Origin of the sequence: Desulfomicrobium apsheronum, assembly GCF_900114115.1 — a bacterium.
Classification (GTDB): Bacteria; Desulfobacterota; Desulfovibrionia; order Desulfovibrionales; family Desulfomicrobiaceae; genus Desulfomicrobium; species Desulfomicrobium apsheronum.
This window is the reverse complement of sequence record NZ_FORX01000015.1, coordinates 1-56943: the sequence shown is the minus strand read 5'-3', so window position 1 is coordinate 56943 and position 56943 is coordinate 1. Positions and strand designations below refer to the sequence as shown.

The window sequence follows — 56943 nt, the reverse complement described above, 5'->3', positions numbered from 1 at the left end:
AGCGCCTTGGCGCTCAGGATGGGGTGGCTGACGCCGAAGAGTTCATCCTCGATCTCAAGGGGCGGATTCCCTCCCGCTTCCCAGAGTTTGGTCATGGTCGTGAATTCCCCCGGCAGCAGAGAGGCCATGACTACGTAGCCGATGTCATGCAGCAGTCCGGCCAGGTAGGTGCTGTCCTGCTCCTCCGGGGTCATGGGGAAAAGGTGTGGATAGAACTGGGCCAGTTTTTTGCACAATAGCGCGGTGCTCAGGCTGTGTGTCCAGAATTTGCGCACCGAGAACGAGGGCGGAAAGGCGTTTTTGCGCACGGAATCGGAGAGGGTCAAATAGTAGACGATTCCTTTGACCTCGTTTAAGCCCAGCCGGACCAGCGCCTTTTGCGGGCTGTTGATTTCCTCCAGCCCCCGGTACAAGGGCGAGTTGGAGATGGCCATGATCCGGGCGCAGAGCACCGGTTCCGCGCTCATGGCCTCGACGATTTCCTGCAGGCGTGTATTCTGGGCGTTCAGGAGCTGCCACAGCCTGAGGACCATGGGTTTCAAGGGAGGCAGGTCGCGGTCGCTGAGTTTGTCCAGATTGATCATGATGTGGTCTTTGTGTGGAAAAGGGTTGTTTCACGGCCGTGGGCCTTGATGTGTTCTTATCCGGGGAGCGCTAGCACAAGCGGATGGAGCAGGGCAATGGGCTGATATTTTGGCCTTGATGTATCTATCTGAAATACAGGGAGAAATTTATGAAGATAACTTTTCTTGGCGCGGCTCGCACCGTGACAGGCTCTTGTTATGTGCTCGAATGCGAGCACGCCCGATTCGCCATAGATTGCGGCATGCATCAGGGCAACAGGAGCATCGAGGGACGCAACTGGGACGAGAACGGCATGTATCGTCCCGAATCCCTGGATTTCATCCTGCTCACGCATGCGCACATCGATCACTCCGGCCTGCTTCCGCGCCTGGTCTCCCAGGGCTTCAAGGGCTCGGTCTACACCACGGCCCCGACCAAGGACCTGCTTGGGATCATGCTCGAAGACAGCGCCCGCATCCAGGAGACGGAAGCCCAATGGCGCAGCACCAAGAAGCAGCGGGTCGGCGCTCCGCCGGTGGAGCCGCTCTACAAGGTGGAGGATGCCCAGAAAGCCCTCCGGCAGCTGAAGACCCAGGAGTACAATCAGGTCTTTGAGCCGGCCCCGGGCATCCGCGTGATCTTCAACGACGCCGGACATATTCTGGGATCGGCGTTCATCGAATTGTGGGTCAAGGAAGGGGACGAGGAGACCAAGCTGGTTTTCTCCGGCGATCTCGGGCGTCCCAACCAGCTGCTGGTGCCCAACCCCCAGACCGTGGAGACGGCGGACTTTCTTTTTCTGGAATCGACCTACGGCGCGCGCAATCACAAGAACGAGACCCAGAGCAGGCAGGAACTGGCCGAGGCCATCGCCTACAGCTATGAACGCGGGGAAAAGGTCATCATTCCGGCATTTGCCGTGGAACGCACCCAGGAGCTGCTCTACAGTTTTCATCTTCTGCACCAGGAAGGTCTGCTGCCGGACGACATGCCCGTCTATGTGGACAGCCCCCTGGCCATCAAGGCCACGGAGATTTTTCGGCGTCACTGGGACTACTACGACCAGGAGACCAAGGAACTGGTCAGGGATGGCAAGAATCCGCTGGAGCTGCCCAACCTGCGTTTCACCCTGACCCCCGACGAGTCGCGGGCCATCAACGTGTCCCAGGAACCGGCCATCGTCATCGCCGGCAGCGGCATGGCCAACGCCGGGCGCATCAAGCACCATTTGCGTCACAACATCTGGAAACCGGGCGCGTCCATAGTTTTCGTGGGCTTCCAGGCCGAAGGCACGCCGGGCCGCCGCATCGTCGACGGAGCCAAGAGCATCCGGATTCTGGGGGAGGAGCTGTCGGTCAAGGCCAAGGTCTTCACCATCGGCGGTTTTTCGGGCCATGCCGGGCAGACCCAGATCCTGGATTGGCTGTCTCATTTCCGCAACCCCGAGGTGCAGGTCTATCTGGTTCACGGCGAGCATTCGGGGCAAAAGGTCCTGGCCGAACTGATCCGGGAGAAATTCAAGCTGACCGTGCACATTCCGGACTATTTGGATGAATGTCTGCTCGAAAAGGGCGGGCGCTTCGAGCTGACCGCACGCCCGACCCTGGCCGCTCCGCGCATCGACTGGGAGTACCTGCTGGAGGAGACCGCCGGAAAGCTGGCCCAGGTTCAGGACCGGGTCGAATACCTGCAGCGCATAGGCATGACCAACCAGGTCGAGATTCGCGGCAGCCTGCTGGCCATCAACTCGCGTTTCAGCTCCATCCTGTCGGAGCTGATGTTTGAACAGAAGCAAAAGCCCAAGCAGGACTAGGAAGTGCGCATCATCGCCGGGGAGTACAGGGGCAGGCGTATCCGAACCACCGAGGGGCCGGGCTACAGGCCCGCTACGGGCAAGGTGCGGGAGTCCCTGTTCTCCATGCTTGAGTCCCTGGGCGTGGACTGGTCCCAGACCCGGGTGGCGGACATATTCGCGGGCAGCGGGTCTCTTGGCATCGAGGCCTTGAGCCGGGGCGCCCGTGACGCCGTGTTCGTGGAGAAGGCCGCCCAGGCGGCGGCCCTCATCCGTTCCAATCTGGAGGACCTTGGCGTGGAGCGGCGGCGTTGCGGCGTGGTCAAGACGGACGCCCTGCGCTGGCTGGCCTGTGGCGACCGCGGGCCGTTCGGGCTTGTCTTCATCGATCCGCCCTACGGCAAGGACCTGCTGCTGCCCACTCTCGGGCTGCTTCTGGAACACGGGGCGCTCGCGCAGGACGGCATCGTCTGCGTCGAGGTGGAGGCGGGACTCAGGCTGGAAAACCCTCCCCGTCAGGATCTGATTCTTCTTCGTGACAAACTTTACGGGCAAACAAGGATTTGCATATGGCGCAGAAACTAGAGCGGGTGGCGGTCTATCCGGGCACCTTCGATCCTTTTACCAACGGGCATTTGAGTCTGGTGCGCAGGGGCCTTGAAGTCTTCGACAAGGTCATCGTGGGCGTGGCCAAGGACTCGGGCAAGAACCCTCTTTTCACGCTCGATGAGCGGGTGGAGATGATTCGCGAGGTTTTTCGCGGTCAGCTGCGCGTCGAGGTGGAAGGCTTTTCCGGGCTGCTGGTCGAGTACGTGCCAAGCAAGGGCGCCAACACGATCCTGCGCGGGCTCCGTGCGGTCTCGGATTTCGAATACGAATTCCAGATGGCCCTCATGAATCGAAAACTCAAGCCCAGCATCCATACCGTCTTCATGATGACGGATTACCGCTGGCTCTACATCAGCTCGACCATCATCAAGGATGTGGCCAGGCTGGGCGGAGTCGTTGAGGGGCTGGTGCCCGAAAGCATCCTCGCCCGTGTGACCGCGCGCATGGAAGAGAAACGGAACGCTCTGGCTCTGCCTGTTTCCGGAGAGCCGAAGCTGACATGACGGACATTTCGCTTCTCTGTCTGGTCGGAGCCACGGGCACGGGCAAGACCGCAGCGGCTCTGGCGCTGGCCCGGGCGCTTGGTGGCGCGGTGGTCAACTTCGATTCCCGGCAGGTCTATGCCGGACTCGGGGTGGTCACGGCCCAGCCCACGGCACAGGAGCGGGCCGTCTGCCCGCATGCCCTCTACGGATACCTGCCCATAAGCACTCCCGTACGCGCCGGGGCCTTTGCCGGCGAGATCATGGATCAGGCCCGGGCCTATCGGGACAGGGGGCTGGCGCCCATCCTTGTAGGGGGGACCGGCCTTTATCTGAAAAGTCTTGTCGATGGCCTGGCCCCCATTCCCGACATCGATCCGCGTATCCGCGAGGAAGTGGTCCGCGAATGCCAGGCCCTTGGATCGCAGGTTCTGCACGGCCGTCTGCAACTCCTTGATCCCGACTATGCCGCAAAAATCCATCCCAACGATCCCCAGCGCATCTGCCGCGCCCTGGAAGTCATTGCCGCCACCGGACAGACCCTGACCTGGTGGCACGGCCAAACTGCCCGGCCCGCAGGCTTGCGGGTGCTCAAGATCGGCATTTCCGCCGATCTGAATTCCCTGACGCCGCGCCTGGCCCGGCGTATCGACCTGATGCTTGAGGCGGGAGCCCAGGAGGAAGTGCGGCTGGCCTACGAGAGCTGCCCGGACCGCCTGGCTCCGGGGTTTTCCGGCATCGGATGCCCGGAGCTGCTGTCGGTTCTGCTTGACGGCGTGAGCCTCGACCAGGCCCGCCGTGACTGGCTGCGCAGCACCCGGGCCTACGCCAAGCGCCAGCTGACCTGGTTCAACAAGGACAACGAAATTTTCTGGCACCAGCCCGAAGATGTGCGCGGCATCGTGGATCGGGCCGGGCGGTTCCTGGAGTCGGCTGACGTCTCCTGATCCTGCCCTTGTGGAGGTTGCGGCCCGCCGGGGCACGCGGTAGAATTTTCCCTGAAGGAGAGATCCATGCTCAGATGCGTGTTTTGCTTGATACTGATGATGTCCGGCGTGGTGTCCGCCGTAGCGGACCAGCGGGTGGTCGTGCCCGTGAACGGCGGCGAAGGCCAGGCTTCGTTTGTGGACAGGGCGTTCGATGCGGCCCTGGCGCAGGAGGTCGAGGCCGTCCTCGGGACGCCGCTTGCGCAGCCGCGAATGGCCGCGCTCATGGGTATCTTGTCCAAGGAGCGCGATGCCCTCATTCTGGGCTACAGCGAGGTCGCGAACACGGGCGACGCCGAAGTCAACGCCACGGATGCCTCGCGCACGCTGGCGGTGCGCGTTCATGGCCCGGGCCTCAAGGCCCGGCTGCGCGATCTTGGCGTCCTGTTCACGGCCCGGGGGCAGTGGCCCTATGTGCTGCAACTGTCGGGCGTGGAGCCTTCGCGCACCAAGGGCCTTGGCGCGCTGCAGGATTTGTCCGGCCTGAAGCCGACCGTGACCCAAGCCCCGGAAGTGCCTGTCCTTGAGCTTTCCCAGGTCGGCGCCTGGACCGGGGTGTTGACGCTTGGCGAGTGGAAATCCTTCCGCACGGCCAAGACCCTGGACGAGGTCTGGTTTGCGGTGTGGAAAGACTATTTTTCCCGCCCCGGGCTTGCGGTCCAGGGAGAGTCGGGCCTGCTGGTCCGTGTTTCGGGATGGCTGTCGAGCATGGGACCCATGGAATTCGATCGGCTCATGGATTCATGGAGCGGGGAAATCCAGCACAAGACATTGGTCGGCGTGGAGATGGACGGGGCCGGCATGGTTGGTGTCTGGCGGGTCCAGACCCGGTCCAGGGATGCCCTGGCCAGGCGTCTTGAGGATGCCGCCAAGACTCAGGGCTTGATCGTGGAGGTCAGGTAACGCGCACAAAAAATCCCGGTCGGGCCGGGATTTTTTGTGGAAAACGGGGAAAATTCATTCTTTCTTGTCGGATGCGTCCTTGGACTCGGACTTGGGCGTGACGTCGATTTCTTCGGGTTCGCCGGTGGCTTTTTTGAAGTTTTTGATGGCCCGGCCCATACCTGATCCGATTTCAGGCAACTTGTTGGCCCCGAAAATGACCAGGACGATGACCAGTATTATTAGAAGCTCAGGGATACCAATGCCAAACATGTATGCCTCCTCGGGAATGATTGGGCCTCATATACACATAGCGCTCCGGGCAGGTCAACTCTTCCGTGCGGAAGAAAAACCTTGGTTTCCGAAGGGATGGAATGTATTTGTCAAATAGCCGTCCCCTGATTTGTCGTGACTGGGCAGGCCGCCTCGCGGGGACGGCATGAACCGCTTGCTGCGTATGCCCGGGGATGCCTGTCGCTTCTGGGTCGCCGGTCGCTGTCTGTATGAAGAGGCCATGAACCCGGGATTGCGTACGGAATTTTCCTGTACGGTACTAAGAGCCCTCGAAGGCCGTTTCGACGATTTTGTGGTGCGGGGTGAGATTTTGGGGCTGACTTCCGAAGAGGCTGGACGAATTTGGGAACAGCGCATGGCGCAAACCTTGAACATTGACTGGGACTGTGCAAATTTCGATTCCCTGCCGGATGATGGCGGGGAAGTTCTTTGCCGACATTTTATCGAAGGTGTTTGCGTGTTGCGTCTGCCACGTTGCCTTGGACGTTGCCGTCACCACGAGCTTCCTGATGACAAATGATTGCGTGTAAGGAGAGATATATGAGCGAAATGGTGGTGCATTTTCCCTGGTTGCATCCGAAACTGGGCCGCAGCCCCCTTCCGGACGGCGTTGTTTTTTTCGATCCGGGCGTGGACATGGCCACGGATCAGCCCCGTTGGCGTTCGGCCGAACTGCCCTGCCCACCCGCCGAGGTGCGGAGCATGCTCAGGAGCTACATGGAATTCGGCGAGCGTTTTCCAAGGTCCTCGGACATGCAGGCCTATCAGGCGGCGGGACTCGATAATTTTTACACCGACACGACAATGGACATCAAGTCGCAGCTGACCGGGATGGATGCTCCCAAGGAGCCGAGTCCCTCGGACTTGCGGCGTCAGGCCCAGCTTCTGCTGGCCATGGCCCTGTACCGCGAGGAGCAGTTCGTGGCCATCGGCGAGCAGGAAGGGCGTTTTGAAGCCGCGCGGGACGGCTTTGCCGCAGTGCTTGGCCTGGACGACGAGGAGAGCTTCACGCAGCCCGGCGTCTCGGACGAGGCCCTTTTCCCGAGAGCCTGCGTCGAGCTGCCGTGGAAGAATCTCCTGCCTTCGCTGCTCCTGTTTCTGCCCCTGGGCACGCGGCTCTTCATTTCCGACGAGGATGTGGTGCGCGAGCTCGTGTCCATGGACCTGGATTTTTCACCTTGCGCGGACAGGCCGGACGGGCTCGTCTGCTGCGCATTGGACTCTGGAGCGGTGGAACGCGTGTGCGGCCGCAGGATCGATTTGCCCGAGCCCGTCATTCTTATGGCCCGCCCTCTGAATCTTTAACCAGCGAGAACGGTTTATGAGCAAAGAGCAACTCGGCAAGCGTATCAAACGATTCCGGGAAATGAACGAAATCAGTCTTGAGGACCTGGCCCAGCGCACGGGTTTGGAAATTGCGTTTCTCAAATCCCTGGAAGACGACTCGGTCTATCCGTCCCTTGGACCGCTGCTTAAAGTAGCGCGTGGCCTTGGGGTGCGCATGGGCACATTCCTGGATGACGAGTTGGGGCAGGATCCGCTCATCGTGCGTCTGGGGGAAAGGGAGGAGGGGCTCAGCATGCTTGGCGGCAAGGGCTGTTCCGTGGACATGAAGTTCTATTCCCTTGGCAAGGGCAAGACCGATCGGCACATGGAGCCTTTTTTCGTCGAGCTCATGCCTGCCGCCTGCGGCGAGACAAAACTGTCCAGCCACGAAGGCGAGGAGTTCATCGTCGTGCACGAGGGGTGCATCGAAATCACCTACGGAAAGGACGTGCTGACTCTCGGCAAGGGAGATTCCATCTATCTCAATTCCATCGTTCCGCATCACGTGGCGGCTGGCGGGAACGCCCCGGCCTCCATCTATGCGGTGCTCTATTTTCCGGAATAGTCCGGTGTCATCCAAAGGGGGAGTCATGGACAAGCCTGCGTTGCGAGAAATTACCCTGGGCCAGATGCTTGATGAATCCATCATGCAGCACCCTGACAACGAAGCCGTGGTCTACGTGGACCGGAATTTTCGGATGACCTACCGGGAATTCGGGGAGCTGGTTGACAATCTGGCCAAGGGCCTCATGGCCATGGGCGTGCAGAAAGGCGAGAAGATGGCCATCTGGGCCACCAACGTTCCTTACTGGGTCGCTTTCCAGTTCGCCACGGCCAAGATCGGGGCTGTCTTGCTGACGGTCAACACCTTCTACAAGACGGCCGAACTGGAATACCTGCTCAAGCAGTCCGAGTGCGAGAACCTGCTCCTGATCGATTCCTTCAGGGATACGGACTACGTGCAGACCGTGTATGATCTGGTTCCCGAGCTCAAAACCCAGGAGCGGGGCTATCTGCGCAGCGAAAAATTCCCTGATCTCAAACGGGTGTTCTTTCTGGGTCAGGAGAAGCATCGGGGCATGTATTCCATGCCCGAGCTGCTGGCGCTCAGCCGCGTGACCTCGGAAGAGGATTACAAGGCCAGGCAGGCCTCCCTCGATCCCCACGATGTTGTCAACATGCAGTACACCTCGGGCACCACCGGGTTTCCCAAGGGTGTCATGCTGACGCATTACAACATCGGCAACAACGGGTTCTGGATCGGCGAAAACCAGAAATTCACCCACCAGGACCGGGTCTGCCTGCCCGTGCCCCTCTTTCACTGCTTTGGCTGCGTGCTCGGCGTCCTGGCTGCGGTCAGCCACGCCGCCACCCTGGTCATCCTCGAAGGCTTCAATCCGCTGATGGTCCTTTCAGCCGTGGAAGAGGAGAAGTGCACCGCGCTTTACGGCGTGCCCACCATGTTCATCAGCGTGCTCGAACATCGCTCCTTTCCGCGCTACGATCTTTCCTCCCTGCGCACGGGCATCATGGCCGGGTCGCCCTGTCCCGCGCCGGTTATGGAAAAGGTCATGGATCTCATGAACATGAAGGAAATCACGATCTGCTACGGCCTGACCGAGACCTCCCCGGTCATGACCCAGACCCGCGTCAACGATTCCATCGAGCAGCGCACGCGCACCGTGGGCCGGGCCATGCCCGAGATCGAGGTGCGCGTGGTCGACCCGGAGACGAATGAAACCGTGCCTGCGGGCGTGCAGGGCGAGGTCTGCTGCCGGGGCTACAATGTCATGAAGGGCTACTACAACAACCCCGACGCCACGGCCCAGGCCATCGACCCCGACGGCTGGATGCATTCCGGAGACCTCGGCACCATGGACGAGGACGGCTACCTGAGCATCACCGGCCGCCTGAAGGACATGATCATCCGTGGCGGCGAGAACGTCTATCCGCGTGAGATCGAGGAATTCCTCTACCGCATGGAAGGCATAAAAGACGTGCAGGTCGTGGGCGTGCCCAGTCGCAAGTACGGCGAGGAAGTGGGCGCGTTCGTCATCCTGAAAGAAGGCTTCGACTACGCCACCGAGGACATCCGCGACTTCTGTCGTGGCCAGATCTCGCGCTACAAGATCCCGAAGTATGTCGTTTTCCTGGATGAATATCCCATGACGGCGAGCGGCAAGATTCAGAAATTCAAGCTGCGCGACCTGTCCGGGCAGTATTTTCCGGAGGCCATGCAATAGACATGACAGCTGACGCGGGCCAGCCCCGCCGTTTCGACTTGCGCCGGATTCGCGGCGTTGTGTTTGACTGTGACGGAGTGCTGTTCGATTCCAGGGATGTGAACCGTCACTATTACAACCACATTCGCGGCGCCCTCGGCCTTGCGCCCATGAGCCGGGAGGAAGAGGACTACGCGTTCATGCACACCGTGGACAAGGCCATGGCCCGGATCATCCCGGTGGAACTCCGGCCCGAGGCGGCGCATGTGCAGGGGCGTATGACCTACGACGACTTCATCGACCGCATGGTGCCGGAGCCGGGGCTTCTTGAGCTGCTCCATGCCCTGGAGAAGCTCGGGGTGCGCATGGCCGTCAACACCAACCGCAAGAATTCCATGGAGATGGTGCTGGAGCGGTTCGAACTGACGCGGTTCTTCCATCCTGTCATGACTGCGGCCAAGGTGGCCTTGCCCAAACCCGATCCCGAGGGCCTGCGGCGCATTGTCGAAACCTGGGGCCTGCCTGAGCGGGAGATGTCCTACCTCGGGGACTCGTCCGTGGATCAGGAAACCACGAACCGGGCCGGGGTCCCTTTCTGGGCCTACAGGAACCGGGATTTGACGGCCCAACTGCATGTGGACAGTTTCCATGAACTGCGGCAATGGTTTGAGACGGGTTTTTGCGAGATAATCGATTAGTCTGAAATCACGGCGCTCGCGCAAAGCGTCCGCGCCTTCTGAGAGGAATATTAAATGCCTGTTTTTTCTAGTTTTTTTGCGGCCATCTATTATGTGGCCGACAGCGTGTTGTCCCTGTATTTCTGGGTGGTCATCGCCTCCGTGGTCATGAGCTGGATCAATCCCGACCCTTACAATCCCATCGTGCGCGGGATCAGGAGTCTGACCGAGCCTGTTTTTTACCGTATCCGCAAGTGGTTGCCGTTTACGTATATAAGCGGGATTGATTTCTCGCCGTTTGTCGTGGTCCTTGGCATCAAGTTCGTGCAGGTTTTTTTGGCTCGACTGATGTCGCAGATGATGTTTTAGTACTCATGTGTACGGATCACCCGGTTTTCGTCGCGCCGGCCAAGAATGGAGGCTGGCGGCTTGGGCTCTGGGTTCAGCCCGGGGCCAGAAAAACCGAAGTCGCGGGCATGCATGGGGACTATCTGAAGATCCGGTTGCAGGCCCCGGCGGTTGACAACAAGGCCAACAGCGCGTTGACCGTATTCGTGTCCAGAATTTTGGGAATCAAGGCTTCGCAGGTGGTCATCGAGTCCGGGCATGCGTCCCGGCAAAAGAACCTGCTGCTGGACGTGGAGGAAGAGCCTGACTGGAACGTGTTTTCGGAGAAGGCATTGGGCAAACCATAACGCTAAGGAGACATCCTATGGAACAGCAAGACCTCGAACTGATTGCGGCGAATTTGGGTCACGACGAGGAACTCAAGAGTCTGTGGGAGGAACATGTTGGTTTTGAAAAAATTCTGGAACGCTACTCGGGCAAAGCCGCGCTTTCCCCTGCCGAAGATCTGGAAGTGAAGGAATACAAGAAGAAAAAGCTGGCCGGAAAGACCCGGATCCAGACTTTGCTTGAGAAATACAAACGTCAGGAGGGATAGGAAGCCATGGTCCTCACCGGTGCCCAGATTCTAATGGAGTGTTTGAAGCGGGAAGGGGTTGATCTCATTTTCGGATTTCCCGGGGGTGCGGTCATCGACATTTATGACGAGCTCCCCAAGCACCCGATCAAACATATTCTGGTCCGTCACGAACAGGCCGCAGTCCATGCAGCCGACGGTTTTGCAAGGGCATCGGGCAAGGTGGGCGTATGCCTGGTCACTTCCGGACCCGGTGCGACCAACACCGTGACCGGGATCGCCACGGCCTACATGGATTCCATTCCCATGGTTGTGATCACGGGGCAGGTGCCCACGCACCTGATCGGCAACGACGCCTTTCAGGAAGCCGACATCGTGGGCATCACCCGGCCCTGCACCAAGCATAACTATCTGGTCAAGAACGTCGCCGACTTGGCCACGACCATCAAGCAGGCATTTTATATCGCAAGGACAGGTCGGCCGGGTCCTGTCCTCATCGATCTGCCCAAGGACGTGGTCAATTCCAAGACCAAGTTTTCCTATCCCGAGACCATAAGCCTGCGCAGCTACAATCCCAACGTGAATCCGAACCGCAAGCAGCTGCGCAAGGCAGCGGAGCTCATCGCCAACAGCAAGCAGCCCGTGATCTATGCCGGCGGCGGAGTCATCTCCTCCGACAGCGCCGCAGAACTGAAGCAGCTGGCCGAAACATTTCACCTGCCGGTCACGACCACCCTCATGGGGCTTGGCGCATTCCCGGGCGATCATCCCGGGTGGCTCGGCATGCTCGGCATGCACGGGACATTCACGGCCAACATGGCCGTCAACAACTGTGACCTGCTCATCTCCGTGGGCGCGCGTTTCGACGACCGCGTCACGGGTCGGATCAATTCCTTCGCCGCCAGGGCCAAGATCATACACATCGACGTGGACCCCACCTCCATCAGCAAGAACGTGGTCGTGGATGTGCCCATCGTCGCGGACTGCAAGCAGGGCCTGGCCGGGCTCATCGAGGAAGCGGCGAAGATCGAGGGTGTGGACTGGCAGGCCAAGCACGAGGCCTGGAACACGTCCCTGACCGAGATGCGCGCCTCCCATCCGCTTGGCTACGCAAAGAATGGCGGGGCCATCAAGCCGCAGTGGGTGGTGGAGAAAATTCACGAGCTCTCCAAGGGAGAGGCCATCATCGCGACGGAGGTCGGCCAGAACCAGATGTGGGCCGCGCAGTTCTACACCTACCGCAAGCCGCGCACTCTTCTGACCTCCGGCGGTCTTGGAACCATGGGCTACGGTTTTCCGGCGGCCATCGGGGCCCAGTTCGCCTTTCCGGACAAGCTGGTGATCGATATCGCGGGCGACGGCTCCATCCAGATGAACATCCAGGAACTGGCCACGGCGGTCAGTTACAATGTGCCGGTCAAGATCGTCATCCTGAACAACGGCTACCTCGGCATGGTCCGGCAGTGGCAGGAACTTTTCTACAAGAAGAACTATTGCGCCACCTGCCTGCACACCAATCCCGATTTCGTGGCTCTGGCCAAGGCGTACGGAGCGGAGGGCTTCCTGGTCGACAAGGCTGAGGATCTGGAGGCGACGCTGAAAGCTGCCTTCGCCTATCCGGGCCCGGTCATTGTCGATGTACGCGTCGAGCCCGAGGAAAACGTCGCGCCCATGGTCCCGGCAGGCGCGGCCCTGTCGGAAATGTTGCTGGTTTAGGAGGCCGCCATGAGACATGTCTTATCCATACTTGTTGAGAACGAACCTGGAGTTCTGTCCCGCGTGGTCGGCCTTTTCAGCGGCCGGGGATTCAATATCGAATCCCTGAACGTGGGTCCGACCCTGGAGACGGGAGTTTCCCACATCACCATCTGCACCAGCGGTGACGAACAGATCATCGAACAGATCATGAAGCAGCTGCACAAGCTCATCACCGTGATCAAGGTCGTCGATCTGACGCACTTGCAGGCGGTCGAGAGGGAAATCGTGCTCATGAAGGTCGGTGCGGAAGACGCCAAGCGCGCGGAAGTGCTGCGCATAGCGGATATTTTCAGGTGCAAGGTGGTTGATGTCAGCCCTGACGAGCTGACCCTTGAAATCACCGGTGATCAGGGCAAGATAAAGGCCGTTGTGGCCCTTTTGCAGCGTTTCGGCGTCAAGGAGTTCATCCGCGCCGGGACTGTGGCCATGCGCCGCAGCATGCAGCTTGCCGACTGAAGATCAATTGGCTGAGGACCCGTTTTTTCGGGTATCAATATTCACGAGAGAAGGAGACAATATGAAAGTTTATTACGACAAGGACGCGGATCTGAATATACTCAAGGACAAGGTCGTGGCCATCATCGGGTATGGCAGCCAGGGGCACGCTCATGCGCAGAACCTGCGCGACTCCGGTGTGCAGGTCGTCATCGGCCAGCGTCCCGGCGGACCCAACTGGCAGCTGGCGCGCGAGCACGGCTTCGAGCCTGTCAGCGCGGCCGAAGCGGCCAAGAAGGCCGACCTGATCCAGATCCTGGTCCAGGACCAGTATCAGCCCAAGGTCTACGAAGAGGAAATCCTGCCGAATCTGGCCCCGGGCAAGACCCTTGTCTTTGGTCACGGTTTCAACATCCACTACAACCAGATCATCCCCCCCAAGGATGTGGACGTGGTCATGATCGCGCCCAAGGGCCCTGGCCATCTGGTGCGCCGTGAATTCGAGAAGGGCGGCGGAGTGCCTTGTCTGGTAGCAGTCTATCAGGACGCCACGGGGCAGGCCCTGGGCAAGGCTCTGGCCTATGCGGCCGGCGTCGGCGGAACCCGTTCCGGCGTGCTTGAAACCACTTTTCGCGAAGAGACCGAGACCGATCTCTTCGGCGAGCAGGCCGTGCTTTGCGGCGGCGTGAGCGAACTCATCCGCGCCGGTTTCGAGACCTTGACCAAGGCCGGATACCAGCCCGAGATCGCCTTTTTCGAGTGCATGCATGAACTCAAGCTGATCGTTGACCTCCTCTATGAGGGCGGATTCAAGAAGATGCACCATTCCATCAGCGACACGGCCGAATACGGTGACTACGTGACCGGCCCCCGGGTCATCAACGATGAGTCCCGCAAGGCCATGCAGAAGGTGCTCGAAGAGATTCAGGACGGCACCTTCGCCCGCAACTGGATTCTGGAAAACAAGGCGAATCTGCCTTTCTTCCTGGCCAGAAGACGTCAGAGCCACGAGCATCAGGTGGAGAAGGTTGGAGACAGCCTGCGCGAAATGATGGCTTGGCTACAGAAATAATCCCCTCGGGCGGTCGTTTTTCGGCCGCCCGAATCCGTACCGACGTATGAGCGAGATGCATGGATAATCCGCAGAGTGAAGAGCAACTTCTCTCCCAGGCCTGGAACCTGTTCGCCAAGGATGACTATGCCGGAGTCCTGAACATCTGCCGGAGTGGCTATTCCCATGGCGTGCGCAGCTACGACATGGTCCGGCTCATGCTCGACAGCCTGAACAAGCTCGGCAAGGTCCAGGAACAGGCCGAGGTAACCCTCAAGATCCTGGGTGAAAACGATTATCCTCCCAAGGTCGCGGCCAAACTCTATTTTCGCGCCGGTCTCATCTTCCTGCATCAGGACAACCACCAGGAAGCGCGGTCCATTTTTGAGAAAGTGCGTATTCTCGATCCCGATTTTCCGGGCATCGAGCAGCGCATCAAGGCCCTGACTCCCCGTCCCGTCACATCGAGCAGCAGCCGTTATTCCCATCTTCTTGAAAAGAATCTCATCACTGCGGAACAACTCTCGGCGGTGCTGTCCATGGAGGGCAAGGATTCGGATGCCTTGCTGCTCAAGGAATACAAGATCGCCAAGAAGGATCTGGGCGACAGCCTGGCCCGTTTTTACGGCACGGAGTTTGTCCCCTTTTCCGCAGGAAAGGAGCCGCCCTTCGAGCTTTTCGAAAAGCGTCGGCTCGACCCGGACTTTCTCAAACGGTATGGCTGGCTTCCCTTTGCCCAGGAAGGAAACACCATCACCGTGCTCATGACCAACCCCTTCGACCTCGGGCGCCTGGATGAGATCCGTTTCATCTACGGGACGTCCAATGTCGAGGCCAAGGTCACGCTGGCCGGAGACATCGAGCAGTACATCGAGCACTTCTACAAGCAGTTCAGCTCGGGCGAGGACCTGGCCGCCGCTTTCGACGAGGATGTCGAATCCGCCGACATCGTCTCGGCAGGCGAGGAGAACGAGGCCGAGCTGAGCGACCAGGACAGCGAGGTCGTGCGCATGGTCAACGCCCTTTTGGTGGAAGCCTGGCGCAAGAATGTGTCCGATATCCATATCGAGCCCAACCCGCAGTCCCGCTACTGCATGTTCCGTTTCCGACTGGACGGGACCTGCTACGAATTTCGCAAGGTTCGCCTGCCCCTGGCGCGGCCCATCGTGTCGCGTCTGAAGATCATGGCCAGCCTGGACATCGCCGAGCGCCGCCTGCCCCAGGACGGGAAGATCAAGATCAAGCTGCCCGATCGCAACAAGGTCGTGGAATACCGCATGGCCACCATCCCGACGCTGGAAGGCATGGAGGACGTGGTGCTGCGCGTGCTGGCCTCGGGCAAGCCGCTGCCGCTGGACAAGCTCGGCCTGCTGCCGCAGAACAAGGCGGCCTTCGAGAAGCTCATCTACAAGCCCTACGGGCTTATCCTCGTGGTCGGTCCCACGGGTTCGGGCAAGACCACGACCCTGCATTCGGCGGTGAGCTACATAAATACCCCCGAGCGCAAGATCTGGACCGCCGAGGATCCGGTGGAAATCACCCAGGAGGGCCTGCGGCAGGTGCAGGTCCATCCCAAGATCGGCCTGACCTTCGCCTCGGCATTGCGCTCCTTCCTGCGCGCCGACCCGGACGTGATCATGATCGGTGAAATGCGCGACAAGGAAACGGCGCATATCGGCGTGGAATCATCCCTGACCGGTCACCTGGTCCTGTCCACCCTGCACACCAACTCCGCTCCCGAAACGGTGACCCGCCTGCTGGACATGGACCTGGATCCGTTCAATTTCGCGGATTCGCTGCTCTGTGTTCTGGCCCAGCGACTGGTCAAGACCCTGTGTCCGAACTGCAAGAAGGCCTACACTCCGGGAAGCGAGGAAATCGAGGAGATGGGGCTTGAGTTCGGCCAGGGCTGGGAAGTTCAGGCCAAGGAATTCTTGGAAGGCAAGCGGACCCTGTATCGCAAGGTCGGATGCGGGCAGTGCGTGGGCGGTTACAAGGGCCGGGTGGGCGTACATGAACTCATGGTCAATTCATCCGGCATCAAGAATCAGATCAAGCATCGCAAGCCCACCGAGGAGATCCGCGCCCAGGCCGTGGCCGAAGGCATGCTGACCCTAAAGCAGGACGGTATGATGAAGGTCCTGCAGGGCCTGACGGACATGGATCAGGTCAGGGCAGCGAGCGGTTAGCCATGATACTTTCCTCAAGCCAACTCCGGGCCCTCAAGGAGCGCAATGACGAAGAACTGCGCAAGGGCAAGCACGGCAAGTACGGATATCCCGCCCATACCATTCAGGACCTGCTGCAGACCATCGAGGCCATGAAGAAGGAAAAGAAAAAATGGAAGCAGCTGGCCCAGGAACGGGGCAAGGTGTTGCATGATGTGCTGACCCTGACCCTCAAGGCCGCTCCCGCCACTTCAGATCCCGACGACGAGCTTTAGCAGACTGTTGAAAAACGGCGACCTGCTTTGTCACCACTGATTCAATAATCGAGCTTCCACATCACGCCCCCGCCCTGACGGGAATCTGATCCTACCTCTGTTTCCACGCTGATTTTCGGACTGAGCTGCACTTCGACCTTGGTTCTGTCCTGCCCCGACACGCTGCTTTGGGTGCGAATGTAATATTTGCCGCCGAAGTAGCCGCCGACGCCGACGGCGGTGTTGTCCTCGTCGTCCTTGGTTACGTCCACTTCCTGCAGTCCAAGGCTGGACTTGATGGAGTCCAGAAAATCCGGACTTGCGCCGCCAAGGCCGGTCATTTCGGCGGCGGCCTGGGCAAGGCGCACCGCCTGCAACGGGGATATCTGCCTGAGCGACCTGCCAAAAAGGATCAGGGCCAGCAGTTCGTCCTGAGGCAGGCTTGGAACCGAAGACAGGTTCAGTCGAAAATCCCTGGCGGGACCGCTGATGCGGACCTGGATGAGGTTTTCGAGGATCTGGGTTTCCCCGAGCACTTCAAGGAAGGGGTTGGGCGGGGTCTCGCCATTGAGGGACAGGGAACCCTTGGTCAGGGTGAAGATGCGGTCGAGGAAATCGAACTTGCCGCGCAGCAGGTTCATTTCGCCGTTGACGATGGGCTTTGAATGGTTGCCCCGGATGTGCAGGTTTCCGGACCATTCCGATTCGAGACCTCGTCCCTGAACGTGCAGACGGGCCGGGATGGCCACCCGCAGATCAAGACCGAGCAGGAAGTCTGAAGTCTTGCCCTCGGTCTTTGGGCGAGGATTCTTGACGTTGATTTCCACGACTTCGACCTGCGCCAAGTCGGCCGGGGTTTTCGCCGGGAGCCGAACCGTGGTCGGGTCGAGGGTCATCTTGCCGCTTAATTCGGTTCCGTCCAGGTTTCCCTTAAGGCGCAGGTCGCCCTTGGCCGTGCTTTGCACCAGATCTTGGCGCAGGAGCCTGAAATTGTTGAAGAGCACGTCCAAAATGTGCTCCAATGTAAGCAGATCCACCTGTCCTGTCGCCTCGGTCGTGCCTTCCGCGCCGTCCGTGGCGGACAGCTCCAGTGCCAGGGTCGATCCGGCGGCCTCGGCGTTCATGTTCAGGTTTTGGATGACGGTCCCGCTGCGGAAATTTTCATAGCGGGCATCCCGAACGCTTGCCGTACCTTCGAGCCCCGGAGCTGCCCAGGTGCCGTTCACCCGAAAATCAAGAGTGCAATTTCCATCCAGGGTCTGATCGTCCAGGCGCAGAACATGCGGCAAGAGCATGAGCTTGGTTTGGCCCTTGAGCTGCCCGGACAAAGGGGCGTCAGACGGGAAGGCCGGCGCAAAAAGGTCGAGCCGCATGGGACTTGAGAGGTGCGCGTCGAGTTCGATGGCGCTTTCCGAGGTCAGGGATGCGCGTGCGTCCAGCATGTTTTGGCGCAGGTGCACGTCGGCCGTGGCGCTCAGACGGGGCAGGTTTCCAAGGCCTGATGATTCCAGGCGGATCTTTTCGGCCTGCATTCGCAATTGAGCGTTTGGGCTCGACGGGTCGCCTGAGGCGTCGAGGCGGACGTTGATGACGGCGCTGGGCAGGTCTGGAAAGAGAGGTCGCAACAGTGCCGGATCGAAATCGGTCAGCTCGGCGGTGATGTTCGTCTTTTCTTTCGAGATGCCGCCAGCGCTCCGCAGGCGCGCCGGACCGAAATTGAGGTCAGCTTCCCGCCAGTTCGCTCCGGAGGACGTGATGCTCATGTCGAAGGGAGACTTCAGCAGCACATCCTGTTGCAGCAGGGTTCCGCGAAGCTGTTCAACGGCAAGGCCGGTCAGATCCGAAGACAGCCCCCCTCGGACCGAAAGATCGGCCTGGGGAGATGCGTGCCTCAGTTCGATGTCGAATCCGTAGCCTGTCGCCACGCCACGCATCCTCGCGTTTATGGTGTCGGCCTGCATGTCGGGCAGGCCTGCCGAGCGCATTTCAAGCTCGATATCCATAAGGCCCGGCAGTCCGGGATCGGCCAGCGTGCCGCTCAAGGAAACTCCGTCGATGCGTGCTCCGAAGGCGGACAGGGAATTTCCCTGCCCTTCAAGTGTGGCTGTTTGCTTTCCCTTGAGCGTGTCGAGGCGGGCTTGCAGGGAAAGTTCGCCTTCAAGTTCGCTGCCCAAAATGCGTCCCAGGGTGCTCAGATCAGCGCTTTGAAAATCGGCGTCCCCGGTGAAAAGAAGCGTGCCCGGATCGAGGGAGCCGTTGAAATTCAGGACGGTTTCCGGAAGCCGCAGTGAGCATTCCTCGACACGGATCAGGTTTTTGTCGGGGGCGATGCGCAGGTCCAGGCTGACGGGCTCCTGTTCGGCCATGGCTTTCGCGCCCAGGGTGGCCATGGGCTTGGCAGGCAGTCCACGCACCGTGGCCGTAGCGTTGATATCGGACAGGGAACGCTCCCCGGTGCTGATTTTGGCGCTGCCCGCGGCAAGGTCCAATCCGAAGGAGTCGGGGCTGCCCGAGGCCGAGGCGCGCAGGGTCGTCCCTGGCGCGATGCGCAGGGCGGGGAAGCTGATTTCCGGGAAGGCGGCGCCAAGCCTGGCCTGAAATGTGTTTTTCTCAATGTCGTATCGGCCGCTTGCCTCCGCCGTTGTTCGAGCCAGCAGCCGCGCCTCGTGCACGTCAACCAGTCGCGGGGACAGGCTGAACTTGGTCAGCAGACGGCTGCCTGGTCCCAGCAGCATCTCAAGCTCCTGCGGCAAACCGTCAATCCGCACGGCCGTGGCTTCCAGGCTGGCGTTCATGTTCGAAGAAGCAGGGTCCAACTGTCCCTCAAGTTTGGTGTCCAGAATTGCCGACAGGGGCTTTGGCGTGAATCCTGTCATCTCACGCACATCAAGCAGAGCATGCACGTTCAAATGCGAGTCGAGGGTGCCGTTGCCCGTCAGCCCCAGCCGCTCCGATTCCAGGCGCAGTTCCCTGACGTGAAAGGCTGCGCCCTCGCCGCCAAGGATGCCGGCGGCCGTCCATGCGCGCAGTCCTTCGGGCAGGGAGGGGGTCTGTGCGTCAAGCTGGGTCTGGACCTGCCAGGCTTTGGTCCCGGCAGGCAGGTCCAGGGAAAGGTGCGCAGTGGCGGTGGGTACGGCGTGCCCGGCAAGGTCCATGTCGCGTAGCAGGATTTTTCCCTGCGCGCGCATGCCTTGCGGGTCCAGCCGCAGGGTGGCGGAAGCGTTGACGGGGCCTGCCTCGATGTCATCGGGCATGAGCCAGGACACGTTCACGCCCTGGGCATTGGCCCTGGATTCGAGGATGCCGCTTTCGATATTCCAGGTGGCGTTGCCGTCAAGATTGCCGAGGGCGCTTTGCAGATCGACCCGGGCAATGTTCAGGACCGGATCCTGCCACGACCCCCTGGCCTTTAGGGTCAAGCTCTCCTGCGGCAGGCCCGTGAACGGGGTCCAGGCGGGACCGGGTGTGATCAGCGTGCGTAGATCGATGTCGGCATCGGCATCCAGGTTAAGGGTCGCGTTGCCGCTCAGCTGCGCGACATCGGAAATCATGGACTCAAAATTCAGGTTCCATTCCTTCAAGGGGCCGCTGCCCGCCGTCTGCAGGGTGATGCCCTGCGTGCCGTTCATGCCGAGGGCGGAGTGCAGGAGGCCCTGCGGCTCTTCATGCAGGTCCAGGCGCAGGTCCAGGGTCTGCTCGCGAAGATGCAGCCGCGCATCGAGTTCCGCCGCATCCTGCACTCTGTCCAGCCGGGCCACGCGCACCCGGGCGTGAGGTTCGTCCTGGTCGAGGGTCAGCGCGCCGTGCAGGGAGAGCAGGGCTTCGTGCCCAGCGACGTCGGGTCCTATGCGGATATGCTCGATGTCCACGGCGCCGATGCGCAAAGAGGGCAGGCTAAGGGGCTTTGAGGTTTCAGTGGTTTCTTCGCTTTCAGGCAGACGGGTGATTTCAAGGCGGGTGATGCCGACATGCTCCAGGGCAATTTTGCCCCGGAGCAGCTCGCCAAGGAGCGGTCGGACACTGAGCTTCTCGGCGTCGAGCCAGGGGCCAAGGGCATCGCTGACGGTGAGCCGGTCCAGGGTCCAGGTGTCGCCAAGGCGCAGGCCTTCCATTTTCAGGCCGAAATCCGGTGCGGCGGCGAGACTGGAGATCGAGTCCAGCAGGCCTTGGCGCCCTTTGTCCGTGCCCAGGATCAAGCCCGCGCATGTGGCGCCGAGCAGCACGCAGACCGCGAGGATCATGAAGGTTTTTCGCAGGCGCTTGATAGTTGCGTGATTCATCAGAAAGCCTGCCCGAGGCTGATGTAAATCTGGAATTGGGAGTCCACGCCGTCCCTGCGGTCAAGGGGCACGGCCACATCCGCCCTGATCGGCCCGATGGGCGTGTAATAGCGCAGTCCGGCTCCGGTTCCCCAGAAATAATCCTCCCTGTCCGAGGGGTTGCGGCCGGAAAAGGCGCCTCCCCCGTCTCCGAAAAGGACGACTCCGTATTCCCGATTGATGCGAAATCGTAGTTCCGCTGAAAAATCCACGGCGCTCACGCCACCCACGGGATCGTCATCCTCGTCGAGTTCGCCCGCATATTGGTGGGCATAACCGCGTATCGAGCCTCCGCCACCGGCGTACAGGAGCATGTCCTCGGGGATGCTGTCGCGGCTGGTTCCAGCCAGCAGGCTGTAGCGTCCCCGCGTGGCCAGGACGATGGATTTGTTTTTGGTCAGCGGCAGGTAATGCCGCCCCGAAAGATTCCACAGTACAAAGGATGTTTCCCTCTGCCCGATGTCGGTGAACGGTTCCATGCGCGCGGCCACGGTCAGCCCGCTGGTGGGATCCAGCAGATTGTCGGCATTGGTGAATTCGGCGATCAGGGGGACGGAGATCAGATTGAAGCGTCGCAGTTCCTCGTCGTCCACCTCGGTCAGGCGATAGGCCAGACCGTAACCGATTTGCAGTTCCGAAAAAGGCCGGCGCGCGAGAGCCGAGAGGGAAAGGTTGGTGGCTTCGTAACTGTCGGTGAGTTCGTGCTCATACTGGGCCGAAAGCCCGAGGTTCTGACGGGGATGCCACATGCGGGGCAGGATCAGGTCGGTTTTGGCCCGTTGCAGGGTTTCGGCGATTTCCGTATCGAGGCGCAATTCCTGCCCGGCTCCGAAAATGTTGCGGTGTGTCCAGCCTGCGTTGGTGCCCAGCCCCAGGTCGGAATAATACCAAAGACCCGCGCGCACGCTGCGATGCGGGGCTTCGAGCAGGGTCAGATTCATGTTCACGGTCATCGATCTTTCCGGGTGATCCGCGTCGATGCGTACCGACCGGAAAAGTCCGGTGCGGATGAGTTGCTCGCGGGTTTTGTCCACCTTGCGCCGGTCGTACGGGCTTCCTTCCTCCCAGGCCAGTTCGGCGACGACGACCTGGTCCGAGACATCTTCAAGTCCCAGAATCGTTGTGGTGCCGAATGTCGCGGCAGGTCCGGTGTCGATGGTGAAGCTCACGTCGACCTTGTGCGTGGCATGGTCCGCGATGATCTTTTTGTCCCGGGCCACGGGCGAGGGGTATCCGTGTTCCTTGAGTCGTTCCAGAAGCGACGTTTCAACATCCAGAATCGTGCCGGAGGAATATTTGTCGCCTGCCTTGATCCTGTGCAGGGCATCCCGCAGATGCTCGCGGGCGGAATCGTCCGGGAGCAGGATTAGCCGGGGCTTTTCGAAAACAAAGCGCGGGCCGGGATCGATCTGGAAGCGCACGACATGCGGGGTGACGTTGGTGTCCAATTCACCCGAGACCTGAGCCTTGAAATATCCCTTGGCCTTCAAGGCGTCCATGAAGGAGTCGATGTCGTTGGCCACACGCTTGCGCAGCAAGCCCCGAGTGTCTGGAGGATTGTCCCGCAGGTCCACGCAGTCCGAGACGGAGGAAAGCAGGGGGGTGAGGCCGTCGGGCAGGGCCGGAATTTCGACCTCGTATTCGATGGGCGCGCATGCGCCCGAAGTCGCAAGAAATGGCGAAGCCAGCAGGATCAGGCTCAGCAAGAGAAGAATTCGGGCCTGCAAAACGGACATTCGTGATTCCTGGGGGTCAGATTGATGCATCATCCTCTGGCGCGGTCCACTTCCTTACATATTGGTCCACGTCGAATTTGCGGCGTGCGCCCGCGTAGTTCATGAATCTGATCTTGCCGAAAATCGGACGCTCGGTCCAGCCACGGTCGTGCACCCCTCCGATGGACCAGGCAATGCCCGTGTAGCCGTTGCTGTTCCGGCCATCCAGGCTGTAGCGGTCATTGAGCAGAATGGCCGTGCGCAGGGCCTCGGCCGGAGAAGGGGACCACTCCAGGATTTTCTTGGCCCAGTACATGCGCAGGTAGCCGTGCATCTTGCCGCTATGCAGCATCTGGGTCTGGGCGGCGTTCCAGAGCGGGTCGTGGGTCCCGGCCTTTTCAAGTTCCTCCGGTGAGTGAATGACTGGGCGGGGATCGTTGCGGTGCTTGTGCAGGCTCTCCCTGGCCCAGGCGGGGAAGCCGTCCTCGGTGTCGTAGTTTGGAGTATGCAGGCAGAAGTTGTCCGAAAGCTCGCGGCGGACGATGAGTTCGTCAAGGAATGAGTCGACATGCTCTCCGGCAAGCCCGCGCGCCTGGGTTTCCAGGGCCGCGCGTTGGGCGGAAAGCATGCCGAAGTGCAGGTGCGCGGAGAGGTTGGAGCAGACATCCTGGTTGGGGTCGTTGCGCTTGGCGTAGAAGGGCAGCCTGTTTTTCAGGAAATCGTGGAGCACGGCCTGGCCTGCCTGTTCCCCTGGCTCGACGAGCAGATTCTGCCGTGCGGCGTCATTTTGGATTTTTGACCGCAACACGGAGAAGTCAGGCTCCGGCTGCGTTGTCGGCCAATCATGGGGATGCGCGGGCAGAGCGGGGAATTCATCCAGGAATTCCAGCAGCAGACGTTTGATTTTGGGGCGAATGGTTCGCGCCATGAACTCCCGCCGGTCTGAAACCACCCGCGCGGGCACGATGTTGCGCGAATCGACCTCGTGCACGGGTTGATCGACGGCCGAAAGCAGATCCTCATGCCATCGACGCTTGACGCGCAGCGGATCAAAATCCGTGACCACAAGTCCGGCTCCGTGCCCGCGCGCGAAACGAGCGACTTCAAGTCCGGGACTTCCGGTCAGGGCAAAAAAGCCGATGTTCTGTTGCCGGAGGTCCTGCACCGTTTGCGCCAGCCCATCGAGCAGGAAATTGAAATGTACCACTGTCGCGTCCACGAATTCCGGAGCCAGACAAAAGACCACGGCCACGGGTTGCCCGGCCCTTAGCGCCTGCAGGCGGGCGTAGGTCAGCCCCCAGTTGTCCCGGGCCCGAAAATCCCGGTGCATCCAGTAAAGCACCGGACCCCGGGCTATAGGCGCATCTTTGAGGATGTGAACGCGGCGTGGATTCATGCTGAGTCTTCCCTTTGGGTCAGGCCCTTTGAGATTATTTGTTTTGCACGCATTCAAGACGAGTGGGCTCTCTTGGCGGACAAGGTGGGTTCGTTTCATCTTTCGCCTGCCCTGATACGCGGTGCATGACATGCATCATGATCCTTGTTCAGTTGCACAGTGCTGTCAATTGGGGTTTTGGTGTGTTTTGCGCGTGCATTGCATTTTAATCCATGGCGCAAAAGAGGTCCTCGCAGTCCGTGCAGGGAAAGAGGCAATCTGATTATATGGATTGCATTATCGACTCGAATTTGTAATGATATTCAACAGATTTCAACGATTTTTTTGACTTCTGAATCTTGTGTTTCCGGTGTCGCATTCATTGCGCCCACAATTTTTGTGGATGTTCCACTTTCTTTCTTTGCAGGAGGCCGAATTTCGAAGCGCTTTTCGCGGTCTTCGTCCATGAAGAGATGCGTGCGGTTTCGGGCCTTTTTTTTCGTGAACAGATATTTGCTTCGTCCGCTGTTCATAATGTGATTTTTAGCTTGAAACGAGCGGCTGCGCGTGTCATTTCGCACAAACAGTCCGGGTTCCGGGTTGCTGTTTTTTCACGTGGCTTCTCGGGACTTGAATCGTGACGATTCTTTTTTTGAAGAGCTGCATTTTGCGACGTATTTTCAGCATCTCAATTTTAACATGAAGAAAAATATATGAGCGACGACAAAATATCAGATGTTGAAGTTTTCGTGCATAACAAGATGGTGGTCTCTTTTGCATGTCCACAATGCAAATTAGAGAAAGAGGTCGCAGTTGAGCGAATTAAGGATGTTTATCATTGGAATGTGAACGCAACGTGTCGCAGATGTTCGTATAAGTTCAAGGTTTCTTTTAATTTTAGAAAATATTACAGAAAAGAAACATATATACATGGGCTTCTATTTGATTCTTCAGGATCTATTAACCCTGTGGGTGATGTCATAATAACTGATATATCGCTGACAGGAATTGGCTTTGAATACAACAAATGCAATTTTAATATTGGATCTATGTTTATATTAAGATTTATTCTGGATGATGATGAACGCTCAAGAATGGAAAAGAAGATATCGATAGAATCCATAAGAGGGTCAAAGGTCGGAGCTCTCTTTCAGGATGAAGGTGGTTTTGACAGGGCTCTCGGAAAATACATTCTTCCCAAATAGTTTCAAATCAAGGTGATGGCGAAGAGGAGCGGTATATATGGCTGACATGGACGGATCTGGATCGTCTGGAAAAATTTTTGGTTTCTTTCTGGCAGTCCTGGCTCTCGCCGTCATGGGGGCGGCAGTCACTTTTTTTCTCAGGCCGGACCTGTTTTCATTTGGGTCTGTCAATCCGGTCGCGCACGTGTCCGTTTTTCCGCAGGAGGCTGCCGTCGGAGGCGGGCAATGGAGACTGTTGAGCCAGTGGCATGGGGCCGGTGATTTTCACGAGGCCGGCAACCTTTATCGCGTCGAGTTCAAGCCGATTCCCGGCTGGGAGACTCCCCCGCCCGTTGTGCTCAAGAAAGACGAAACCGGAGCCAGGATCGAGGGCGTGTACAAGCCTGTCCAGTATTCCACGCAGACCATCCTTGAGCTGTCGGGCGCGAGCACGCTGGCCAATCGTCTTGTGCCGGAGCTGGCGGAATTTTATTTGACGAATATCGGAGCCAATGAGGTGCGCAGGATTCCAGGTAAAAGCGCCGATGAAATGACCGTGGAAGGGATTTTTTACGCGGCCCGGGAAATTCGCGCCATCAAGATAAGCGGCCAGGGAACGGCTGCGGGATTTTCTGCCCTCAAGGCCGGAGACTGCGACATTGCCATGGCCGTGCACAAACTCTCCGCCGTGGACGCCAAGATTTTCGGGGAAGGGATCGTTACGGCGCAGAGCGAACACAGGCTGGGCATGGACGCCGTGGCGGTGCTCGTGCACAAGGACAACCCGGTCCCGGCTCTGACCATCGAACAGGTGGGCGGCATTTTTTCCGGTGAGATCTTAAATTGGGAGCAGGTGGGCGGCCCTCCGGCACCGATCAAGGTCTTCGTTCTGCGGGAGAATTTTGCAACACGCCGTTTTGTAAAAGATTTTTTTCTGAACGGGAAAGATTTTGCCTCCTCGGCCCGCGTCGTCGACATCCACGAAATGTTGCCCGAGCTTGTCTCCCAGGATCCCTGGGCGGTCGGGTTCAGCAGCATCACGATGGCCAACCAGTGCCGCGAGATGCCTCTCAAGCCAGGTGCGGATTCCGACGCGGTCGCGCCCACGCCCGAGTCCATTCGCAAACTTGTCTATCCGGCCGGCCGGAACTTGTATCTCTACCTCAAAGCCACGACGGACAATGTCTACGCGCGCGACTTCATTCACGTTGCCCTGGGTCCCGTCGGCCAGGAAGTGGTCAAGAAATTCGGATTTGTGAAGAACAGCGAGGTCGAAGGGGACGCATCCGCTGCGGATCGGGACACCCCGCTTGACGGTTCGCAAATCCCTTTTGCGCAGTTGCCTGCAACGGAACCTCCGCCCGTTTTGAAAGCACCGCCTTTGAAGTCGCTTCCGCCGTTGGTGCAGTTCGACGGCGAAGCGGTGCCCGAGAGCGCCCGCAGGACTGTTCTGCAGGACTACCTCGACGGTGTGTACGGGGCGCAGAAACTGTCTTTTGTCTTTCACTTTGAATCCGGAAATCTGGAGTTGGATGAACAGGGCGGCAGGGATTTGGCCCGAATCGCGGCCATGATGAAGGAGCCGAAGAATTCGGGAAAAACGATTGTCCTGGTTGGCTATTCGGACTCGGTGGGGGCCTATGCCTCCAATCTGGCGGTTTCGCGCAAACGGGCGGAAGCCGTCGCCGAGGCGCTGGGCAAAAGGGGGGTGCAGGATATCGTTGTCCTGGCCGCCGGCGAAGAGGGCGCGGTAGACCGCAATGACATCCGCGCCGGAAGAGAAAAAAATCGACGTGTGGAGACATGGATCAAATGACGCAACCAAATGCCCACGGCTCCGATCCCGGACAAGAGGCGGTCATGCAGAACATTCTTGTCATCGATGACGACAAGCTCATGTGTCTGGCCCTGGCCAAGATCCTGATTTCCGCCGGCTACAATGTCGTTCAGGCGGGAGATGGCGAGGAAGGGCTTAAATTGTACAGGTCCCAGGATTTTGATCTGGTCATCACCGATCTCATCATGCCAGACAAGGAAGGAATTCAGATCATCCGCGAATTGCGCAAGGAAAACAGCCGGATTCGCATTATCGCCATGTCCGCCGGCGGCAGGGGCGGCGCCACGGATTATTTGAAGTGGGCGCGGCTTATGGGCGCGAAACAGTGCCTGAGCAAACCCATCAAGCGTGAAGACCTGCTCGATGCCGTTCAGGCCGTGCTGGCCTTACCCTGATGTTCTCCTGGCGGACGAAATCTCATGAAACCTTTGCCTTGCCGTCGGCGGCTACAGCACGAGTAGGATATGGAACGAAAAAAATCATTTTTTAATCTGCTCCAGTTCAAGATACATCTTGGGATTCAGTTCATTCTGGCCATATGCTTTTTCGCACTGGGGTATTTCATCTATGTCACGCAACTCGACTTTCTCATAAACGACATCCGCAGGCAGGGCATGGAGCAGGCGGAAATGGTCGCCCAGGCAAGCGTGCCCGCCATCCAGCGGGAAAGCATCTACCTGCTGGAGGAGCTGGCCATAAAAGCCGAGTACTCCCCCCTTGTCGCGTACTGCCAGATCGTCGATCCGGTCGGAAAATCCTTTCTCAAGGGCGAGGTCCGGGTCGGGCTGACCCGGGATGACCTCATGAGCGCCTACAGCGCCCGGGACGTGAGCGTGGTCACCCACGACATCCTCGTGGGAGGGAAAAGTATCGGCCAGGTCAAGCTGGGCATGTTTATCGACAAGGCGCGGCAGGAGGTGCAGGCGACCACCATTCGTCTCGTGGCCGCTTTTGCCGTGGTGCTCGGCCTGATCGCGCTTTTTCTTTACGTCTTCCTGAATCGCCTGCTCATTCTGCCGGTCGTCAATCTCTCCGTCCTCACCCAGAGCCTGTCGCGCGGCGAGTTCGTGACCACGAACCTGGATCAGCGCCGGGATGAACTCGGAGTTCTGGCCCACGGTTTCAACATCATGAGCCACAGCCTCAAGGAACTCTACAAGAGCCTTGAAGAGAAGGTCGACGCGCGCACGGAAGACCTGAACAACGCCTACCATGAGCTGCAGGCCATTTTCGACAACTCGCTGGTCGGCATTTCGGTTTTGAGCTCCGATCACAAGGTCATCCGGACGAATCGCAGGTTCGCGACCATTTTCGGCTATTCGGTGGCGGAGATGTCCCTTGTCAGCCCCGAAAAATTCCATGTCTCCGGCCGCAACTTCGATGAGTTCAGCGAAAAATTCTTCAATCGACTGGCCGAGCGGGAGATCACCCAGCTGGAGTATCAGTTCCGCAGGAAGGACGGCAGCGTCTTCTGGAGTCAGGTCTCCGCCAAGGCCATTGACCCGCAGGATTTGAGCCGGGGCGTCATTTTTGTCATCGAGGACATCTCTGATCGCAAGAAGGCCAGCGAACTGCTGCGCCAGCATGCCGAGGACCTGCGCGTGGCCAAGGACCAGGCCGACAAGGCCACCCGCTCCAAGAGTGAATTTCTGGCCCGCATGAGCCACGAGATCCGTACTCCCATGAACGCGATCCTGGGCATGGCCGAGATGCTTCAGGAGACGAGCCTGAACGAGGATCAGCTGGAATACGTCAAGACCTTTAGCTCCGCTGGCGAACTTCTGCTGGGTATCATCAACGACATCCTCGATTTTTCCAAGATCGAGGTCGGCCAGATCAAGCTCGAATCCATCCCGTTCAATCTGCGCGAGCTTGTGGACGACGTGAACAAACTCTTTGTCTATCGGGCGGAGGAGAAGTCCCTGAAGCTCGAAAAGAAGGTTTCAGAAGGGCTGGCGCAACGCTACATCGGTGATCCGACCCGCATCCGGCAGATTGTGATCAATCTTGTCGGCAACGCGCTCAAGTTCACCAGCGTCGGCGGAGTGACCATGTCCGTGACGGAGTCCGTCATGGACGACGGGGCTCCGTGCTGCCTCTTCGCGGTCAAGGATACGGGCATAGGGATTCCGAAATCGAAGCTGAGCTCCGTCTTCGAGAGCTTTGCGCAAGCCGACTCCTCGACGACCAGGGAATTCGGAGGCACGGGCCTCGGACTGGCCATCTCCAAGAAGCTCGTGGAGCTCATGGGCGGACGGATCTGGGTCGAGAGTGAATCCGGACAGGGAACGACCTTCTTCTTCAAAGTGCCTCTCGCCCCCGACCAGGAGGTCAGGCAGCCGGAATTCCGTTTGAAGATTCCGGCGGACACGCATCTGCTCATCATCGAGGACCAGCCCGAGGGCCGGGGGAGCATAAGCTCGCTGGTGCGCGGCTGGGGGCTTGTCCCCGTCTCCTGTCCGTCGGCGGCCAAGGCCATCGACGCCCTGAATGCGCACAAGAAGGATTTCGCCTTCCAGGCCATCCTGATCGATTCCATGGTCGACAACGTGCCGGGAATCGAGATCGCGCATCTGCTCATCGGACAGGGAATTCCCGTGGCCAACCTTGTCCTGGCGGTGCAGGCCGCCGAGGACCTTGCGCGGCTGCCCAAGGCGACCGATTTCGGCCCGCTGTCGTATATCCTCAAGAGCGAGCGGGATGTCGTCCTGCACGACAAGATCTACGAGGTGGTGTCCGAATCCCAGCGCAGGCGCATGACGGACCTGCACGACAAGGGCTGGAAGGTGCTTCTGGTCGACGATGTCGAGGCCAACAGACGGGTGGTCGAGCTTTTTCTCAAGAGCAGCAACGTCTCCATTGTGCACGCCGAGAACGGCAAGATCGCAGTGGAGAAGTTCACCGAAGAACCCTTCGATCTGGTGCTCATGGACATGGAGATGCCGGTCATGGACGGCCTTGAGGCCACGCGCCGCATTCGCGCCTGGGAACAGGATAAACGCGAATACAAAACGCCCATCATCGCCCTGACGGCCCATGCCTTTCAGGAACACCGGCAGAAGACCATGGACGCGGGATGCACGGAGTTTCTGGCCAAGCCCATCAAGAAGCAGGCGCTCATCAACATCATCGATCTCTTCGCAGGACAGCGTGAATCCCTGATCGCGCAACCAGAGCCCCTGCTGGTCACGGAGATCACGCCCATTCATGACGAAGTGGACTCTCCGGTCCAGATCGATCCCGAATTGCAGGATCTGCGACCGCTCTTTCTGCGCACCGTGCGTGATTTTCAGGAGCAGCTCGCCGACGCCATCACGACCCAGGACTTCGGCACGATGCAGCGTTGCGGCCACAGTCTGAAGGGGCTGGGCAGCACGTACGCCGTGGACGCGATCAGCCAGGCCGGCAAGATCATCGAGAGCGCGGCCAAGAGCAGGCAGGCGGCCGTGGTCGTCGAGGCGGTCAACCACCTGTCCGTGTTCATGAACACTGGCACGACGCAGAAGATCCAGGCCGAGGAGGCCTCCGGTGAGATGGCCGGGGATGATCTACCTGCGCCGGTGGATGGACGTTATGTGGTCCACGTCGCGCCGGAAATGTCCGAGCTCATTCCGTTCCTCATGGATGCAATGCAGAAGGATCTTGAGCTCATGGGCAAGGCCCTGGCCCAGAAGGATTTCCCGACCATGCGTCGCTTCGGGCACAGCCACAAGGGCTTCGGCAGCACCTACGGTTTCGAGTACATCAGCATCATCGGACGAAAAATCCAGACCGCCGCCGAGGCCCGGGACGCCGAACAGCTTGCCGATCTCTTGCTGGCGCTGGGCAATTACCTGGAGCGGGTGGACATCGTTTACGAGATAAAGGCGGACCTCATCGAAGAGGAAATCGAGGAGCCGGTGCCGGCTACCTCGGTGCCCGAGGAAATCGCCGAGGACGTGCAGGATTACACGGTCGAGGTTGATGCCGAGCTTTATGAGCTCGTGCCTCTCTTCATGGACACCATGCATTCGAATGTCGCTGAGATGCAGGAAGCATTGCCCGAGAAAAACTTTGATGTCATTTGCCGTCACGGCCATAGCCAGAAGGGGCTCGGGAGTACCTATGGTTTTGATTATCTGAGCCATATCGGGTACAAGATCGAAACGGCCGGGATGCAGAAGAATGCGGATGAAGTTCAGAAATTGCTCAAAGAGATGATCAAGTATCTCGAAAACGTACATATCGTGGAGCGCAAAGGATGAACATGTACAGTCAGGACGTAGATTCCATTGCGGATCAGTATGTGACCAGTTTGCCGATATCGGTCCTGCTCATCGATGATGAATTCTTGATAGGCGAAGCCATGCGCATCAAGCTCTCCTCCGAGACGGACATCATCTTCAACTACTGCAAGGAGCCGGACAAGGCCCTGGAAACCGCCATCGGCGTCCAGCCCACCGTGATAATGCTCGATCTGGTCATGCCGGGGGTGAACGGGCTGACCATGGTCAAGTTCTTCAAGAGCAGCGAGGATTTTCGCGACGTGCCACTCATCGTGCTGTCGGCCCGCGAGGAGCCGGAGCTCAAAAAGAAGGCCATCGCTCTTGGAGCCAACGACTACATGATCAAGCTGCCGGACAAGACCGATCTCATTGCCCGTATCCGTTGCCATTCGGAGCGGTACATATACAAGCAGCAGCGCGACGAGCTGATCATGAAGATCAGGGCGATGTCGGGTCAGAACGACGACGGCCTTTCCTCCCCGTATCTGGATTGATCTCTTGCGCATGAGTTGTCGTTTCACGGGACCGGATGCACACTTCCCGGTCCCGTTTCTTGTTCACACCGCACGCAAAGGCCATGAAGGCGAGGTTGTATGCTCAAGTCCAAGCTGATCGACATCAAGAAGATATTTCAGGCGGCCCAGGCCTTCGAGATGGCCTGGAACAAATGCCTGCCCGATCTGAAGGCCCTTTTTCAGGTCGAGCAGATACGTCTGTACAAATGCGATGCGCAGCACGCGGAATTGTTCTCTCTGGTTTTGAAGGACGGCCGGCCCCGCGAAGTGCGGCTGCCGATATCGACATCGAGCCTTGCCGGTTACACGGCCCAGTCGCTGATGCCGTTCATTCTCAGGAGCATCGAATTTGACGAACTTGAGGCCATTCATCCAAGCCTGCGTTTTGATCGCCAGTATGACCAGCTGGTCGGGTTTGAAACGCGCAATGTGATCTCCATGCCGATCCAGCATGAAAATGAGCTTTTGGGGGTGTTGCAGCTCCTGAACAAGCAGGATGGCGATTTTTCCCGTGAGGACGAGGCGTTTTGCCGCCTCATCGTGAGCATCATGGGGCAGAAGATGTTCGAGGAGCGTAGCCTGCCCAAGGGCCCGTACGAAAATCTCGTCTTCCAGGGCGTACTGACCCGCGAGCAGCTCGATGACGCCATATCGCGCTCCGCCAGGAAGGGGGTTTCAACCTCCCGGCTGCTCCAGCTCGATTACGGCGTGAGCCCGGACGACATAGGCGCATCGCTGGAGATCTACTACCAGACGCCCTTTGTGCGCTATCAGGACAATCCCGTCTCCGAGCACATGCTCAAAGGCATCAACCGCCAGTACCTGCTCAATAACCTGTGGCTGCCCATCCAGGCCAAGGGCGAACGGGTCGTCATCCTTATCCACAATCCGCACGACTCCGAACAGATCGAGGAAATAAAGCGGATCCTGACCGCGAAGGAGTATGAATTCAGGGTGGGTTTGCCAGAGGAGATTCTGGCTTTTCTCGGTGATCGCAGCCAGCTGCCCAAGACCGGCGTTGCCTCGAAGGGCATGGCGGATGCCTATGACGACGACATGGGCGAGGATGGGCATGAGGATGATTTCGACGAGTACGATGACGGGGACGACCTCTCCGAGGCCCTGGCCGATCTGGAAGGAGTCTCCGAGGAGGGCCTTGAGCTCGCGCAGGTCGAGGAGGAGGACATTTCCCAGGAAAGCCGCCAGCTCGCCGTGCGTTTCGTGAACAAGATCATCATGCACGCGCACAAGACCGGGGCTTCGGACATTCATATCGAACCCTCGAAGACGGGGCGCCCCGGGGTGGTGCGCATGCGCATCGACGGCACCTGCATGCGGGTGCTGACCGTCCCCGAGAGCATCATCAAGCCCGTGGTGTCACGCATCAAGATTCTCTCCAATCTGAACATTTCCGAACGGCGGCTGCCACAGGACGGCAAGGCCAAGGTCCGTTTCAAGGGGCGCGAGCTTGAGCTCCGCGTCGCCACGCTCCCCACCGTGCACGGCGAGAGCGCGGTGCTGCGCATGCTCACCTCCGGCAAGGCTCTTCCGTTCGACAAGCTGAACCTGAGCGATGCGAACAAGGCCCAGATCGAGCGTCTCATGTTCAAGCCGCACGGAATTTTTCTGGTCGTCGGGCCGACAGGTTCCGGAAAAACGACCACGCTGCACTCTATCCTTGCGCGCATCAACACCCCGGACAAGAAGATCTGGACCGTCGAAGACCCGGTTGAGATCACGCAGCCGGGGCTCCAGCAGGTCCAGGTCGAAAGCGCCATCGGCCTTGATTTTCCCCGCATCATGCGCGCCTTTCTGCGTGCGGACCCGGACGTTATCCTCGTGGGCGAGATGCGCGATCTCCAGACAGCGCAGATCGGCGTGGAGGCTTCGCTGACGGGACACATGGTTTTTTCGACCCTGCACACCAACTCCGCGTCGGAAACCGTGACGCGCCTTCTGGACATGGGCATAGAATCTCTTAACTTCTCTGAAGCGTTGCATGGCATTCTGGCCCAGCGCCTGGTCAAGACCCTGTGCGTGCAATGCCGCGAGGCCTACGCCCCTTCCGACGAGGAATGGGCGTATCTGCTCACTCAGTACGGAGAGGACTTTTTTCCCGAACTCGGCATCGACCGTTCAAGCGCCCTCATCTACAGGGCAAAAGGCTGCGGACGTTGCGGCCAGACCGGCTACAGGGGGCGAACCGGAATTCACGAGTTGCTGGTCGCGACCCCTGAAATCCGCAAGGCCATTGCCCGCAAGCACTCATCGGAAGAGGTCGCGCTGATGGCCATCGAGCAGGGCATGCGGACTCTCTATCAGGATGGGATCGCGAAGATTTTCAAAGGGGATATAGATATCCTGCAACTGCAGAAAGTGACGACTTCCGAGTGAGTGAAATGGAAAACAGTACTGAGAAAAAAGAAGCCCCCGAGCTTGCGGAAAACGTCGAGACCCAAGCTGCTCCAGAGTCCGTCAACGGTGCCGAGACTTCCGACGCCGACGAGACTACGGATGGCGCCGAGTCGCCCAGGTTCTCAAAGGCCGACGAAGCCGTGGTCATACCCGCTAATCTCAAATTGCGATTGGAAAAATGCCCAAAGTGCCATTATGAAAGGCAGGAAGGTGACAACGCCTTCGCGACTCCCTTTGAATGTCCCAAGTGCGGCGTCGTGTATGCCCTGGCCATGGAGGAAGTGCGCCGCCAGGGCCGTGGCCACGAGCTGGAGGCCGAGGCCGAAGCCGAGGAGATGCGCCGCCTTGCCCAGGCCCAGAGCGACAACCTCCGAAGTACGCAAATCGGCAGCGCCATGTTCGTGGATGAGGAAAAGAGCAAAATCTGGATCGTGCTCATAATTGTCGCCATCTTGGCGCTTGGAGCATTGTTTTTCATTTGAGAGCCGTTTGCACGGCTTTTCGGGCGGCGTGGCGGTTTCACGCTTCAAACGACGTAACCATTGGTGATTTATGGCAAAGCTTTTTCCGTGGAATTCCTGGCTTGAGATGGAAGATTTAAAAGAAGAGATGCAGCGTCTGGTCGAGAACTCTGCCTGCTCTTCCTCCTTTGTCGAGAATGGGCGCAGGCTGGCCAGATTCCGGCCCGTGGCCGATGTGATCGAGGTCGAGGACGCTTTTTTCGTTCTGGTCGAGTTGCCGGGGCTTGAGCGTGAAAATGTGCGGCTCGAGGTGCATGGCAACGAACTGGCCGTCTTCGGCGAACGCCAGCCGCCTTTGAATGTCGAGGGCGCGGCCTTCCAGGTCATGGAGCGATCATATGGCTGTTTTTCACGCCGCTTCGAACTGCCGGAGGATATCGACGACCAGGCCGTGGCCGCCAGCATGAAGGCAGGCCTTTTGCAGATACGGGTGCCCAAGCGCACCCGGCGCCCGGTGAACAGGACCATCCCCATTTCCCTGGATGAATGATTTGACATGACAACTGGCCCAAGATTTGGGAAAAGGCCCTTTTTTGCATGGCCCCTCGGTTGAGGTCATGATTTTCAAGGAGATTTTGTCATGAAACTGATCAAGTTGCTGGCCGTGATCCTTTGCTGGGCGCTCGTGAGCGCCCATTTTTCTTTTGCCTCGGGCCGGGATATCCGCATGACGCCGGTGGTGCGCACCGTGCAAAGCGTGGCCCCGGCGGTGGTCAACATCCACACCGCGCGCATCGTCGAGCAGGAGATCAATCCTTTTGGCTCCATGTTTGATGACTCCTTGTTCCGCCATTTTTTCGGCTCGCAGGATCTGACTCGTCGGTTCGAACAGCGCAGCCTTGGCTCCGGAGTGATCATTGACGCGGGCAAGCAGCTGGTGCTGACCAACGCGCATGTCATCGAGGGGGCCTCGACCATCCGGGTGCGCCTGCTGGACGGGCGGCAGTTCGACGGCGAGCTGGTCGGCTCTGATCCGGACTTTGACCTGGCCATCTTGCATCTGAAGGACGCCCGGGACCTGCCACAGGCCACCATGGGCGACTCCTCGGACATGATGATCGGCGAGACGGTCATCGCCATCGGCAATCCGTTCGGGTTTGGCAACACCGTGACCACGGGAGTGGTCTCCGCCCTGGAACGCACCATCGAGACCAAGCAGGGCACCTTCACGGATTTCATCCAGACCGATGCGGCCATCAACCCCGGCAACAGCGGTGGCCCGCTCATGAATTTGGCCGGCGAGCTGGTCGGCATCAACACCGCCATCCATGCCGGAGCCGAGGGAATCGGGTTCGCCATCCCCATCAACAAGGCCAAGCGGGTCGTGGAAGAACTGGTCAGCTTCGGCCGCGTGCAGGCCGCATGGCTGGGACTTGAGGGCCAGGATGTAGACGAGCGCATTGCACGGTATCTGGGCCTTGAGGAGGCACGAGGCATGCTCGTGGCTCAGGTGCATGAGGCTTCCTCGCAAAAGGCCGGGATCGAGCCCGGAGACGTGATCACCTCGGTCAACGGGGTGGGCGTCGAGGACCGCAGCCACTATCAGCGCATACTCAGGAATTTCACCCTCGGGCAGGAGCTGCGTCTGGATATTGCCGGACAGACGGGAAAGCGCAGGGCATCCGTTACGTTGCAGGCCTTCACGAACGAAAAGGCACTGGACATGGCCGACCGACGTTGGGGCATGACGGTGCGGCTCCAGGGGCGCAACCTGGTCGTGTCCCAGGTCCGGCCGGGGAGCCCTGCCCAGCAGCTGGGGCTCAGGAGCGGCGATCTGCTGCTCAAGGTCGCGGGGGACGCGCTGTCGTCCGCGGATGACTATGCCCGGGCGTTCAAGCGCTACCGCATGGCCAATACGGTGCTGCTGCTCGTGGCCCGGGACGGGCGCGGCTATCACGTGCGGCTAAGGGTCTGACGATCATCATTCAAGGAGCATTTCATGACCATCTGGTATAATCATGTGCGCACACACATCCGTTTGCAGGCGCTGGTGGACAATTACAGGCTGATCCGCACCCGCGCCACGGACCCCGCGCCGGTCATCAAGTCCGATGCTTATGGGCACGGGCTTCCCGAGGCGGCCGGGGCTCTCTTTGCGGCCGGGGCCCGGACCATGGCCGCAGGGACGGTCGGCGAGGCCGCAGTCCTTAAGGATACCGTGCCCGAGGCCGAGGTCATCTCCCTGCTCGGTCCACTGGACGCCGAAGATTACGCCTGCGTGTGCGAGCGTGACATTGTCGCCTTTGTGGGCAGCACCGAGCAGCTGCTGCTTCTGGAAGAGGCCGCAAGCCACGCCGGGACAACGGTCCGGGTCGCCCTGAAGTTCGATACGGGCATGGCCCGGCTCGGCTTTGCGCCGGACGAGGCGGCGGGAGTGGCCGACACGCTGGACGGACTGGAGCATGTCCGGGCGACCATGGCCTGCTCCCATCTGGCCACGGCCGACGATCCTGGACAGGTCGAATACGTACGCGAACAGGGCGACAGGTTTGCGCGCATCCTCAAGACTCTGCATGCCCGGGGGCTGGACGTGCGGGCCAGCCTGGCCAACTCCGGGGCCATCTTCGGGCATCCAGATTTGCACCACGATCTGCAACGCCCGGGCATCGCCCTCTACGGCGGCAATCCTTTTCACGGCACACCCTGGGAGGAAAAGGGGCTTGGCCTGAAGCCGACCATGCAGGTCTCCAGCAGGCTGATGCAGATCAGGACCATCCCTGCCGGTCAAAGCGTGAGTTACGGACGCACCTTCACCGCTCCTGCCGAAATACGCGTGGGCATCGTGGCCGTGGGCTATGCCGACAACTATTCGCGCGGACTGTCGGGCAAGGCGCGGATGCTCCTTCACGGCAAACGCGTTCCGGTCCTGGGCCGGGTCTGCATGCAGCTTACGGCCGTGGACTTGACCGGAGTGCCGGAAGCGGCGGCGGGCGATGAGATTTTCATGCTTGGCGGGGAGGGACCTTTTGCCATCTCGGCCGATGAGCTCGCCGGATGGTGGGGGACGATCACCTATGAGGTGTTCTGTCTGTTGGGTCAGAATCCGCGCGAGTATGTAGAGTAGAATCGCTCATTCGGGACGCCGGCCCCCTGGGGACGGCGTCCTGCCGCGCCCGGAGCGCTGGAGACACGAATCGGGTCGTGATCTTGGGGCAAGTGTTTTGACGTAGGGTGAATTTTCGTATAGCAGAATCGCTGAAAATGAGCAGAGGGGGATAAGCTATGGATTTTCCGCAAGGTGGGCAAGGCCCCCGTAGAGAGTTTTCGGCTTTGCCTGGATTTGCGCTTATCCTCTTTGTTTTCTGGTCCTTGGGCGGATGCTCGTCCAAGCAGGTTGACTCCACCGCAGACCTTTCCGCAGCCATGCAGGATTCACTGGCATATTCGCAAATGCGTCGGGATGAAGACCAGCCTGCCCGTCACCGCGAATTCGATTATTCGATTCTTTTCTCCCGCGACAACGATTATTTTTCCACGTCGGCCCCGGATGAATCCGCCGACTTCTCTTCCTTGGTCGATACCGGTGACATTGAGCCGGTCCCTTCCATCGGGGACATTGTTCTGGCCCAGTACGAAGATTGGCGCGGAGTGCGCTATCGCATGGGCGGGACTGACTATCGTGGCATTGACTGCTCGGCGCTGGTTCAGGCGGTCTTCAAGGACGCCTTTGAAATGGATTTGCCCCGCACGTCCAGTGAGCAGGCCAAATTGGGCGAGGCCGTGCCCCGCGATGAAATCCAGCCCGGTGATCTGCTCTATTTCATTGATCGCGGCCGCAAGCATGTCGGTGTGGCCGTGAATGAAAGCGAGTTCATGCACGCCTCGCGCAAGAAAGGCGTGGTCCTGTCCAAATTCGATGGGTATTGGACCCCTCGTCTGAAGCGCGTCCGCCGCATCCTGGATTGCAACGAAATGGCCATTCCCCGATACAACGGCGGCTGAGCCCAGGCGTACGCGAATGTCCTGGCCGGCACTTTGTTTCAATTGCATGGCGCGGTACAGGAAGCACCATCATATGAAGTCCCTCAAGCTTCGATCATTGTCGGGCCGGATGCCCCTCGACCTCTGCGGGCTGTTTTTTTTGTGCCTGCTTTTCATGGGAACCGGTTGCGCTCCCAAGACCATGATCCAAACCCCCGTGATCCCGCCTCCGCAGGACACCTTCACCCCCACGGTTTCCGACATATTGCTCTCCCAGTTCAGAGCCTGGAAAGGCGTGCGCCATCGCATCGGCGGCACGGACCGTCAGGGGGTGGATTGTTCGGGACTGATGCAGGCGATTTTCAGGGAGGCGTTTCAGGTGGAACTGCCCCGCACCTCGCGTGATCAGAGCCGGATGGGACAACGCGTCGAAACCAGGCAGATGCGGCCAGGGGATCTGGTGTATTTCACGGACAAGGGCGGTGATCACATCGGCGTGCTTGTCGCGGACAGAACCTTTCTGCATGCCTCGGCGAGCCGGGGGGTTATTCTCTCAACCCTCGACGCCTATTGGTGGCCGAGACTCAGGCGGGTACAGCGCGTCCTGTCCTGACCGGTCATTTTCGCGTCTGCTTGTGCTTCGCTCTTTTCTTCAGCACCCACCCATATACGGCCACGTTGACCAGCACGACCATCCCGGCCAGCAGCATCTGCGTTTCGCGGGTCAGTCCGTCAGGGTAGATCATCGCGAGCAGGTAGCGCTCCACGAATCCTCCGCCATAGCCTTCCTCTCCCGCCCGGCGCAGCAGCGCATTTTCCAGATCCGTCAACGGACAGTACCAGCCAAAGGCTTCGACCAGAACGCCCCAGATCGCCGTCGGGACATGAACGAAGGCGAAGCGCGGGTATCTGGGCACGGCCAGACCACCGAGCATAACCAGGCAGATGAAGAGAAGGTGCAGGATGAGCACCGCGTTGGCGGCAAGAAGATGGGCCATGGAGCCTTGCCCGAATGAAAAGAGGGGAAAGGACGCGTGCCTTTCCCCTCAGGTTGTCTAGATTTCGAAGAGCATTTCCAGGTCGGATCTGGTCAGGCTCTTCCAGGCCGACTGACCTGGGATGATCGAGTCGGCGATGCCTTTCTTGGATTCCTGAAGCTTCAGGATCTTCTCCTCGACCGTGTTCTCGCAGATCATCTTGTAGGCGAAGACCTGGCGGGTCTGACCGATGCGGTGCGTGCGGTCGGTGGCCTGGTCTTCCACGGCCGGGTTCCACCACGGGTCGTAGTGGATGACGTAGTCGGCCGAGGTCAGGTTCAGACCCGTGCCGCCCGCCTTGAGCGAGATCAGGAAGATGGGGATCTCGGGCGTGTTGTTGAACTTGTCCACCTGCTCGAAGCGGTCCTTGGAGGTTCCGTCGAGGTAGCAGAAGGGGATCTCGACCATGTGCAGCCAGTTGCGGATGATATGCAGCATCTGCACAAACTGCGAGAAGACGAGCACCTTGTGGCCGTCGTCGATGATGGAGGTCACGAGGTCCTTGAAGGCCTCGAACTTGCCGGAAGACAGGTTGGCGTTGAAGCCGGGCATGTCGAGCTTCAGGAGCCTCGGGTGGCAGCAGATCTGACGCAGCTTCAGGAGCGCATCAAGGATGGAGATCTGGCTCTGGCCGATGCCCTTCTCGTCCACGTCCTGCAGGACCTGCTCCTTGAGCTTCTTGGCCAGGGCCGAATACAGATCGCGCTGATCGTCCAACAGGGCGGAGTAGTAGATGTTTTCGATCTTGGGCGGCAGATCCTTGGCGACCTCGTTTTTGGTCCGGCGCAGGATGAAGGGTTTGACCCGCGCCTTGAGGTAGCCGAGGCTGTCGTCGTCGCCGTCTTTTATGGGCTTGACGAAACCCTTCTGGAAGGATGCCTGGGAGCCCAGGAAGCCGGGCATGAGGAACTCGAACAGGGACCACAGCTCAAGGAGCGTGTTCTCGATGGGCGTGCCCGACAGGCACAGGCGGAAGCGCGCCTGCATCTTGCGCACGCTTCTGGCAGTGATGGTGTTCGGGTTCTTGATGTTCTGGGCCTCGTCCAGGATGACGGCGTTGAACTCGAATTTGAGCAGTTCGTCCAGATCCCGGCGCAGCAGCGCATAGGTGGTTATGATCAGTTCCGAGGACTCGATCTTCTTGAACAGGTTTTCCCGGCGCGCGCCATAGATGACCAGACGTTTCATGTCCGGCACGAATTTTTGAGCCTCGCGTTCCCAGTTGGGCAGGACCGAGGTGGGCACGATGATCAGGTTGGGGCCCTTGTGCCCCTGTTCCTTCATGTACTGCAGGAAGGTCAGGGTCTGGATGGTCTTGCCCAGGCCCATCTCGTCGGCCAGGATGCCGCCGAAGTGGTATTCGCGCAGAAAGTTCAGGTAGCTCACGCCCTGCAACTGGTAGGGGCGCAGGGTCGCGTCCAGGCCCTTGGGCTTTTCGACCTGCTTGATCTCCTGGAAGTCGTTGATCTTGTCGCGCAGGGTATCCCAGAATCCGTCGGACGTGGTCTCGGGGATGTCTTCGAGGATCTTGTCCAGGACCGGGGCCTCGAAGTTCTCGAAACGCTTCTTGGGCGGTTTTTCCGGATCAAGGCCGAGGGCGATGAGCTTGTGGCCGAGCTTTTCAAGCCACGACTCGGGCAGGCTGGTGTAGGAGCCGTCCTTGAGCTGCACATAGCGCTTGCCCTGGGTCCAGGCTTTCCAGATCTTGTCTATAGGGACGGAGATGTCGTCGTACTCGACGTTTATCTCCAGGTTGAACCACTTGTCCTCTTCCTGCGTCTCCACCGTGGCCACCACGTTGGGCGGGGTCAGGCGGACCTTGTAGCGTGCCAGATCCTTCTCGCCGTAGACCCGGTAGGCCTCGACCAGTTTCGGGTAGGCATCGAGCAGGAAGGTGATGGCCTCTTCGGGCTCCAGGAACCAGATGGCGCTGCTTCTGGGCTGGAAGTTCATGTCCATGAGCGTGGTCAGAAGCGCCTCTTCCTCCTCCTGGTCGCGGCGGATCAGGAAGGATTTGCCCTCGAACTGGTAGCTGCCGGTCTGCAGGTCCTGGTTCGGGCCGGGCAGGGAGATGTCGCCGTGCTCGGTCTCGTAGATGTTCTGGATCTCAAGGGTGAGCAGGCTGCCTTCCTCGTTCAGGAAGAGCTTCGGGTTGTAGTTCGCGGGCACGAAAATGGGCTGCATGCGTTCCAGGAACTCTTCCTGGCCGTGCAGGTCCGAGGCCGGAATTTGGGTCCAGACGCGGTCCAGGAATTCGGAAATGTCCGCGTGCGGGATGATCGGGGGCGAGATTACGAGCTCCTGGATCAGGCTCGGGCGCAGGCCCGTCTGCACCGGGTAGAAGCTGTGCTTGAGGCAGACCCAAAGAGGCAGATGGCCGTAAAAGGACACGTTCTGGTTCAGGATGGAGAAGGGCACCTTGCCCTCGCGTCCAAGCATGATGTCGAACGACAGGCCTTCGTCGGTGAACTTCGGCCGCAGCTGCAGGCGCATGGGCGTGCTTTCGATGCGCACCGGCTGCTCGGATTCTTCCCACAACTGGTAGTATTCGTTCTTGATGGCCCAGAAGAACCAGGTCATGAGCCCGAAGGGAATCTCGACCCTGTGGCCGTAATAGTCGAGATACTGGCCGATCTGTTCAGCCACTTTGGGCAGTTCCGGAGATATTTCGCACCAGTCCGGGTTGCGGATGATCTGTTCCAGGGTCACGGGGTTCTGGACCGTGGACAACCCCGATTTGTTCTGCCGGGCGCGGAAAAATTCGACCTGCAAACGCCCGGTCTCGGCGAAGAAGCGATATATGAAATAATGATGGCCCGGTTCCGGCTCAAGGGCGGTGGAAAAGAAATAGCGGAAGCTCTGTTTCCATTCGGACTTGATGGGCTGGGACTCCACCTCGCGCTTGACGTCGAGCTTGGAGAGAAGGCCCAGGGCCGTGGCCGCTACGTGGCGACAGATGCCGGAGAACGAATCCTGGCAGTTGCAATAGGAATGGACGGTGCCCTGGTCGAGGTTGATGCCCAGTTCCGAGGAATAGGTCTGGAAATCATCTCCCTGGATCTGACCTTCCACATCCCAGGATTCCTCTTCGCGGCGGATGTCGATTTTTTGTATGCCACCGTCGGCAATGAGATATTGGGCCCCGTCGCGGATGTGTTCGGGAATATTGTCAGACAAAAAGTTATGCACGATGCGTTGGATGCGTGCTTCGTCGGAATGGGACATCTTTTGGGTTTATCTCCGTAAAACCGCCTTGGGCGGTGATATATCAGGCCTGCCGTCACTTTTGGAGCTTTGGACGCTAAGCACGGCACGGCACAATTGAACCATTTAAACAAATCACAATTCTTTATCAAGAGCTGTGACAATTTGAGAAAGATCTTTTTGAAGATTATCCGCAGAGCGCTAACGTGCCCAGTTCTCGCGAGAATTCGGACCGGGAAGGGTGGAATTGACATCTTCTTTGGATAAAAACGTATGACATATTTCAAACTGATTATCCATCTGTATGTCTACCCAAGTTGGCAAAAATGTGGCTGGAGTTATTTTTCAAGGATGCAGCCATCGACCCTTCGGGCGGCATTGCGCTTGCCCTGCCAGGGCTCCCGGGGGCTGGTGCCCTTTGCGGCCGTCTCTGGGGAGGAGCGCCAAAGAGAAGTTGACATTTTAAGGTCTGAAGGCCAATTTCAAGCTGGATTTGGTTCCATATCCCCGGGCCTACAGGAAAAAACATGATTCGCATTACCGACATTCTGGACCAGGCGTCCACATATCTCTCCCCGCTGGACGTGGCGCTCATCCAGAAGGCTTATGTCTTTTCCGCTGCCGCCCATGCCGGCCAAATCCGGCTTTCCGGCGAACCCTATTTGTCCCATCCTCTGGAAGTAAGCAATATTCTTGTGGATTTGCGACTTGATGCGGCAACCATCGTCGCCGGATTGCTGCACGACACGGTGGAGGACACTGATGCCTCCATCCCGCAGATCGTCGAGCTTTTCGGACCCGAGGTCGGTGCCATCGTCGAGGGCGTGACCAAGATCAGCAAGATGAACTTCGAGTCCAAGGAGCAGGCCCAGGCCGAAAACATCCGCAAGATGATCCTGGCCATGGCCGACGATATCCGGGTCATCCTGGTCAAGCTCGCCGACCGCCTGCACAACATATCCACCCTTGAATTCCAGAAGGAATACAAGCAGCGCGCCATTGCCCAGGAAACCCTCGGCATCTACGCGCCTCTGGCCAACAGGCTTGGTCTCTACCGCATCAAGGTGCAGCTTGAGAATCATGGCCTGAGGTACATGAAGCCCGACGTGTATGCCCAGATTTCCGAAGGCATCAATCGTTACCAGGATCAGGGCCAGGCCTATATCGACAAGGTCAGCGCCATGATCCAGGACGTCCTGCACGAAAACGAGATCAACGGGCGGGTCAAGGGCCGCATCAAGCACATCTATTCCATCTATCACAAGATGAAGCAGCGCGGGCTGACCCTTGATCAGATCTTCGACATGATCGCGTTTCGGGTCATCGTGAACAATCTGCGGGAGTGCTACACGGTGCTTGGGCTCGTGCATTCCCTGTGGCGGCCGGTGCCGGGCAAGTTCAAGGACTACATCTCCATGCCCAAGGCCAACATGTACCAGAGTCTGCACTCGACGGTCATCGGCCCCGAGGGCGAGCGCATCGAGATCCAGATCCGCACCGAGGAGATGCACCAGCTGGCCGAGAACGGCGTGGCCGCGCACTGGTCCTACAAGGAGCGGGGCAGCAAGAAGGCCCAGGACGCCGACCGCTTCAGCTGGCTGCGCCAGATTCTGGACTGGCAGGGAGATCTGAAGGATTCCAGGGACTTCATGTCGACGCTCAGCCTCGATCTGTTCCAGGACGAGGTTTACGTCTTCACGCCGCGCGGCCAGGTCAAGGAACTGCCCGAAGGCGGCACGCCCGTGGATTTTGCCTATCTGATCCACACCGAGGTCGGTAACCACTGCGCCGGGGCCAAGGTCAACGGGCGCATCGTTCCGCTGAATACACCGCTCAAGAACGGCGACACGGTGGAGATCATCACCGACGCCTCCCGCAATCCGAGCCGGGACTGGCTGCAGTTCGTCAAATCCGGCAAGGCCCGGTCGCGCATCAAGCACTGGATCGGCACCGAAGAGCGGGCGCGCAGCCTGTCGCTGGCCAAGGAGCTTCTGGAGAAGGAAGGCCGGCGCATGGGCATCAATGTGGGCAAGGCCATCAAGAGCGGCGATTTCGATCCCGTGGTCAAGGAGTTTTCCTTTCGCCAGCTTGACGACCTTTTTTCCGCCGTGGGTCATGGACGCATCACCGCAAGGCAGGTGCTCCGGAAGCTTCTGCCCAAAGATGAGCAAAAAACCGAGGAGCGCAAGCCCGCAGGTCCGGCCGTGCCTCAGGCCAAGCCCCAGGATCCGGACTCCATCAGCATCCAGGGCGTCGACGGGGTGCTCATCCGCTATGCCCAGTGCTGCAATCCGTTGCCCGGAGACCCCATTGTGGGCTATATCAGCCGGGGCCTCGGAGTGACGGTTCACACCCAGGATTGCCCGAACGTGGCGAACATGGAGCCCGAACGCCTGCTTGACGTGAGCTGGGGCGGTCAGGAGGAAACCAAGCCTCTACCGGCCAAGATCAAGGTCGTCTGCAAGAACGAACGCGGCGTTCTGGGTCTGGTCAGCGGGCTTCTGGCCAAGGAAGGCATCAACATCGATTCAGGCAAGTTCACGTCCGCCGTGGACGGGATGTCGGAGCTTGATTTCGTGATCGAGGTCAAGACCACGACCCAGCTTTACGCCATCATCGAAAAATTGCGGAATCTTGAGGCAGTGCAGGAGGTTACGCGTACTTCGGCAGGCTGAGGCCGGGCTGTTCGGCCAGGACGGGGGATTTCGGGAAAAGCTCGAAATCCCTTTTTTTTGGAGTTTTGACGGACTGTGAACCGGGTGGGGCGGGAGAATGCTGACAAAGGGCATGGATTCCCGTCTTCACGGGAATGACAACGGCGTTGCTGGGTCGTTTGGAAGAGGTGTTCGCCGTGCTGTCTCGACGTCATTCCCGCGCACGTGTGCCCAGCATGGGTAGGCGGGAATCCATGCCCTTTGTCCGTACTGCCTGCGCTTAGCCTACGCTGACCAGCTCGATCTCGAAGGTCAGGGCGAATCCGGCCAGGGGGTGGTTGGCGTCCAGGGTGGCTTCGTCGTCATCGACGTCGACGATGAGGGCCGGGAGTTCGTTGCCGTCGGGGGAGCGCAGCACCAGCTGTTCGCCGACGGTGGGAACGATCTCCGGGGGAAAGGACGTCTTGGGAACGCGGATGACCATTTCCTCGTTGTGCGGGCCGTAGGCCTCTTCTTCCGGGATGGTCACGGTGACGCTCTGGCCGGGCTCAAGATCGAGGATGGCTTTTTCGAAGCCGGGGATGACCATGTCCTGGCCAAGAGTGATCTCCAGGGGATCGCGTTCCCGGGAGGAGTCGAACTGGGTGCCGTCGTCGAGCGTGCCCGTGTAGTGAACCAGTACTTTGGTTCCAGCTGCAAGTGTCATGATGTTTCCTGTGGATTTAAGGTTGCTGGTTTTATTTGGACCGCTCGAGTTCCGCAAGCCAGATCTCGAGGGTGTTGGGCTCGCCTGGCTTGTGGTCGTCAGGGTAGAGCAGCGCGGACATGTAGAAAACGCTGCCTATGTCCAGGCTGCGCCGAGCGCTTTGGGAAAACATGTCCAGCTTGTGTTCGATCATGGGGCGCCGTTCAAGGCTCAGCGCATCCAGAAAAGGGGCCGCATTCGTGGACAGAGTGGCCAGCAGTTCCGCCTTGCGATGCATGGCTTCGCGATATCCGGCATCGTCCCCCGCGTTGTGCAGCAGGTCGTGCGCGTTGGTTTCGATGTCCCGCACTTGCCGGATCTGATCACGCAGAAAATTGAGAAAATCGGTCATCGGTGCCTCCGAAATCTTGCAGACAGGGTTCAAGACGGGTGTCCATGGGAAAAATGATGCCTTCACCGCGCGCGTTGTAATAGGAGCGCTGCTTGCGCTGGAATCTGCGCACCTGGTCCAGGTTCTGGCTGCCGATGGGGTCGCACTCCAGCACCGGCGAGCGTTGCGGATTTCTGAGCAGATCCATGACCAGATCCTGGGCATGGGTGATGGCTTCGGTGATGAACGCCTCCTTGCGGGCAAAGGGCAGAAAACCCCGGAACAAGCGTAGGGAGCGTTTGTAGGATTTTTCTTCCACCAGATGCAAGCTTTGACGGAAGATGCGTTTTTTGATGGTGAAGGGCAATTTTTTCTGTCCCATGGTCAGTACCAGGGAATTGTCGGCCTCGGGATGCGGGATGCGAAAGATGCGCGAGGCCTGGTTGCGCGGCCATTCGACCTGCAGGTCCGCCAGCATCTCCACGTAGGTGTGGGCGAACTTGCCCCGGCCTGCGGAGAAGCCGAGCATGTTCGGGACCAGATAGTTGTGGGCGATGACGTCGGCGGCCAGATGGGACAGGTAACCATAGGCGTAGGCCTGGGCTTTCCCGTCTTCGGCCTGGCGCAGGAGCGCCTTGCCCGTGTCCCAGTTGTGGGAATGGGTAGGGGTGAACTTGCTGCCCTTGCCGATGAAAATGTCGGCCGACAGGCATCCGTACAGGAACTGCTCTGGATGGGCCGTCAGCACGGCGGCAACTCCCGGGGCGAGAAGATGCACATGGGTCAGGACATGGTTGCCGATGGCCATGTGCACCCCCGGCCCCCAGGCCAGCGCCTCGCCGGGAAGCAGAATCAGAAGAATAAAAGCGAATAATAAAGCCATGTGTCGCCAGTCGGGTTCAGTTTTTTTCCCTTGTGGTGTGAAAGGTGATGTCCGGCCACTGTTCCATGATGTACTCAAGTCTCCAGGTGCTGTCCGCCAGCAGGGCCAGATTGCCTTCGGAATCCGTGGCCAGGGAGCCGTGAAGCTCCTTCTGGAAACGTTCGAGAAGGGCCTTGTCGTCCGCTTGCACCCATCTCGCCGCCGACAGGTTGACCGGGGTGTAGATGGCGTCAACGGCATATTCATCTTTAAGGCGTGAAATGATCACGTCAAACTGCAGGACGCCCACCGCGCCCAGGATGTACTCGTTGCCGAGGGTGGGGCGAAAAACCTGCACCGCGCCCTCTTCGGCGAGCTGCTGGAGGCCTTTTTGCAACTGCTTGGTCTTGAGTGGGCTTTTCAGGATGACCTTGCGGAAATGTTCGGGCGCGAAGCTCGGGATGCCCGTGAACTTGAGCTCTTCCTTCAGGCTGAAGGTGTCGCCGATCTTGATGGTCCCGTGATTGTGCAGACCGATGATGTCTCCGGCGAAGGCTTCCTCCACGCCGGTGCGGTCCTGGGCCATGAAGATGGTGGCGTTCGAGATCTGCACGTCCTTGCCGATGCGGTGGTGGCGGATCTTCATGCCCTTTTCGTACTTGCCCGAGCAGATGCGCATGAAGGCGATGCGGTCACGGTGGGCCTTGTCCATGTTCGCCTGGATTTTGAAGACCACGCCCGAGAAATCTTCCTCGAAGGGTGAGACCTCGCGGGTCAGGGTCGCCCGGGGGCGCGGGCAGGGGGCCAGCTCGACAAAGGTGTCGAGCATTTCCTGCACGCCGAAATTGTTGATGGCGCTGCCGAAGAAGACCGGAGTCTGGCTGCCTTCCAGATAGCGCTCGACGGAGAAGGGGTTGCCCGCGCCTTCGAGCAGCTCAAGATCCCGGCGCAGATCCTGCGCCTGCAGGCCGAGCAGTTCGTCGAGCTTGGGGTCGTTCACGTCGTCGATGACCACGCCCTGCTGGATGCGCCCCCCGTGGGTGGCCGAAAAGAGATGGATTTTCTTCTTGTGGATGGAGTAGGTGCCCTTGAATCCCTTGCCCATGCCGATGGGCCAGCTCAAGGGGGCGCACTCAATGCCCAGGTGGTCCTCGATGTCGGCCAAAAGGTCCAGCGGCTCAAGACCGTCGCGGTCGAGCTTGTTGATGAAGGTCATGATGGGCGTGTTGCGCATGCGGCAGACGTCCATCAGTTTCTTGGTCTGGGCCTCGACGCCCTTGGCGCTGTCGATGACCAGCAGGGCGGAGTCCACGGCGGTCAGGACGCGATAGGTGTCCTCCGAAAAATCTTCGTGGCCGGGGGTGTCGAGCAGGTTGATGTCGTACCCGCCGTATTCGAACTTCATGACCGAGGTGGTCACGGAGATGCCGCGTTCCTGCTCCATTTTCATCCAGTCCGAGGTCGCGTGGCGGGAAGCCTTGCGCGACTTGACCGTGCCGGCCAAGGTGATGGCTCCGCCAAAGAGAAGCAGCTTCTCGGTCAGGGTCGTCTTGCCCGCGTCGGGGTGACTGATGATGCCGAACGTGCGGCGTTTTTCCACATTCTGTCGTATTTCTCTTGCCAGTGCGCTCATAGACTCTCCAAATGCTGTGTAACCCTGCCTTCAGGGCCTAGGAGGCAGTAGGCGCGATCATGGGAACAGTCAAGGAACGCGCCGTGGCTTTCAAATTGGCGAAAATGCGGATGTACCCTTGACCCTGCCCCCCGCTCTGGTATGTTGCCCCAAAATAGTGTTCGACCATTCAACCAGTTATGGAGGTGCTCAATGCAGTATTCAGAAAAAGATCTGCCCGTTCGGGTGCACGATGGTGAACTGCTCGTTTTGGATGACGGCAACGAGGTGCGCTGGGAAAGCAACGGTGAAGCCAAGGCGATTTTCATCGGCAGCAGCTTCGAGCCGACATTCGAACTGTTCCCGAACCAGAGCGAGACGGTGAACATCGGCGGCAGGAATTTCGCGCTGACCGCATTTTTCGAGGATGTCCTGGAGGTCAAGAAGGCCTGATGTTTCGAGTAGCGCCGGGATGACCGGATTTCATTGATTTATTTTGTTCCCGTCGTGGCGCGATCACGCGCCTTGCTTGAGAGCAGGGATCAAAGCCTCCGCGCCGATGGTTTTCGTGTGGGGGCTTTTTACATGGCTTTGCGTTGGCGGCAGGGCCCGAAATTTTGGATGTGATGGCCGAAGGTCGGCCTTGGACCAAGGCGGCGACTTTCCGGTTTTCAGACGTGCTTGGTTGTGGACGGCCGGGTTGTGCTTGGCATAGATGCCACACAACACAAGGAGAAAACCCCATGGTTCGATGCAGATGCTATATTGTAATGATTCTTGTCTTTTGGGCGGGCGGCGCCTTGGCGGCGGAACCTTTGGTCATGAGCCTGGCCAATGTCCAGCGCGCCATCGACGGCAACGATCACGTGCTGCTTGAAAAATATGTCGACCTGCGCGGTATCATAACCCGCGGTGTGGACCGTTTTGTGGCCGACTACGCAGCCAACCCTCCGGGAGGCGAGGGGGATCCGCTCATGGAGATGCTCTCGGGCGGTCTGTCACGGGAATCCGGTTCGGCGGCTGCCGGGCCCATGAAGATGATGCTCGTGGAAGAGACCAGAAAATTCGTGATCCGGGGCGTGGCCTCCGGGGATTTCTCCGGAAGACCTTCGAAGGCGGCGGTATTGCCCGACGGCGGCCTTTTGGCGGTCCTCTTTGCCGACGCTTCCACTGCCCGCAAGGAGCTGCGCGGCGTGCGCGTGAATCCGGCCAAGGGTGACACGGCCACGGCCCAGGCGACCGTGTACGATCATGGCAGCGAGAGGAGCTATCCGGTGCAGCTGGATCTGCGGCTCCAGCCCGAGGGATATTGGAAGGTCACGGATGTGAAAAACATGGCCGACCTGATCCGCAGGGTGCGCAAGGAAGCCGAGGAACGCTAGCCCTTAGCCGATTTCACGTTTTCTGGTTCATGGAATGTTGACCAGTATGAAGCCCCGCTTGTTCCCGGGGCTTCATGCTTCCTGGGGGACGGGCAAGGGGCGGCGCAGATCGCCGAGCTTGATCGCCGCCATGCCCGAGAGAAGCAGGGCGCTGCCCAGAAGCTGGACCGGGGTCAGGGTTTCGCCCAGCAGGAGGAAGGCGAAGACGGCGGTGAAGAGAGGCTCCAGAGAGACGATGATGTTGGCCACGCTGGCATCCAACAGGGACAGGCTTACGTTGTAGAACCCGTAACCGCCCACCGTGGGGATGGCCCCCAGCAGGATCATCACGGTCCAGCCTTCCACGCTGGCACCGAGCCAGAACATGTCCCCGGGCGTCACGGCCGATCCGGGAACCCATCCGCCGGTAAGATTGGCCAGAAAAAGGAACGCCCCCGCGAACGCAAAGATGTAGAGGAGGGTGGTCCAGGGCGAGATGCCCCGCGTCGAGGTCACCCGGCCCATCAGGCTGTAGGCCGTGTAGCACAGCCCCGTCAGCAGGCCCGCGATGACTCCCAGCAGATTGCTCTGCCAGGCCGAGGCGTTCAGCGCCCCGCTGATGAGCGCGCACCCGCAAAGACACAAGGCTATGGCCGTGAATTTGAGCGCTCCAAGACTCTCGCCCATGAACTTCCAGCCCAGAATGGCGGTGTAGGCCACGGAGCAGTAAACCATGACCGTGGCCACGGCTGCTCCGTTTTGCGCCACCGAGATGGCCCACAGTCCGTTGAAGCCGGCCAGCATCAGTCCGAAAATGGCCAGAAAGGGGATGTGAGCCTTGCCGACGCGCAGCAACCCGCGATCGAAAAGAAGCATGAGAGGCACCAGGGTCGCGACCACGATGATGTTGCGCCAGCAGGCCAGGACGAGCGGCGGCATGTCGAAATTCATGACCAGATGGCGGATGAAGATGGAGGTCGTGGACAGGAACACTGCGCTGGCGAGAGCGGCGCTGTAGCCTTGGGCGGAACGGGACATGGCCATGGAATGCTCCTTCTTGTGCTGAATGTGAAGCTGGTCTAGTTGGAAATTGGCCCCGCTGTAAGGGGCAATTTTGAATAAAATGGACCAGTCCAATTTGGCGGGAGGGAAGAAATGCGCCTGGCACTTGATCCTGAATCCCGGGAGCCCGTTTACGTCCAGATCAGCGGGCATTTTCGAAACAGCATCCTGACCGAAAATCTGCGCCCGGGCATCCGGCTGCCGGCGGTCCGGACCCTGGCCGCGAATCTGGGAGTCAGCCGCGGCACCGTGGAGAGTGCCTACGCCGAACTCATGGCCGAGGGGCTCATTACCTCCAGGCAGGGCAGCGGTTTCTACGTGCTTCCCCATGCTCCCGGCGAGGTCAGGAATCCTCCCCTGTCCGGCGGCTGGCCCGCATGGCAGGGACGCCTTTCTTACGGAGGCTGCGAGGCCATGAGCGCTTATCTGCCGGAGGTCAGCCGAAAAACGGACTGGATCGCGCTGGATGGCGGGGCGTGCGACCCGCGTCTGTTTCCCATGGACGAGTTCCGCAAGCTCCTGGGGCAGGTCATGCGCCGGGACGGGGTGTCCGCCGTGGAGTACGGGGAGATTGCCGGATACCGCCCACTGCGCACCACCCTGGCCCAGGTGCTGGCCAGCCAGGGCATCCAGACGGACGCCGAGAGCATCCTGATCACGGCCGGTTCGCAGCAGGCCCTGTCCCTGGTCACGGGGCTCATCCTGTCGCCCGGCGAGGCCGTCGTGGTCGAAGGCCCGACCTATGCCGGGGCCCTGGACGTGTTCCGCGCCCGGGGCCTGCGCATCCTGACCGTCGGCGTGGACGAGGAAGGCATGGACATGCGGGAGCTGGAGGCGGTCCTGTCCCGTCATCGGCCGGGCCTCATCTACACCATCCCCAATTTTCACAATCCCACCGGCGCGTGTCTGGACGGCCAGCGCCGCAGGCAGCTCATCAGCCTGGCGGGGCGTTTCGACGTGCCCATCCTCGAAGACGACTATGTCGGCGACATTCGCTACGAGGGCCGGGCTCAGCCTACCCTCAAATCCTTGGATCCAGACGGTCGCGTCATCTACATGAGCACCTTCTCCAAGATGCTCATTCCTGGCCTGCGCGTGGGCTTCGTGGTGGCCGACGGCCCGGTTTACGCCCATCTGCTGCGCTCCAAACGCTGCCACGACCTGGCCACCTGCAACTTGATTCAGCGGGCCCTGCGCGACTACGTCTCGGTGGGCCGCTATCACGCCCACCTGCAACGCTCCTGCACGCTCTACCGCAGGCGTCGCGACGCCATGCTGGCCGCCCTGGAGCGGCACATGCCCTCCGGCGCGAGCTGGACGCGGCCCAAGGGGGGGCTGTTCATCTGGCTGCGCCTGCCCGAATACATGACGGCCTCGGACCTTCTGCCCAGGGCCTGCGCGGAAGGCGTGATCTTCGCGCCGGGGGGAAATTTCTTTCTGGATCCGGCAGATGGGGAGGGCGGCATGCGTCTGAATTTTGCCTCCAACACGGAGGCCGTGATCGAAGAGGGGGTCCGGCGGTTGGGCAGGGCGATGGTCGGGGCGTAGAATGGTCGGGCGGAAGATGGGAGGGCGAAAGATGGGAGGGCGAAAGATTTTTCGCCCCTACGGAAATTGTGATCACGAATACGCGGTTTTGTAGGGGCGGACCTACGTGTCCGCCCAATCTTGGGGCATGGGATGGGCGGACCTGTAGGTCCGAAGAAGGGCGGACACATAGGTCCGAAGAAGGGCGGACACATAGGTCCGCCCCTACGGTAATCATGTAAATTATTGGTCTATTCGGTAATCACAAATCCTGTGTCTGAACGTTGGGCAATGGTGATATGTTGCCAAATGCGCGTGGCCGCCCTTGAACGGGTTTGGCCTGATTCGCGACGTTATTATGCAGGAGGAAAAATGCCGTACAACCCCAAGATCCATAGTCGCCGATCCATCAGGTTACAAAATTATGATTATTCCCAACCAGGCGCATATTTCGTGACCATTTGTGCACAGGACCGGATTTGTCTGTTTGGGGACGTGGTGGACGGGGAAATGCGGTTGAATGATGCGGGCCATGTCGCACAAGAATGTTGGAATGCCGTTCCGATTCATTTTCAGCATGTTGATTTGGATATGTTCGTGGTCATGCCGAACCATGTTCACGGAATATTGGTCATCGTCGATTCTCCGGCGTCCATGAGGACGGAAAAAAGGGCGGATAATTTTTTGTCGTTACGCGGGACGTCCAAAACGGTTGGTTCCGTGGTGCGTGGATTTAAAATCGGCGTGACCGCATGGATGCGGCGCAACACGGCCATTCATGACGTATGGCAACGCAATTATTGGGAACATATCGTCCGCGATGAAACGGAATTGAACCGCATCCGGGAATACATCGCCACCAATCCCAGCCGATGGGAAACGGACAGGTTGCATCCAGGCCAGGAATTGCGTGAAACACCGGGCAGGTATGGGCCAGGCGGTGTGTTTCGTCTGTGATGCGGATTGGATGGTGTGATGTGTTGCGGGGGGAAATGGGAGGGCGAAAAAAATGGGAGGGGCGGGAAATGGGAGGGCGAAAGATTTTTCGCCCCTACGGAAATTGTGTGAATTTTTCGGTGGCATGGAAATCGTGCGGATTTTCTGTTTGGTCGGATGTGTTGATTACCGTCCGTGCATGGGCCGGGCGGTGTGTTTTGTGTGGGTGATGCGGATTGGATGGTGTGATGTGTTGTGGGGGGAAATGGGAGGGGCGGGAAATGGGAGGGCGAAAGATTTTTCGCCCCTACGGAAATTGTGTTAATTTTTCGGTGGTATGGAAATCGTGCGGATTTTCTGTTTGGTCGGATGTGTTGATTACCGTCCGTGCATGGGCCAGGCGGTGTGTTTTGTGTGGGTGATGCGGATTGGATGGTGTGATGTGTTGTGGGGGGAAATGGGAGGGGCGGGAAATGGGAGGGCGAAAGATTTTTCGCCCCTACGGAAATTGTGTTAATTTTTCGGTGGTATGGAAATCGTGCGGATTTTCTGTTTGGTCGGATGTGTTGATTACCGTCCGTGCATGGGCCAGGCGGTGTGGGTGGTGTGATGCGCGTAGGGGCGAAAAATCTTTCGCCCTTTCTTCGGTTTTGTCCCTCTTCGATTCCGCCCCCTCTTCTATTTATCGCCCCTACGCCCCCCTGCCCTTGGCGACGTCCACGATTCTTCTCATCTGGCGGCACAGGCCCATGAGCAGGTTGTATTCGTTCAGGCGCGGGTTGATGCGGTTGAAGAAGCGCTTCAGGGGGAGCATGAAATATTCGGGATTGTCCTTGTTCAGGAAATCGATCTCGATCAGGGTCTCGCGTAGCTGGTTGAAGAGGACTTCCCGTTCTTCGATGTTGATGTAGCGATCCTTGGGGTATCCCGCCACCTTGAAGGGCTTGGTCAGGGATTTCTTGAAGCATTCGTAGAGCACGACCATGACCGCCTGGCTCAGGTTCAGCGAGGTCAGGTTGTCGGTGGTGGGGATGGTCAGGAGCTGGTTGCAGAGATCGGTTTCCTCGTTGGTCAGGCCCGTGTCCTCGGGGCCGAAGACGATGGCGACCCTGCCGCCCGCATTACGTTGTTCGACGATGCGCGGGGCCGCCTCCTCGGGCGTCTGGATGGCCTGACGCCATCCGCCTGTTCTGGCCGTTGTGCCGTAGGAAAAGGAATAGGGAGCCAGCGCCTCGGCCAGGGTCTGATGGATGCGGACGCTTTTCAGCAGGTGCCCGGCATGGTGGGTGGCCAGGGGCAGGGCTTTGTCCAGATCCCAGTTCAGTGGGTTCACCAGCACGATCTGGCCGCAGCCCATGTTCAGGCAGGCCCGGGCCACCGAGCCGATATTTTCCGGAAACTTGGGCCTGCAGAGGATGACGTCGATGTTCTCAAGCATCCGGGCTCTCTAGACGTTGAAGAGAAAATGCACCACGTCGCCGTCTTTGAGGACGTATTCCTTGCCTTCGACCCGCAGCACTCCGGCGGCGCGGCATTTGGCCTCGGAGCCGTGCTTGACGTAGTCGTTATAGGCGATGACCTCGGCCCGGATGAAACCGCGCTCGAAGTCCGTGTGAATCACGCCTGCGCCTTGGGGAGCCTTGCAGCCCTGGTGGATGGTCCAGGCTCGCACTTCCTTGGGTCCGGCCGTGAAGTAGGAGCATAGTCCGAGCATTTCATAGCCCGTGCGGATGACCAGATCCAGACCCGATTCGTTGACTCCGTAGGATGCCAGAAATTCCTGCGCTTCCTCTGGAGTCAGGCCGACCAGCTCTTCCTCGATGCGGGCCGAAATTTTCACGGCGCAGGCTCCGCGGGTCGCGGCCAGTTCCCGGACCTTGGTCACGAACTGGTTGTCTTCGGCCAGGGCGGCCTCGTCCACGTTCATGCCGAAGATGACCGGCTTGAACGTGATCAGCAGCAGATCCTTGCGCAGTTCCGCGCCCAGGTCGCTCCTGAGCTCTTCCATTTCCGAGGCGGGCTTGCCCGTGTTCAGGTGGGCCGTGAGCCTCTGCAACAGGTCCAGCTGCGGAGCGAGGCGCTTGTCGGCCCTGATCTGCTTGGACAGCCGCTCGGCCTTTCGTTCCACGGCCTGCAGGTCGGCCAGGATCAGTTCCGTGTCGATGACTTCGATGTCGCGGATGGGGTCCACGGACCCGTCCACATGGATGACGTCGTCATTTTCGAAGCAGCGCACTACGTGCAGGATGGCGTCGCATTCGCGGATGTTGGCCAGGAACTGGTTGCCAAGGCCTTCGCCCTGGCTCGCGCCCTTGACCAGCCCGGCGATGTCGATGAAATCCACCGTGGCCTGGATGATCTTCTGGGAACCCACCAGTTCCAGCAGCTTGGCCAGACGCGGGTCCGGCACCGGAACCACGGCCTTGTTGGGCTCGATGGTGCAGAAGGGGTAGTTGGCGCTTTCGGCGTTTTGAGCCTTGGTCAGCGCGTTGAAGAGGGTGGATTTGCCCACGTTGGGCAGGCCCACGATGCCTATGCTCAGTCCCATGATATCTCCTTCATTTCATTATTCATGTGAGTTCTTCGCAGAACGCGCCGGGCGGGGCACCGATGATCGGGAACCCACCGTTTGAGATGCGAGGCTGAACGCAAATGGAAAATGGAATGGAATAATTTTGATTCGCTCTTGCGCCGGTCGCCCGGGCGTGAGGTGGCGAAGCCATAATATGATCGTTTCCATGACGCAAGACGAGATATGGCGTGGCAGATTGCGAGGCCCAGTCCTGCCGGGTTGCCGTTTGTGGCCGGAACATGCCGGGAAAGCGGTAAGCGCTCAGGCGACCGCATCTTCCACGGACGTCCCTGATCTGCGATAGAAGCAGGAGCCTTTACTTTTTGCGCGGCTTGGGCTTGGGGAGGCTTGGGAGAAGGGATTTGTCCACGTGCTGGGGCATGAGTGCCTTTATTTCTTCCGTGGTCTGCGCGGCGGGGAATCGTTCGAAAAGGAATTTCAGGTAGGCTTGGGGCTCGATCTCGTTGGCTTTGGCGGTTTCCACCAAGGAAAAGAGCATGGCGCTGGCGTCGGCACCCTTGGGTGCTCCGGCAAAGAGCCAGTTCTTACGG

General features: G+C 59.4%; 51 protein-coding genes (1 of these 51 only partly in view). 35 read left to right on the top strand and 16 right to left on the bottom strand.

Features of this window, described 5'->3' with window-relative positions; genetic code table 11:
• Positions 1–584 carry the 5' portion of an HDOD domain-containing protein gene (locus tag BMZ40_RS13520; RefSeq protein WP_092376798.1) on the bottom strand. Its footprint begins 268 nt before the window's first position, so the window shows 584 of its 852 coding nt (coding positions 1–584); the start codon lies at positions 582–584; its stop codon lies beyond the left edge, outside the window.
• Between the two features lie 149 nt (positions 585–733).
• On the opposite strand from BMZ40_RS13520, the gene BMZ40_RS13515 reads away from it, so the two are divergent.
• The 5 genes from BMZ40_RS13515 to BMZ40_RS13495 all read left to right on the top strand — a co-directional run bounded on the left by BMZ40_RS13515 (position 734) and on the right by BMZ40_RS13495 (position 5336).
• Positions 734–2377: an MBL fold metallo-hydrolase RNA specificity domain-containing protein gene (locus BMZ40_RS13515; RefSeq protein WP_092376795.1), complete on the top strand. Its 1644-nt coding sequence runs from the start codon at positions 734–736 to the stop codon at positions 2375–2377.
• Between the two features lie 3 nt (positions 2378–2380).
• Positions 2381–2941 (top strand): 16S rRNA (guanine(966)-N(2))-methyltransferase RsmD, encoded by a 561-nt coding sequence (rsmD, locus tag BMZ40_RS13510; protein ID WP_092376792.1) that lies wholly within the window; start codon positions 2381–2383, stop codon positions 2939–2941.
• On the top strand, positions 2926–3468 hold the full coding sequence (coaD, locus tag BMZ40_RS13505) for a pantetheine-phosphate adenylyltransferase (protein ID WP_092376789.1): 543 nt from the start codon (positions 2926–2928) through the stop codon (positions 3466–3468). Before rsmD ends, coaD begins: the two co-directional genes overlap by 16 nt.
• Positions 3465–4394, top strand: coding sequence for a tRNA (adenosine(37)-N6)-dimethylallyltransferase MiaA (gene miaA, locus BMZ40_RS13500; protein ID WP_092376786.1), 930 nt, complete (start codon positions 3465–3467; stop codon positions 4392–4394). Before coaD ends, miaA begins: the two co-directional genes overlap by 4 nt.
• A gap of 66 nt (positions 4395–4460) precedes the next feature.
• On the top strand, positions 4461–5336 hold the full coding sequence (locus BMZ40_RS13495; protein ID WP_092376782.1) for a hypothetical protein: 876 nt from the start codon (positions 4461–4463) through the stop codon (positions 5334–5336).
• A 54-nt stretch (positions 5337–5390) separates the two neighbouring features.
• Here BMZ40_RS13495 and BMZ40_RS13490 read toward each other — a convergent pair whose 3' ends face one another.
• The gene (locus BMZ40_RS13490; RefSeq protein WP_012805609.1) at positions 5391–5588 is read right to left on the bottom strand and encodes a twin-arginine translocase TatA/TatE family subunit; all 198 of its coding nucleotides are present in this window, start codon (positions 5586–5588) and stop codon (positions 5391–5393) included.
• Between the two features lie 166 nt (positions 5589–5754).
• On the opposite strand from BMZ40_RS13490, the gene BMZ40_RS13485 reads away from it, so the two are divergent.
• From BMZ40_RS13485 to BMZ40_RS13425, 13 genes are all read left to right on the top strand, one after another.
• Positions 5755–6129 (top strand): hypothetical protein, encoded by a 375-nt coding sequence (locus BMZ40_RS13485; protein WP_092376779.1) that lies wholly within the window; start codon positions 5755–5757, stop codon positions 6127–6129.
• Positions 6130–6149: 20 nt separating this feature from the next.
• Positions 6150–6914: a hypothetical protein gene (locus tag BMZ40_RS13480; RefSeq protein ID WP_092376776.1), complete on the top strand. Its 765-nt coding sequence runs from the start codon at positions 6150–6152 to the stop codon at positions 6912–6914.
• A gap of 16 nt (positions 6915–6930) precedes the next feature.
• Positions 6931–7500 carry a helix-turn-helix domain-containing protein gene (locus tag BMZ40_RS13475; protein WP_092192174.1) on the top strand — a complete coding sequence of 190 codons (570 nt, stop codon included), beginning with the start codon at positions 6931–6933 and terminating at the stop codon, positions 7498–7500.
• Between the two features lie 25 nt (positions 7501–7525).
• Positions 7526–9178: an AMP-binding protein gene (locus tag BMZ40_RS13470; protein WP_092376773.1), complete on the top strand. Its 1653-nt coding sequence runs from the start codon at positions 7526–7528 to the stop codon at positions 9176–9178.
• 2 nt (positions 9179–9180) lie between these two features.
• Positions 9181–9855: an HAD family hydrolase gene (locus BMZ40_RS13465; protein WP_092376770.1), complete on the top strand. Its 675-nt coding sequence runs from the start codon at positions 9181–9183 to the stop codon at positions 9853–9855.
• 54 nt (positions 9856–9909) lie between these two features.
• Entirely contained in the window at positions 9910–10203 is a 294-nt protein-coding gene (locus BMZ40_RS13460; protein ID WP_092376768.1) for a YggT family protein, read from the top strand.
• A gap of 5 nt (positions 10204–10208) precedes the next feature.
• Positions 10209–10529: a DUF167 domain-containing protein gene (locus tag BMZ40_RS13455; RefSeq protein ID WP_092376765.1), complete on the top strand. Its 321-nt coding sequence runs from the start codon at positions 10209–10211 to the stop codon at positions 10527–10529.
• A 17-nt stretch (positions 10530–10546) separates the two neighbouring features.
• Entirely contained in the window at positions 10547–10777 is a 231-nt protein-coding gene (locus BMZ40_RS13450) for a DUF465 domain-containing protein (protein WP_092376762.1), read from the top strand.
• A gap of 6 nt (positions 10778–10783) precedes the next feature.
• On the top strand, positions 10784–12472 hold the full coding sequence (gene ilvB / locus BMZ40_RS13445; protein WP_092376759.1) for a biosynthetic-type acetolactate synthase large subunit: 1689 nt from the start codon (positions 10784–10786) through the stop codon (positions 12470–12472).
• A 9-nt stretch (positions 12473–12481) separates the two neighbouring features.
• A complete protein-coding gene (ilvN, locus tag BMZ40_RS13440; RefSeq protein ID WP_092192162.1) occupies positions 12482–12970 on the top strand; it encodes an acetolactate synthase small subunit in 489 nt (162 codons plus the stop codon).
• Between the two features lie 61 nt (positions 12971–13031).
• Positions 13032–14021, top strand: a complete 990-nt coding sequence (gene ilvC / locus BMZ40_RS13435) for a ketol-acid reductoisomerase (RefSeq protein WP_092192160.1) — start codon at positions 13032–13034, stop codon at positions 14019–14021.
• Between the two features lie 59 nt (positions 14022–14080).
• On the top strand, positions 14081–16189 hold the full coding sequence (locus tag BMZ40_RS13430; protein ID WP_092376756.1) for an ATPase, T2SS/T4P/T4SS family: 2109 nt from the start codon (positions 14081–14083) through the stop codon (positions 16187–16189).
• Positions 16190–16191: 2 nt separating this feature from the next.
• Entirely contained in the window at positions 16192–16443 is a 252-nt protein-coding gene (locus tag BMZ40_RS13425; RefSeq protein ID WP_092376754.1) for a hypothetical protein, read from the top strand.
• Between the two features lie 41 nt (positions 16444–16484).
• Here the strand turns inward: BMZ40_RS13425 and BMZ40_RS13420 are convergent, their stop codons facing one another.
• The 4 genes from BMZ40_RS13420 to BMZ40_RS19650 all read right to left on the bottom strand — a co-directional run bounded on the left by BMZ40_RS13420 (position 16485) and on the right by BMZ40_RS19650 (position 24412).
• Positions 16485–20702 carry a translocation/assembly module TamB domain-containing protein gene (locus BMZ40_RS13420; protein WP_092376751.1) on the bottom strand — a complete coding sequence of 1406 codons (4218 nt, stop codon included), beginning with the start codon at positions 20700–20702 and terminating at the stop codon, positions 16485–16487.
• On the bottom strand, positions 20702–22477 hold the full coding sequence (locus tag BMZ40_RS13415) for an autotransporter assembly complex protein TamA (RefSeq protein WP_177193177.1): 1776 nt from the start codon (positions 22475–22477) through the stop codon (positions 20702–20704). The genes BMZ40_RS13420 and BMZ40_RS13415 overlap by 1 nt, the downstream gene beginning before the upstream one ends.
• 16 nt (positions 22478–22493) lie before the next feature.
• Positions 22494–23852 (bottom strand): deoxyribodipyrimidine photo-lyase, encoded by a 1359-nt coding sequence (gene phrB / locus BMZ40_RS13410; protein WP_092376747.1) that lies wholly within the window; start codon positions 23850–23852, stop codon positions 22494–22496.
• 302 nt (positions 23853–24154) lie between these two features.
• On the bottom strand, positions 24155–24412 hold the full coding sequence (locus BMZ40_RS19650) for a hypothetical protein (protein WP_177193176.1): 258 nt from the start codon (positions 24410–24412) through the stop codon (positions 24155–24157).
• 132 nt (positions 24413–24544) lie between these two features.
• Between BMZ40_RS19650 and BMZ40_RS13400 the strand changes: the two genes are divergently transcribed.
• The 12 genes from BMZ40_RS13400 to BMZ40_RS13345 all read left to right on the top strand — a co-directional run bounded on the left by BMZ40_RS13400 (position 24545) and on the right by BMZ40_RS13345 (position 39102).
• Entirely contained in the window at positions 24545–25036 is a 492-nt protein-coding gene (locus BMZ40_RS13400) for a PilZ domain-containing protein (RefSeq protein WP_092376741.1), read from the top strand.
• 37 nt (positions 25037–25073) lie between these two features.
• Positions 25074–26831 (top strand): phosphate ABC transporter substrate-binding/OmpA family protein, encoded by a 1758-nt coding sequence (locus BMZ40_RS13395; RefSeq protein ID WP_092376738.1) that lies wholly within the window; start codon positions 25074–25076, stop codon positions 26829–26831.
• A complete protein-coding gene (locus tag BMZ40_RS13390; protein ID WP_177193175.1) occupies positions 26828–27247 on the top strand; it encodes a response regulator in 420 nt (139 codons plus the stop codon). Before BMZ40_RS13395 ends, BMZ40_RS13390 begins: the two co-directional genes overlap by 4 nt.
• Positions 27248–27316: 69 nt before the next feature.
• Positions 27317–31096, top strand: coding sequence for a response regulator (locus BMZ40_RS13385; RefSeq protein WP_092376732.1), 3780 nt, complete (start codon positions 27317–27319; stop codon positions 31094–31096).
• Positions 31093–31611, top strand: a complete 519-nt coding sequence (locus BMZ40_RS13380; protein WP_092376728.1) for a response regulator — start codon at positions 31093–31095, stop codon at positions 31609–31611. Before BMZ40_RS13385 ends, BMZ40_RS13380 begins: the two co-directional genes overlap by 4 nt.
• 99 nt (positions 31612–31710) lie before the next feature.
• Positions 31711–34026 carry a GspE/PulE family protein gene (locus tag BMZ40_RS13375; RefSeq protein WP_092376725.1) on the top strand — a complete coding sequence of 772 codons (2316 nt, stop codon included), beginning with the start codon at positions 31711–31713 and terminating at the stop codon, positions 34024–34026.
• Between the two features lie 5 nt (positions 34027–34031).
• On the top strand, positions 34032–34529 hold the full coding sequence (locus tag BMZ40_RS13370; protein ID WP_092376722.1) for a zinc ribbon domain-containing protein: 498 nt from the start codon (positions 34032–34034) through the stop codon (positions 34527–34529).
• A gap of 70 nt (positions 34530–34599) precedes the next feature.
• On the top strand, positions 34600–35058 hold the full coding sequence (locus BMZ40_RS13365; protein ID WP_092376719.1) for an Hsp20/alpha crystallin family protein: 459 nt from the start codon (positions 34600–34602) through the stop codon (positions 35056–35058).
• A gap of 90 nt (positions 35059–35148) precedes the next feature.
• Positions 35149–36483 carry a trypsin-like peptidase domain-containing protein gene (locus BMZ40_RS13360; RefSeq protein WP_092376716.1) on the top strand — a complete coding sequence of 445 codons (1335 nt, stop codon included), beginning with the start codon at positions 35149–35151 and terminating at the stop codon, positions 36481–36483.
• Between the two features lie 24 nt (positions 36484–36507).
• Positions 36508–37632 (top strand): alanine racemase, encoded by a 1125-nt coding sequence (gene alr / locus BMZ40_RS13355; protein WP_092376713.1) that lies wholly within the window; start codon positions 36508–36510, stop codon positions 37630–37632.
• Between the two features lie 158 nt (positions 37633–37790).
• Positions 37791–38510, top strand: a complete 720-nt coding sequence (locus BMZ40_RS13350) for an NlpC/P60 family protein (protein WP_092376711.1) — start codon at positions 37791–37793, stop codon at positions 38508–38510.
• Positions 38511–38583: 73 nt separating this feature from the next.
• A complete protein-coding gene (locus BMZ40_RS13345) occupies positions 38584–39102 on the top strand; it encodes an NlpC/P60 family protein (protein WP_177193174.1) in 519 nt (172 codons plus the stop codon).
• 4 nt (positions 39103–39106) lie between these two features.
• On the opposite strand, the gene BMZ40_RS13340 is transcribed toward BMZ40_RS13345, so the two are convergent.
• Positions 39107–39487 (bottom strand): DUF2784 domain-containing protein, encoded by a 381-nt coding sequence (locus BMZ40_RS13340; RefSeq protein WP_092376706.1) that lies wholly within the window; start codon positions 39485–39487, stop codon positions 39107–39109.
• 57 nt (positions 39488–39544) lie between these two features.
• Positions 39545–42751 (bottom strand): DEAD/DEAH box helicase, encoded by a 3207-nt coding sequence (locus BMZ40_RS13335; RefSeq protein ID WP_092376704.1) that lies wholly within the window; start codon positions 42749–42751, stop codon positions 39545–39547.
• Between the two features lie 506 nt (positions 42752–43257).
• Between BMZ40_RS13335 and BMZ40_RS13330 the strand changes: the two genes are divergently transcribed.
• Positions 43258–45405, top strand: a complete 2148-nt coding sequence (locus BMZ40_RS13330; RefSeq protein WP_092376701.1) for a RelA/SpoT family protein — start codon at positions 43258–43260, stop codon at positions 45403–45405.
• Positions 45406–45664: 259 nt separating this feature from the next.
• Here BMZ40_RS13330 and BMZ40_RS13325 read toward each other — a convergent pair whose 3' ends face one another.
• The 4 genes from BMZ40_RS13325 to BMZ40_RS13310 are packed head-to-tail and all read right to left on the bottom strand — an operon-like array spanning position 45665 to position 48955.
• Positions 45665–46090: an FKBP-type peptidyl-prolyl cis-trans isomerase gene (locus BMZ40_RS13325; RefSeq protein ID WP_092376698.1), complete on the bottom strand. Its 426-nt coding sequence runs from the start codon at positions 46088–46090 to the stop codon at positions 45665–45667.
• 31 nt (positions 46091–46121) lie between these two features.
• The gene (locus tag BMZ40_RS13320; RefSeq protein WP_092376696.1) at positions 46122–46481 is read right to left on the bottom strand and encodes a hypothetical protein; all 360 of its coding nucleotides are present in this window, start codon (positions 46479–46481) and stop codon (positions 46122–46124) included.
• On the bottom strand, positions 46453–47343 hold the full coding sequence (locus BMZ40_RS13315; protein WP_092376693.1) for a zinc dependent phospholipase C family protein: 891 nt from the start codon (positions 47341–47343) through the stop codon (positions 46453–46455). Before BMZ40_RS13315 ends, BMZ40_RS13320 begins: the two co-directional genes overlap by 29 nt.
• A gap of 16 nt (positions 47344–47359) precedes the next feature.
• On the bottom strand, positions 47360–48955 hold the full coding sequence (locus BMZ40_RS13310; RefSeq protein ID WP_425429365.1) for a peptide chain release factor 3: 1596 nt from the start codon (positions 48953–48955) through the stop codon (positions 47360–47362).
• A 192-nt stretch (positions 48956–49147) separates the two neighbouring features.
• Between BMZ40_RS13310 and BMZ40_RS13305 the strand changes: the two genes are divergently transcribed.
• Positions 49148–49387, top strand: a complete 240-nt coding sequence (locus BMZ40_RS13305; RefSeq protein WP_092376690.1) for a hypothetical protein — start codon at positions 49148–49150, stop codon at positions 49385–49387.
• 290 nt (positions 49388–49677) lie between these two features.
• Positions 49678–50316: a hypothetical protein gene (locus BMZ40_RS13300; RefSeq protein WP_092376688.1), complete on the top strand. Its 639-nt coding sequence runs from the start codon at positions 49678–49680 to the stop codon at positions 50314–50316.
• 72 nt (positions 50317–50388) lie between these two features.
• On the opposite strand, the gene BMZ40_RS19290 is transcribed toward BMZ40_RS13300, so the two are convergent.
• Positions 50389–51339 (bottom strand): DMT family transporter, encoded by a 951-nt coding sequence (locus tag BMZ40_RS19290; protein WP_177193173.1) that lies wholly within the window; start codon positions 51337–51339, stop codon positions 50389–50391.
• Between the two features lie 111 nt (positions 51340–51450).
• On the opposite strand from BMZ40_RS19290, the gene pdxR reads away from it, so the two are divergent.
• Together pdxR and BMZ40_RS13280 are read left to right on the top strand one after the other, a co-directional pair.
• Entirely contained in the window at positions 51451–52905 is a 1455-nt protein-coding gene (gene pdxR / locus BMZ40_RS13285; RefSeq protein ID WP_092376683.1) for a MocR-like pyridoxine biosynthesis transcription factor PdxR, read from the top strand.
• A gap of 351 nt (positions 52906–53256) precedes the next feature.
• Entirely contained in the window at positions 53257–53841 is a 585-nt protein-coding gene (locus tag BMZ40_RS13280; RefSeq protein ID WP_218143776.1) for a transposase, read from the top strand.
• A 670-nt stretch (positions 53842–54511) separates the two neighbouring features.
• On the opposite strand, the gene BMZ40_RS13275 is transcribed toward BMZ40_RS13280, so the two are convergent.
• From BMZ40_RS13275 to BMZ40_RS13265, 3 genes are all read right to left on the bottom strand, one after another.
• On the bottom strand, positions 54512–55258 hold the full coding sequence (locus BMZ40_RS13275; RefSeq protein WP_092376680.1) for an RNA methyltransferase: 747 nt from the start codon (positions 55256–55258) through the stop codon (positions 54512–54514).
• Between the two features lie 9 nt (positions 55259–55267).
• Entirely contained in the window at positions 55268–56368 is a 1101-nt protein-coding gene (ychF, locus tag BMZ40_RS13270; protein WP_092376677.1) for a redox-regulated ATPase YchF, read from the bottom strand.
• 340 nt (positions 56369–56708) lie between these two features.
• On the bottom strand, positions 56709–56943 hold a 235-nt coding region (locus BMZ40_RS13265; protein ID WP_143075636.1), incomplete at its 5' end, for a transposase domain-containing protein.

Coding starts and splice junctions, on each gene's coding strand:
- coaD (WP_092376789.1), top strand. CDS start 2,926: ATGGCGCAGAAACTAGAGCGGGTGGCGGTCTATCCGGGCACCTTCGAT.
- BMZ40_RS13380 (WP_092376728.1), top strand. CDS start 31,093: ATGAACATGTACAGTCAGGACGTAGATTCCATTGCGGATCAGTATGTG.
- BMZ40_RS13465 (WP_092376770.1), top strand. CDS start 9,181: ATGACAGCTGACGCGGGCCAGCCCCGCCGTTTCGACTTGCGCCGGATT.
- BMZ40_RS13365 (WP_092376719.1), top strand. CDS start 34,600: ATGGCAAAGCTTTTTCCGTGGAATTCCTGGCTTGAGATGGAAGATTTA.
- BMZ40_RS13490 (WP_012805609.1), bottom strand. CDS start 5,588: ATGTTTGGCATTGGTATCCCTGAGCTTCTAATAATACTGGTCATCGTC.
- BMZ40_RS13415 (WP_177193177.1), bottom strand. CDS start 22,477: ATGTCCGTTTTGCAGGCCCGAATTCTTCTCTTGCTGAGCCTGATCCTG.
- BMZ40_RS13425 (WP_092376754.1), top strand. CDS start 16,192: ATGATACTTTCCTCAAGCCAACTCCGGGCCCTCAAGGAGCGCAATGAC.
- BMZ40_RS13310 (WP_425429365.1), bottom strand. CDS start 48,955: ATGAGCGCACTGGCAAGAGAAATACGACAGAATGTGGAAAAACGCCGC.
- ilvB (WP_092376759.1), top strand. CDS start 10,784: ATGGTCCTCACCGGTGCCCAGATTCTAATGGAGTGTTTGAAGCGGGAA.
- BMZ40_RS13275 (WP_092376680.1), bottom strand. CDS start 55,258: ATGCTTGAGAACATCGACGTCATCCTCTGCAGGCCCAAGTTTCCGGAA.
- ilvN (WP_092192162.1), top strand. CDS start 12,482: ATGAGACATGTCTTATCCATACTTGTTGAGAACGAACCTGGAGTTCTG.
- BMZ40_RS13315 (WP_092376693.1), bottom strand. CDS start 47,343: ATGGCTTTATTATTCGCTTTTATTCTTCTGATTCTGCTTCCCGGCGAG.
- BMZ40_RS13325 (WP_092376698.1), bottom strand. CDS start 46,090: ATGACACTTGCAGCTGGAACCAAAGTACTGGTTCACTACACGGGCACG.
- BMZ40_RS13495 (WP_092376782.1), top strand. CDS start 4,461: ATGCTCAGATGCGTGTTTTGCTTGATACTGATGATGTCCGGCGTGGTG.
- ilvC (WP_092192160.1), top strand. CDS start 13,032: ATGAAAGTTTATTACGACAAGGACGCGGATCTGAATATACTCAAGGAC.
- BMZ40_RS13450 (WP_092376762.1), top strand. CDS start 10,547: ATGGAACAGCAAGACCTCGAACTGATTGCGGCGAATTTGGGTCACGAC.
- BMZ40_RS13395 (WP_092376738.1), top strand. CDS start 25,074: ATGGCTGACATGGACGGATCTGGATCGTCTGGAAAAATTTTTGGTTTC.
- BMZ40_RS13280 (WP_218143776.1), top strand. CDS start 53,257: ATGCCGTACAACCCCAAGATCCATAGTCGCCGATCCATCAGGTTACAA.
- alr (WP_092376713.1), top strand. CDS start 36,508: ATGACCATCTGGTATAATCATGTGCGCACACACATCCGTTTGCAGGCG.
- BMZ40_RS13430 (WP_092376756.1), top strand. CDS start 14,081: ATGGATAATCCGCAGAGTGAAGAGCAACTTCTCTCCCAGGCCTGGAAC.
- pdxR (WP_092376683.1), top strand. CDS start 51,451: ATGCGCCTGGCACTTGATCCTGAATCCCGGGAGCCCGTTTACGTCCAG.
- BMZ40_RS13455 (WP_092376765.1), top strand. CDS start 10,209: ATGTGTACGGATCACCCGGTTTTCGTCGCGCCGGCCAAGAATGGAGGC.
- BMZ40_RS13370 (WP_092376722.1), top strand. CDS start 34,032: ATGGAAAACAGTACTGAGAAAAAAGAAGCCCCCGAGCTTGCGGAAAAC.
- BMZ40_RS13305 (WP_092376690.1), top strand. CDS start 49,148: ATGCAGTATTCAGAAAAAGATCTGCCCGTTCGGGTGCACGATGGTGAA.
- BMZ40_RS13375 (WP_092376725.1), top strand. CDS start 31,711: ATGCTCAAGTCCAAGCTGATCGACATCAAGAAGATATTTCAGGCGGCC.
- BMZ40_RS13385 (WP_092376732.1), top strand. CDS start 27,317: ATGGAACGAAAAAAATCATTTTTTAATCTGCTCCAGTTCAAGATACAT.
- miaA (WP_092376786.1), top strand. CDS start 3,465: ATGACGGACATTTCGCTTCTCTGTCTGGTCGGAGCCACGGGCACGGGC.
- BMZ40_RS13515 (WP_092376795.1), top strand. CDS start 734: ATGAAGATAACTTTTCTTGGCGCGGCTCGCACCGTGACAGGCTCTTGT.
- BMZ40_RS13390 (WP_177193175.1), top strand. CDS start 26,828: ATGACGCAACCAAATGCCCACGGCTCCGATCCCGGACAAGAGGCGGTC.
- BMZ40_RS13420 (WP_092376751.1), bottom strand. CDS start 20,702: ATGAATCACGCAACTATCAAGCGCCTGCGAAAAACCTTCATGATCCTC.
- BMZ40_RS19290 (WP_177193173.1), bottom strand. CDS start 51,339: ATGGCCATGTCCCGTTCCGCCCAAGGCTACAGCGCCGCTCTCGCCAGC.
- BMZ40_RS13345 (WP_177193174.1), top strand. CDS start 38,584: ATGAAGTCCCTCAAGCTTCGATCATTGTCGGGCCGGATGCCCCTCGAC.
- BMZ40_RS13340 (WP_092376706.1), bottom strand. CDS start 39,487: ATGGCCCATCTTCTTGCCGCCAACGCGGTGCTCATCCTGCACCTTCTC.
- BMZ40_RS13320 (WP_092376696.1), bottom strand. CDS start 46,481: ATGACCGATTTTCTCAATTTTCTGCGTGATCAGATCCGGCAAGTGCGG.
- BMZ40_RS13350 (WP_092376711.1), top strand. CDS start 37,791: ATGGATTTTCCGCAAGGTGGGCAAGGCCCCCGTAGAGAGTTTTCGGCT.
- BMZ40_RS13485 (WP_092376779.1), top strand. CDS start 5,755: ATGAACCGCTTGCTGCGTATGCCCGGGGATGCCTGTCGCTTCTGGGTC.
- BMZ40_RS13470 (WP_092376773.1), top strand. CDS start 7,526: ATGGACAAGCCTGCGTTGCGAGAAATTACCCTGGGCCAGATGCTTGAT.
- phrB (WP_092376747.1), bottom strand. CDS start 23,852: ATGAATCCACGCCGCGTTCACATCCTCAAAGATGCGCCTATAGCCCGG.
- BMZ40_RS13400 (WP_092376741.1), top strand. CDS start 24,545: ATGAGCGACGACAAAATATCAGATGTTGAAGTTTTCGTGCATAACAAG.
- BMZ40_RS13360 (WP_092376716.1), top strand. CDS start 35,149: ATGAAACTGATCAAGTTGCTGGCCGTGATCCTTTGCTGGGCGCTCGTG.
- ychF (WP_092376677.1), bottom strand. CDS start 56,368: ATGGGACTGAGCATAGGCATCGTGGGCCTGCCCAACGTGGGCAAATCC.
- BMZ40_RS13335 (WP_092376704.1), bottom strand. CDS start 42,751: ATGTCCCATTCCGACGAAGCACGCATCCAACGCATCGTGCATAACTTT.
- BMZ40_RS13460 (WP_092376768.1), top strand. CDS start 9,910: ATGCCTGTTTTTTCTAGTTTTTTTGCGGCCATCTATTATGTGGCCGAC.
- BMZ40_RS13300 (WP_092376688.1), top strand. CDS start 49,678: ATGGTTCGATGCAGATGCTATATTGTAATGATTCTTGTCTTTTGGGCG.
- BMZ40_RS13480 (WP_092376776.1), top strand. CDS start 6,150: ATGAGCGAAATGGTGGTGCATTTTCCCTGGTTGCATCCGAAACTGGGC.
- BMZ40_RS13330 (WP_092376701.1), top strand. CDS start 43,258: ATGATTCGCATTACCGACATTCTGGACCAGGCGTCCACATATCTCTCC.
- BMZ40_RS13475 (WP_092192174.1), top strand. CDS start 6,931: ATGAGCAAAGAGCAACTCGGCAAGCGTATCAAACGATTCCGGGAAATG.